Raw genomic sequence first — 56599 nt, 5'->3', positions numbered from 1 at the left:
TCAATCATGGATCGGCAAATTCTTACTTTGCTGGTTGGCCCTATCCAGCAAGCACTAGGCGTCAACGACGCATGGATGGGCATGTTGCATGGATTCACTTTTGCTGCCTTTTACTCCTTGGTGGGGTTACCGATTGCGCGTTTGATTGACCGCGGAAATCGCCGTCTGATTATGGCGATAGGTATTGGGCTCTGGTGCATGGCCACTGCAGCGGGCGGGTTGGCAACAGACTTTTGGCACCTGATGGTGTCACGAATCGGCGTTGCAGCTGGAGAGGCTGTGCTACTACCTGGAGCAGTGTCTCTGATCAGTGACCTATTCGCCCCTAGTAAGCGCGACCGGGCCCTAGGGGTGTTTGGCGCCGGTGGGCCTGTCGGTGCTGGCATTGGTTTATTTGCCACGGGTTTGGTGTTGGGCTTTTTTACCGCACACCCCCTGACTCTACCTTATTTGGGAACTTTGGCACCCTGGCAAGCGACTCTGATGTCGATAGGACTGCCCGGGCTGTTACTTCTCTTGCTGATGATGGGTGTACCTGAGCCGCGAGAGCGCCGCAAAAAAGTGTCTGCTCCGTTTCAGAATTCCGGCAAGGGGGTGCCGCTGACAGAGGTTGCGGCTTACTTAAAGTTGAATCGGCGCACAATAGGCTCTGTTGTGCTTGCTAGCGGCTGTTACTACGCCGCTGTGTATGGCAGTAGTGCGTGGGTACCTAGCTATTTGGTTCGTCAGTTTGGCTGGACCTATGCCGAAGCTGGGACGGTAATGGGGCTGATGATGTGCATTTGTGCGCCCCTGGGGGTGTTGGGGGCTAGCTGGTACGGTGGGTTCTTGCGTCAACGCGGTAAGCCAGATGGCAATCTGCGCGTAGCCTTCATAGCCAGCCTGGCGTTGCCGCTACTTGCCTCCTTTGTCTTACTTGCGCCATCGTCCACTGCCGCGCTGCCCTTTTTAGCGCTAACCGCCGGTATCTGGACGTGTCTGTTCGGTGTCGGCCCAGCGATGATGGTGGAAATCACTCCTGCCCCAATGCGTGGCCAAGCAATTGCTTTGTTCACTGGGGTGCTAAACCTTCTCGGCGCTGGGATCGGCCCAGTGATGGTCGGGGTCATTACGGACTATTTGTTTGGCGACCCGCTGGCTATCCGCTACTCCATACTGATCGTGACCTTGGGCGCCTGCTCTTTGGCTGCCCTGTTATACCGCAGCGGCTTTAGCGGTTATCAGCGCACCGTTCAGCAGGCAAATACCTGGTCGCCCATTTCAGCTCACAACACCCGCGCTACTCTCGCTGCCGACTGAGGAGTTTATGACGAGCACCAAAGGAAGTTGCCTCTGCGGCGCTATTACTTACGCAAGCGAAAGCACATCAATGAGCACCGCCATTTGTCATTGCCGAGATTGCCAGAGGCAGTCTGGCGGTGCCTTCTCGGTGAATGTGCTGGTGCCCTCGGAGGGCTTTGCTGTGGCGGGAAAGGGGCTGAGCCACTATTCCAAAACTGGCAGCAGCGGCCTGCCAGCAAAACGCCATTTTTGTTCTAACTGTGGCTCCGCACTGTATTCAGAGATTGCTTTCATGCCGGGTGTAGTACTGCTCAAAGCTGGAAGCTTAATGGACACCTGCTCCGTCCAGCCGTCCATGCATCTTTGGTGCGGTTCAGCCATGACATGGGTTGAAATTGATCGGAGTTTGCCCTGTTTTGAATTTGAGGCCTGCGACTGAACGCATGACGTTGCGTCCCCAATGGTGCCTCTACCGAGACTGGTTTGGATATGGCTAATATGAACAAAAGCGGGGGCTGTCTACCCGATACTACGATACGTGAGCGGTTGCTTGTACGTATCACTCAGATAATGCCTGGGCTGATGATCAGCGTTGCCATTGCTATGGCGTCAGCGTTTATTGCTGACCACTACGGCGGCCCCACTCTATTGTATGCACTGCTATTCGGGATGACTTTTCACTTTCTTTTAGATGATGGCCGCTGCCTACCAGGTATCGAGTTTGCGTCTCGCACGCTTCTGCGTATAGGCGTGGCCTTGCTCGGCGTGCGGATCACTGTAGAGCAGATCGGCTCTTTAGGGCTGCAAACAGTGCTTGCGGCGGTCGTCGCGGTCACGGCGACTATTTGTGTTGGATGGTGTTGCGCGAAGCTGCTTGGGCAGCGCTCGGACCTTGGGGTTTTGACGGGGGGCGCGGTTGCTATTTGCGGAGCATCGGCAGCACTTGCAATCTCTGCGGTGCTCCCTAAACACGAACATAGTGAGCGCGATACGCTATTAACCGTTGTTGGCGTTACGAGCTTGTCGACCGTTGCGATGATCAGCTATCCCATTTTGTGCAAGCTGCTTGGATTTGACCCAGAGCAAACGGGTGTATTTTTAGGTGGAACTATCCACGATGTGGCGCAAGTAGTTGGTGCGGGGTATATGATTTCGCCTGCTTCCGGTGATATCGCGACGGTGGTGAAGTTGCTGCGCGTAGCGTTGCTGGTGCCGGCTGTTATCGTTATCGCGTGGCTGTTTCGACGCCATCATTTGGTCGGCGAGTTCGATAACAAGCAGCGTCGTATGCCCTTGTTACCAGGGTTTCTTGTGGTTTTTTTGCTTCTGGTTGCGGCCAACAGCACTGGAGTGTTGCCTGAGCTGTTAACCGGTACCTTGGGGGACTTATCACGTAGTTTCCTGGTAGTGGCCATAGCTGCGTTGGGCGTGAAGACCTCGCTGAAAACTCTTTCTATGGTTGGTTGGCGCCCAGTTCTCATGCTTGCTATCGAAACCATTTTTCTTGCGCTGCTCGTACTTGGACTCATGAGCCTTGCTTAATAAACGCTGATCGGGGCTCTTTGTTCTCTCGTCCGCGATGAGATTGTTTTTTTGTACAAAGCTATTGCGTACCTTGTATGTGGTGACTGCATCGTAAGCGTACGGGGAATACACCTTGCGTCGATCAGCTCGGAATCCACTGATGGGGCAGCAGTTGCTCGGTAATCCCCCCATTTTTAGTGCTCACCAGAAGTAGAGGTCAGGCCACGAGAGCCAACTTCTGTTTGGGGGTGATGCCACCCAGGGCCATGTTTGGCCGTTCGTGATTGTATATCCATACCCAGCGCGTTGCATGCTCCTGCACCTCGGCGATGGACTCGAACAAGTAATGCCCCAGCCAGTCATAACGCACCGTGCGGTTGTAGCGCTCGACGTAGGCGTTCTGCTGTGGATTACCGGGCTGGATACGCTCCAGTCGAATGCCGTGCTTTTCCGCCCATAGCACGAGCTTGCTGCTGATGTATTCCGGGCCATTGTCGCTGCGGATAACTTGCGGCTTGCCACACCACTCGATCACTTGATCCAGTGCGCGCACCACCCGCTCTGCCGGCAATGACAGGTCGATATTCATGGTCAGGGCCTCGCGGTTGAAGTCGTCGATCAGGTTGAACAGGCGGAAGCTGCGACCGTCGGCCAACTGATCGTGCATGAAGTCCATCGACCAGCAGTGATTGATTGCCTCCGGCACAGGCAGTGGCTCGGGCTTCTCTCGCACGATGCGCTTGCGCGGCTTGATCCGCAGGTTCAACTCAAGCTCCCGATATATCCGATACACCCGTTTGTGATTCCAGCGATAACCTTTCACGTTACGCAGATACAGGAAGCACAGGCCGAAACCCCAGTTGCGTTGGTTATGTGTGAGTCGGATTAGGTGATCGGCGATCTCGGCATTTTCTTCCGACAACCGTGGCTGGTAGCGATAGCAGGTCGTGCTGATGCCAAACGACACACACGCCAGTTTGATGCTGACCTTGCCTGAGGCAGCCGCGTGTTGCGCCATCTCTCGTCGCCGAGATGGCTTCACCACTTTTTTGCCATCGCCTCCTGGATGATCTCGGCCTTCAGGCGCTCCTCGGCATACATCTTCTTCAGACGACGATTCTCCTCCTCCAGCTCGCGCAGTCGAGCCATTAACGAGACGTCCATGCCACCGAACTTGGCGCGCCATTTGTAGAAGGTCGCCGAACTGATGCCATGCTCGCGGCACAGTTCAGGCACGGGGCTGCCGACTTCAGCCTGCTTGAGGATGGCGATGATTTGACTGTCCGAAAAACGCGATGTCTTCACGCAAAATTTCCTTGATCCGATTAGGAGAAAATTCTACTTCTGACGAGGGCTGATTTCAGGTTCTTCACGGATTACCGGGAAAGTTATTCTTGATCTTCATGAAAAAGAATTCGCTGTCCCGGTAGCCGTAAGCCATCCGCTTGATCACCTTGATCCGGTTGTTGATACCTTCCAGCTGACCCGTGTGCATCGGCCAGCGCACCCTACTCAGGATGCCGCGCCAGTATCCTTTCAGGCGTTTAGCGAACTGCTTCAGCGCCGGTATAGCACTTTCATCAGCTAGGCGTAGCCACTGCTTCCATGCTGATCGCCAGCCCCAGGCGGTGGCGGGCGACCACAGTGCTTTGAGCTCTGCCTTCATCAGATAAACCGTCATCAGCGATTGGTTCGCCGCCAGCAGATCCTGCAGATGTACCCGCTGATCTTCTCGCTTGAGATTTTCTGGATTACGCAGCAGCAGCCACCGTGCTTGTTTGATCACCCTGCGTGCGGGTTTGTCATGGCGCAGGCGATTGGCCTCATCAACCCGTACCCGATCAATAACCTCTCGCCCATACTTTGCGATCACATGAAACAGATCATAAACAACGCGTGCTTGAGGGCAGTGTTGGCGTACCTCCAGGTCAAATGCGGTGTTCATGTCCATTGCCACTGCTTCGATCTGTGCGCAACCCTCCGCCCCCAGCGCTTCAAAAAAGGGTCTGACAGCAGCTCGGCTACGCCCTTCGCCAATCCACAGCACCCGGCGGGTATCGGCATCCAGCACCACGCTGGCGTAGCGATGCCCTTTGAACAGAGCGAACTCATCCATCACCAAGCGTCTGGGCTGCGCCTTCGGTAGCTTCTCCAGTGCGTCTTGTAGCGCCCGTCGCTCCAGCAAGCGCACACTGTCCCAATGCAAACCAAACAGCTCGGCGACGTGCAGAGTGGGCAGTCTTTGACAGGCCTGGATCACAGCATCGGCCAAGCGCCTGGTCATTCGCGAATAGCGGTCAAGCCAGCTGACTGACTCCATTCTCTTGCCGCATGTGCTGCACCCGACGCGCCGCAGCTCCACATTCAACCGCACTGAGCGGCCAAGGATGGGCAGGTCACGGATTGAGCGCTGGCAGTATTCGTGGATGGTGGTGCTGGGCTGATGGCAGCCGCTGCAGATGGGCAATCGGGTGGACTGCGGAATCAGATCGATCAGCAGGTCATCGCCGTCAGGCCGGATCGCAGTGACAGAAAAGCCCTCCCAAAAGGGCAGAAACGTATTAATATCGTGCACAAGAACGCCGGTTTGTGGATGTGTTTGTTCGCACTAACATCATCCCTCAAACCGGCGTTCTTGTTTCTGTCTTTCCCGGGATTCCGTGAAGAACCTGATTTCAGGGGGGATTACCCCGCGATCGAGCATGAATGCGCCGCCGTGAAAGCGCGGTGTCCACGGTGATCCCCAGAATTTTACCCCGTCGATTTCTATCCCTCTGTCCTGAAGGTAGTAGGTGCTTGGGAGCAGCTTTGGGATCAGGTCAGGGTACTTTTCGATCGCGTCGTCGTGATTGCCAGCAACCAAGATCTTGTGGCGATGGGGTTGTGCTTCAAACCATTCAGCAAAGGCTTCAAGGGATTTCACGCTGCCGGAGCCGAGGCAGTCGCCGGCGTGAATAAGAACATCACCGTCTGGCAGTGGCGGAAGAGACTGATGGAGCCCGTGCGTGTCTGAGATACACACGCAGGCGAGGGCGCATTGTCCTGATGTACTTGTCATCGCGCCAAGCTCCCCCGCAAAGGTTAGGCATCAACGTAGATTGATGGTGGTCCGATGCGCGTTGCTCAATCGAGCCTTCGTGCTGCTTTGGTGCGCAACGGCCTACTGCTCAAGGGCTGCCAGCTCTGCTTCGAAGCGGCTGACAAAGTCCAGCAGGCTGATGTTCAGTACGTCGCAAATATCCCTCAGTTGGATCAGGTCAAGTCGGCGCGAGCCACGCTCCATATCGCTCACGAAGGATTGTGGGCGGTTTAGAGCCCTAGCGAATTCACCCTGAGTCATTCCTGACTCCGTCCGGTATTGCCTGAGCAGGCGCAGCAGTACCAGATTTTCGTTCCTGTAAATCGAGCTACCCATGAGTTGCACCTGGATCCTTGACAGGCGGTCACTCTATATCTATCTTTCAGTTTTATGAATAACTGGTATTCAGATATTCAGATTAAAATATAACGAATAGGAGGCGTCAATGCCTGAGCATGAAGAGGTGGGTTTCAGAGAGCTGGTTGAAGAGATCGTCGAGTGGCAGGTGAGGCTTATTCAGCCGGAACGCAGTGCCAGGGAGGCGTGCGCGATATCGGTAATCGCCGAGGTATTCGAGCTGAACCCTATTGATCCCCGTGACAAGACTGTGAAGCGACTGTACTCGGCGAGTGAGTTGTTGGACCAAGTGACGGATGTGCTTGAAGACCCGGATTTGGACGAGGCGCTGTATCTGAACCATTTGCTCAGCGCGTTGAAAGATCACCGTGAACGCTGCACAGATCCGGGATACGAGGGATTTGGAGCCTGGTGTGACAGGCTTGTTGCCGAGGCTGATTTGCCACATCGGGAGCTGGGAAGCGATGGCGTTTTGGAGATGAAGCGTCTGCTGCGTAGCGAACTGCGAAGAAGAAAAAGCCCAGTCATAAAAATAAGCCCAGTCGTGAAGTAGTGCTGACAGCTCTTGAGTCGGCTGGGCTCAGAGTAAGCGGTGCTGGCTTGCCTTCTTTCTAGGTTCGTCAGCGCTGTGCACAATGAGTTTGATGTGGAGATGCTGCTATGGATCTAACAAAAGCAATCGAGACACTGTTACACGGCCCAGGTGAGCCTATGGCTGGGAGCATGATGACAAACGATGAGGCGCTGGAATATAGCCGTGCGACCTTCAACGGTGCTCCCTTCTGTCTGGTTCGTAATTGGATTTGGGTGGAGCTGGAGGTGTCGGAAGGGCGGCGAGATGATCTGGCGGCTATGCAGCTACATCCGGTTGTTCTGTATGCCCACTCGATTGTGTATGACTCCTCGCGTCGCTGGGATGTAGGTGACTTTGTACGGACCACGCTGCTGCATGAGTTCACGGATGGCTTCGTTTTTCGTACGAAGAATACCCACTACGTGTTGCTGGGAGATGGATTGTGTAAGCAGGCACATCCCAAAACACTTGCTCTGAATCACTGAATCAAGGCCAGCCATGTCGCTCAGCAGAAAGCAGGGCTTAGCTGGTGGAACGGTGGTTAGACCTGCGCAGCGCGGTGCTTGAGGGTGGTCTTTTGAAAATATCCAGCTACTCCCGAAAGCGGCTCTATCAGGCAACAGGGCTTTGGTTTGGGCGCCCGGTTACAGGCTACCTTCTTGGGGCCCGTATCGCTGCTCGATCTGCTTTTGGAAGGGTGTTCGCTCATGAAAAAGCAGACAGGTTCGGGCGTTTTGCCAATGGGCACCGAATCATAACCTCAGACATCTTGAGAGCGGAGAAGCTAAATGATTTCTGGGTGCTTCGAACCAAGAGCGGCAGCCTTTACGTCGTGGTGACGTTTGACGCGGCTGGTGGCAGGCGCTCTCTCGATGCGTTCTTTTCTCTTGACCCAGCGGTGCTGCAGTTCACGCCTGCTCGGTTGCATTAGCATCCGGACCTTGTGCCGGGATCCGTTGTGAGGTTTAGGCATGCTGCTGTTTCTGGATTTTGACGGTGTTCTGCACCCTGACGCGGTGTATCTGCGCCGAGGACGAGCTGAGCTGCGTGCAGAGGGGCAGCTGTTTATGTGGGCTCATTACCTGCAGGCGGTCGTCGAGGAGGCTGATGTACAGATCGTACTGTCCACCAGTTGGGCCAGACACTTGGGATACCAGCGTGCTCGTAAGGCGTTACCTGAACCCGTGTCGCGGTTGGTTGTGGGGGCTACTTGGCATTCGGCAATGAGGAAGGCGGGCTCTGACCACCGTACCCTCTGGGATCTGCAAACACGGTATGAGCAGATTCAAAGTTATCTCGGCAGGTTGAGAGGGCCGGTCGAGTGGCTGGCGGTCGATGACGATGACGTTGGGTGGCCTGAGGAGAAACGAAGCCGCCTGATTCATACCGACTCCAACTTGGGGCTGTCCTGTGCTGATGCAAGAGAGCAGCTCCGCGAGCGCTTGAACCTGAGGTATTGAGTCCCGCTGGCTCTGCGCCTGGACGGTGGCGTTTCCGGGTTGATTGGATCTAGCAAGTTGAGACAGGAGCGTTCAGTCATGCGAGTTATAGACATTCAACAGGTGATGGCTGAGCTACCGCAGTTGATTGCGCAGGCGGCTGAAGGCAAGTCGTTTGTGATCGCGGTCGAAGGCACGCCAAAGGTCAAAGTAGTGCCGCTAGGTCCGGAAAATGGGAGCGGCTCCAAACGTATTGGGTTCTTGCGCGGTCAGATTGAGGTTCCGGACGATTTTGATTCGATGGGGATGTGAATGGTCGTTAGGCAAGAGAATCCGCTGCAGGTCCTACCGCGGCGTATGCCGTATTCGGGGTCGCGCGTGCCGCATCGTGCAACACACTAAAGTCTCGTGCGCTGGATAAGCGGAGTTGCACACGTCTCAAGTGGGAGGGGGCAATGAGGGGCACAGCTATGGAGCAGGATGAATCAGCTAATGACGTTCTGTGCGACGTCTGCGGCGATAGCACGCGAGTTGAAGGGTATGGATTACAGTTCGGCACCCTTTGCGCCAGTTGGGGTTACGGTTCGACCCATGATGGTGAATTTCATGTTCAGCGATGCGGATCAAGACCTGAGTGGTTTTGGACGCGTTGCTCGGGATGATTTTTTCAACGATAGGGCATAGGAGGAAGTCTATGGTGGAGCCGTTTCCTCTGGGAGCTTGAGCACAGCGAGGCGAGAAGGTGGAGCATCTCCGTGGCTACTTGCTGGGCGAGAGTCTTGTCTTTCGGATATTTTGGCTGTTTTGATTATGCCCTTTGCAGTGAGGCTTTCATGATCACACTCTCCCGCGTCCACTCCTTTCCGACGACCGAAGAAGTTGCCATCGCACGTGAGAGCAGCCGGATGCTGTCCGCCTTTTTGCAGACACGCTCGGAAAGTCAGCGGATTGATATCTTTGATGATAACGGTGCCTCCCATCCGGTTCTTGTCCCGGTCTCGGCGCTGCGGTTGCTCATCAATATCCTGTCCGAAACCGGCAAGGGCTGTGCGGTCTGTGTCACCCCAATCCATGCAGATCTGACGACTCAGGAGGCAGCTGGCTTGCTCAGCATCTCGCGACCGTTCCTAGCGCAGTTGCTGGAGCGCGGTGATATCCCGTTCCACACGGCCGGCACGCACCGTCGCGTCCGGTACAAGGACGTGATTGCCTATAAGGAGCGCCGTGACGCGGAGGGGCGCGAGGCGCTCGATGCGCTGGCCGAGCAGGCCCAGGCGCTTAAGATCGGGTATGAATAAATTCGCCGCTACGCGTGTTTCTTCAGGTTGCTGGCGGGTAGCGGTATCTATTTCAAAATTTGGTTCGAGGTCGTATGCCCCTGACAGTGATCAACTGTCAAGGGCATACCGTATCAGCACAAACCATGAACTCCGGCTTCGCCTCAGCTTATGTTTTCAGCAGAGCTTGGCGTTGAACGGCTCGGAAGGTGAAGTGATGGTAAACAAGGTTTCCGCAAGCAAGTTTCTCAGCCTACTGCTCCGTCACAAACCGGAGGAGGTCGGCCTCGTGCTAGATCCAGACGGCTGGGCGGAGATTGATCAAATAGTCGAGCGCACCTCGTCAGGCAAAATTCCGCTCACCCGGTCACTTATCGAAGAACTCACTCGCACCAGCGAGAAGCAACGATTCAAGATCAGTGAAGATGGCACAAAAATCAGAGCCAATCAGGGGCATTCGGTCAAAGTAGAGCTAGGTCTGGTCGCCGCCGTGCCGCCGGAGGTTTTGTATCACGGCACGGCCACCCGCTTTCTGGAATCAATACTGGCTGAGGGGCTGAAGTCAGGAAACAGAAACCATGTCCACTTATCGCGAGATTCCGAAACCGCCGTAAGAGTGGGCCAACGTCACGGAAAACCTGTGGTCTTAGAGGTACTGTCCGGAAGAATGCACAGGGAGGGAGCGAGCTTCTTTCTGTCTGATAATGGTGTTTGGCTCACAGAGTCTGTGCAGGCAAAGTTCCTTGCTCTGCTCGTTCAGAGCTAATCAAACCGGGCAAGAAATTGCATCGCCGTCCAACTGGGGCGTAGGACCTCGCGCGATATCTGAATCGCCGTTGGTTTTGTAGACACCAGATGACCGCTTATGGCCGGTAGGCGCCTGTCGCAACTGGCAGGATCCGGCCAAAAGCGGTCATCTTGCGCCTTCAAAAATCCCTAGCGATCCAATGAATGTTGGCTGCTTACACAAGAGCCAGTTATCAAGTAGATATTCGGCTCCACCCGTGTGTGGCGTAATCAAGGGTCACAATGGCTGCAGCCTCGGACGCTACCCTGTGGAAGGTATTGTCCTTAGTCGTGTCTCCGTAATCGCTGATTCCTCGGACGACCAAGACGGGCACGTTCTGCTTTTCGCATGCATCGAATACTCCATAGGCCTCCATCTCAGCTACCAGTGCTTTTTCATGAATACTTTGGAAGCTTTCGAAAACTTCTGGATCACGAATGAGCAATTCGCCTGAGGCGACTGTTGCCGGCGACACCATGAGCTTCGCTGCAACTTCCCCAGCCTGGGACTCTACCGGGATCGCGAAGCCCAGCTTCTCGGCGCGCTCTTGCAGGCGGTCAGGTAACGATGCGGTTGCAAAATAAGCATTGAGATCTTGCTGGGTGGAAAGTCTTGGACGTTGCATCTCTGGCCGAAGCGCAATCTGGCCCCCGGCGTGTGCTGCCCCACCTTCGTAGTACACGACGCGTTCGGACAGAATGACTTCGCCGAGGCTGAGCTTTTTACGACGTCCGCCCGCGATCCCCATCATCAGCACCTTCTGGGGGTTCAGCTCTGACAACAGAAGGGTAGTGACGGTGCTTGCGTTGACGTTGCCAGCGTTGCCAAGAGAGGCAACGACACATGATAGAGGGCCGTCCGCTCGCTGGATGGTTACGGGCCAGAAATGAATGCCATTCTTGGAGTAGCGTGCAGGTACATCCTCGCCAATACCGAATACTTTCTTCGCGGCGGCGAGCTCAATGGGGATAGCCGTGATGACTAGGAGATCTGGAGAGCGTGCCTGCTCCTTGGCCTCGATTTCTGCCTGGAAAAGTCCAACTGAAAGGTCTGCCAGCTTGTCTGGGCTGTACAGAGGCTCCTGTAGGGACATGCTGTCCAGGCGTCCCTTAACCTGCTCGCCGGTGAAGAAGAACATCGCGGAAGGATCCTTGAAGAAATTGGCGCGAAGGCCTAGCGCCCCCTCGCCATCTTCGCTGAAGCCCCCAAGCTGCAGGTCAAACGGCAGAACCGGAAGCTGACGCTTGCGAAGTTTGCGAGCTCGGTCGGATACGCCCTTGCCACCGCCTAGGGCAATCATTGCCGTGGCCACCTCAACTTGCTCATCACCAATGTTCCCGCCAGTGACCAGGTCGTCTTCGATGTAGACGATTTGTGCATAGTTCTCGGCGGCAAGACGGCGGATCAATGTCCGTTGTTCAAGGGTCATTTTTTCCCGCATGGCCAGCTGCGAGGTGACGATCTTTAACTGATGAGCTGGGGCGTACTCAGCCAACAGCTTCTCAGCCTCGTAGGCCACCGTCCAGTCGAAGGTCAATGCATCGCCGCTTTCATTGACTGGCTGACCTGCTAGGTAGACAACGAGTCCGCCCTGAGCCGCCAAGACGCTCTTGGTTAACGCACGAGTGAAGTCGTGCGCGAGATCGATCGAGGCCTTCTCTGTCTTCTTGGAGATGCTGCCCGCAATCAGAATGAATTCATTTTCAAGCTTTGCCATCGTGACAATTCCGGTAGCTGAGGTGTTGAGTATTGGCTGATTTCTCTAGGGGTTAATACTGGAACAGCGCCTTGATCTCATTCTTGTTCTTGAGTGCGAGCTGGATGACTTCGGGCCTCTGGTCAGCCTGATCGTCATTCAGGTTGAGCTGGAACAGGAGATACACGAGGAGGGCTTGCCGGCATTTGACGTGCATCTCACCGTTCTCCATCAGAAAGTCGGCCTCGATCAAATTGCGCTGGGAGGGTGTGAGGCCCGGATGAGGAATGAGAACAACGTCCACAATCGTGTGCCAGGCGTAGTCCTCATCAGCTCGGTCGCGATCTTGACCACCATATTTGCAGTGCTTGATACGGGTTAGAGAAAAGTCCCGGAAGTCCTTACGTTTGTGGCAGTAGGCCCGGACGTGCCAGCGGTTCCCGTCATGCACCAACGCGTGGGGAGACAGCCGCCGCTCCCCACCTTCAGGGTCGTTCATGGATTGGTAGAAGACCTCGACATATTCCTTCTCGCGAATCGCGCGGAGGATTTCCCCAACGATGTCCGCGTTCAGGCGACGGCCCAGCTTGGGTACAGCAGCGACAGGGGATTGCCAGTTCAGGAAACTGCCATAAGGAACCTCTGACTGCACGGCGACGCGAAGCAGATCTTCTAGGTACCGCTCAACTGCGCTAGAGGGGAAGACAGCCTTAAACGAATCGGTCGCTCGGTAGACCCTGGCCCGGGTGTCGTATTCAAGGTTGCTTTCGGCGAGTTTTGTGTACTCGGTGATATCCAATGACGCCTGGGGTACAGAGATTCCGAAGAATTCAGTGAGGCTGCTTCGGTTGATCTGACCATCCCACCGCAGTCGATAGTCGATGAATTCCAACCGACGTTCCTGGCCCCAACGCGCACCTTGCCGTCCCTTGCTGGTGGGTTGGTCGTCTGTGGGTTTGGACTCGTTTGTCATGATCGAACCTCGATAGCGTATAAAAACTAGACTGCATCTAAAAAATATGCGTATAGTAATGATACGCTAGCAAACAGCCGATCGCAATTTCCCGGACGGATTCTTTAGATGGTTCGGAGAGGGTTGAAGTGCAGCGAAACGTAAAGGTGATTCGGGCCTAGTGATCGAGCCGCCGCGCCATCTCATCGCTCGGCATGTGATGTAGCTGCTGGTAGGGATGCTTTGCTACTAACACAATATTTTTAGGAGGGGATGGCCAATGCCACTCACCAACACTCAGATCAAGTATTACGACAGTAATGTGCTGCGCCTTCCGAAGGACAAACGGGAGACCTACAACGCCCAAGTCGACCGGCTGATTGCAGCGCTGAAGGACAGCCTGAAGAAGCAGGACAAAATCACCATCAAGAAGGTGGTAAAGGCCGGCTCTTTTGCCAAGCACACCATCCTGCGCCCCAACGCTCAAAACCCTGCTGACATAGACGTGGTTTTCTACATCAGCGGCCAGAAGGTGGATGAAGAGACCTTTGCGACCCTTAGCCAGAAAATCTACGACGCGCTGGTCAAGCTGTACCCGAACAAGTCTGTCGAAGACTTCGAAATCCAGCGCAAGGCAGCTAAGGTCACCTTCGTAGGTACCGGGCTGGAGGTCGACATTGTTCCGGTCATCGAGAACCCGAACAAGGAAGGCTACGGCTGGCAGTTTGACCGTATTGATGGCTCGAAGACTGAAACCTGCGCTCCGTGCCAAGTGAAGTTCATGAAGGATCGCAAAGATGAAGATCCGGACTTCCGTACCTTGGTGCGGATGGCCAAGCGGTGGCGTACCTGGAAAGAGGTACCTCTCAAGTCCTTCCACATCGAACTCATCATGGCTCATGTGCTTGAAGTGAACGGAAAGGAAGGATCGCTAGAGAAGCGTTTCCGTGACTTCCTCCTCTACATCGCTGAGTCGGGGCTCAAGGAAGTCATCAAGTTCCCAGAGAACGGCAATGTGCCCGAATTCTCCGATACGGTCGTGATCATTGATCCGGTCTGTGACACCAACAACGTCGCCAGTCGCATCACCGCGGACGAGTGCAAAGAGATCGTCCAGCTCGCAGAAGAGTCCTGGGAAACCGCTCATTTCGCATCGGTGGAAGATGACTTCAATCTCTGGAAAGAACTGTTCGGCAAGGGCTTCAAAGTCGAGGATGCAGCATGACCTACAGCGCTACGCAAACGACAACGTACACCACCACTGACATTGAGTCAGTCGTTCGCCGGATTACTGCCGACCTCTTGATGATCGCCTCTAGTAGCGAAGCAGTGACTGAAGCCAAGGCCAAGGAATGGGCCTACGACATCGAGCTGCTGGCCAAAAACGGGTATCTGAAGTTCGCAGATCTTACCCTGCTGAGCAATGGGGTCGAACAGAAGGCGACACGGTACTACGTGAACGAGTCCGGCGCCCTGGCCAACCAGCGTCCTGGTGATGCTCGCTGGCCCAAAGTGTCGAACCCGCACCTGCGGATCGTTCTGTCCTACAACGACAGCTATACCCAGCAAGCTCGGGACAAAATGGCTGGCAAGTTGAAAATCAACTGGACGACCTCTTACGACGACATCAGCCACTCCCAGCTCACTCAGAGAGGTGGTCGCGAATACTCCAGCAACGGCTATGGCATGGAACGAAAGGACTACACCCGATGAGCAACAACAGCGTATTTGACTCTGCAATTGAATTGCCGGAAGCCCAGCTGACTGAGCGCGAGAAGGTGTTGCTTGGCTTCAGCGGCCGCTACGAGCGCGTGAAAAACCAGCTTCAGTTGCTGCTGAACCAGGGCCAGTTGTCCGAGTGGAGCAAGGTGCACCATAGAAGCGTGCTACCGATCTGCAATCTAGTTGCCGACCAGTATCCTCTTGTGATTTTCCACGGGGACGTCGGCACCGGAAAAACTGCGACAGCGGAGTGCATCGCTAACCGCATCGTACGTGATTCTCGCGCTGAAGATTCGGTGTTGTTCAAGCTGAGTAACCGAGTTCGCGGCTCCGGCAAGGTCGGCGAAATGGGCACGCTTTTGACCCAGGCATTTGCGGAGGTTGCCGAAGCTGCCGGCAAAAAGCGCCGGGCGATTCTCATCATCGACGAGGGTGACTCTATCGCAGCCTCCCGTTCGCAGAGCCAGAGCCACCACGAGGATAAAGTGGCTGTGAACACGCTGATCCAAGGCGTGGATGAGTTGCGCAAATATGGCGGACGGATCGTTGTGATCTTATGCACCAACCGTCTTTCCGTACTTGACGCAGCTCTGCGCCGTCGTGCTGCCATCGTTGAAGAGTTCACCCGTCCAGATGCTGCTGAGCGCAAAGAGCTGTTCAGCATGGATCTGGCAGGTATGGAGCTCACGGAGAAGCAACTAACTGACTTGGCAACCGTCACTGGTGAGAGTAATGGGCAGCCAGCATGGACTTACTCCGATATTCGGACTCGCCTGTACCCAACGGCGATGGCCAAAGCCTTTCCGAATCGTCCGCTGAGCTTCAAAGATCTGACCGATTCAATACTGGAGATGAAGCCATCACCGGTTATGGAAGATAAGTAAATATTCTGGTCGTGTGGTTGGGCTTTCTGGCGACGCCTCGAGTTGACCTGCAGTCCTCTTTACCTAGTACATGATGATCTTTCCCGCTGTTGTGGTGACTGGTTCTGAAGACTGCTGTTGCCATGCGGAAATCAGCTAAAACGGAGTATTTATGAAAGCCGACAAAGAAATTTTCGTATCAGTCGACATCGAGGCATCTGGCCCGATCCCAGGCAAGTACAGCATGCTTTCTATCGGCGCGTGTATGGCGTCGAACCCAGCTGAGCAGTTCTCCTGCTTTCTGAAGCCTATATCTCAGGAGTTTGTGCCGGCTGCCCTTGAGGTCACAGGGTTGTCACTTCAGAGACTTCGCGAAGAGGGTTTGGAACCTGGTGAGGCTATGGCGCAATTCAGGTCCTGGGTAGAGTCACTAGCTGATGCCGATCAAAGGGTAGTGTTCGTAGGGTTTAACGCTTCGTTCGACTGGAGCTTCGTGAACTATTACTTCCATCTGTTCTTGGGTGAAAACCCCTTCGGAATCGCAGCGCTCGACATTAAGTCGATGTACTTCGGTGCCTCCGAATGCACTTGGACATCGACCCGCTCAAGCGAAATTGAGAAGGTAGTGAATCCTGAAAGCTCGGGCAACCATGATGCCCTAGATGACGCCGTTTACCAGGCGGAGTTGTTCAACTTGATTCGTGAAAAACTGGTGTTTGGTAGGCCCTGATGGATCCTTTGGCGAGGAGCACGTGGGGCTAGAAAAGCCGAGGGGCGTCATTGCATGGTGAACCGCCCCGAAGCAGTGATCGCCCAGCCGGCCGGCCTCTCTAAGAGCGCATTAAGCCGCTGCGATAGCGTTCAAAAGCAGATTTCACGTCGCCGGCTTGGCGAGAGTTCGTCTGCCGCCCAAATTTCAGTGTCCGCAATTGGCCGACAGCGGTCAAGAGAAGGTTCTTTTTGAGGGGCGAAGGCTCTGCGGCTTCGCGGGTCTCAGGTGTAGACCTTGGAGTTCAGGACGGATATGATGGCCGGGTAGGCGCTTGGGCACATATTTTCGGCAGGTTAAAAAGCACCACCGCGAATCCAAGGGCAATGAAGTAGTTCTAAAAGGCTGTCTCGAAAGGGGCGGCCTTTTTTATTTTTACCGGCCTGTGCGTCGCTTTGCGCTGCTTTTTTCCGCTTTTTGGAGCCTGTATGCGAGGCATGTGGCACGTTGCTTGAGTGCTTAACGTGCGCTGGCGCCGAGTCCCTGGCGCCGTGCAGATTGTTGTTAAACAGTGCGACGCTTAGTCTGTCAGTGCGTTTTTTTGGGGCTTGCGCCCTTAGCCGCAGGTTCTGCCGAATACCACGCTGGTTTACTTTTCCTGCTGACTCTAACTTTCGAAAGGTCTGCATTGGGTGCTGCCTCCGGTAAGGAGAAGCTGCGCTTGGTAGCGGTGCGCCTGTCTCCATATCGCTCAATCGACCGCGTAGATTGATGGCCCATGATGTACGCCATGAGCTTGGGGGAGATGCCAGAGGCTTTGAGGTTTGAGCCCATCTGGTGGCGCAGGCTTTTCAGCGTGGGCTGGACTTTGCGCCTGGGCCATAGCTGCCTGCATTGCTCTCGCAGGGTTTCTCTGATGGCTGCAAGGCTGCGATGCGATTTCTGATATAGGTCTACCGCGGCAGCTGCAACCTCAAAGTCCGTTTGGTTTGGGAACTTTATGACTCGGTCGGCGCCCCTGATGCCTCGGTCGTCCTTTTTTGCGCCGGTAATATGGAACTCTTTGCCCACTACCCGAATTGAGTGCATCTCGCTGGGCCGGACGCCGAGTAGCCAAGCTAGAGTGACGGCAGCAAAAACGTCGTAGTGCCGCGTGTTTTCGAGGTGACGCAGAAGTGCGATAACATCATCCTCACTAACAGCTTTGACTGCGTGGCGCTTCGCTTTTGGGGGGATGGTGCTGTCGGCTATGGTGGTTGGATTGGCTGTTAGTAGGATTCGCTTGGCTGCTTTTGGGTAGCCACGTTCACGAACGTCGAACGCCAGTGCATTTTTCAATACTCGGAAGTAGTCGGGTCTGTAGTCTGCTGCACACGCAGTCAGTGCTTTGCATATCGCGCTTGTTGAGAGTGGTGTGTCTGGCAGTCTCGTTTTGTAGAAGTGTCTTGCAAGCTTTCGGTAGCGCTCTTCAGTGCTTTTCAGCATGTTGGCATCCTTATAGTTATTGTTGTTGTTTTTGATGTCAAAAGCAGCCGCTTCGCGAAGGGGCGCTTGTTTTTTCACTCCTGGTCGGAGCGAAAAACCATGTCGGCATGGTGTTGGCTGGGCCTCACCTCACCGTTGTTCGTGATGCCCTCGCCAATCCCATGCCGCCACTGCGCCCCCATACCCGAAGCGCGGGTATGGTGTGTGCGCACGTACCCATGCGCATGAGCACGTCCCGCGGGTACGTGCTCCGGCAGCGAGCTGCCCGATTGGTTTGACATCAAAATCGATAGCCGTCCTGCGGACGAAGTAGAGCGAGATGTGGTGAGCATGTCAGGTCGCCTTTGGACGTCGCCCGCGCGGGCGTCGCCCTTTCTGGGCTTGCATGAGCAGCTTGTAGTTTTCCCATTTCACATGTGACAGCTGGGCGCCATATTTGAGACCTTGCTCGATGGCCTCCTGCAACACCTGGCTGTAGGGCTTGTCGAGGTAGTGTTTCTGTGTAACCTCGCAGGTGTTGCGTCGATGCCCCAGCAAATGCGCGATGGTGCTCTCGGAGACGCCTGAGGCTTGGAGTCGCTGTGCAAAGCTCCGGCGACAGCTTTTAAAATTGAGTGCACCGTCGCTGGCGCGTGCACAGCGAGAGCCGATGTAGCCTTTTCCTGTTGCGTGGCCGCAGAAGAAGCGACTTGCCATTCTGGAATACAGGTGTTCTCTGGTGAACGTTAACTCCGCAAATAGCTGAGCATCGTTGCCTGACGCAGCTCTGCGTTCCTCAACAAACGCCATAAACCCCATATCGACAAGTGCTGAGCAGATAGGAATCTCCCGGCGAGACTGTTCATTCTTCAGGCTCTTGTTGTACCCGTTGTCATTCACGCTCATGACGTTGATGCCATGTCCATCGCGCCGAATGTCATGAACCCGAAGTTGGCACAGTTCGTTCAGGCGGGCGCCGGTAAACAGGCCAAGTGGCAGTAGCCAGAATCGATAGGCATGGGCGTCTCGGACGAGTTTGCGCGCCTGCTCCTCGTCGTTAAGTGAATAAGGCCAGCCTTGGAGTAGAGAGCTGATCTCATCGGTGCTGAATGGCCTGGTGTTGTCAGCCTTTTTGGTCGCTGGATTGCTCAGCTTTAGCGGTGTGCTGATGAAGCTGTCATTCAGAGCTTCGACCATGACGCGGTTAAACAGCTGGTAGTAGGTCTGGATGTTTTCACCCTGACTTTTTGAACGCTTCTGCCGCGCCAGTGCTTTCGGAAGCTCACGCTTAATCCGCGGAATGTCATGTGGGGACAAGTCAGCCATAACACGCTTTGGATTGCTGTCGCTGACGACATTCTTCAGCTTGGCCATGCGCGAGGTCAGCATATTTCGGCCTTTTACTGAATAGCCGTTGGCGTCGATGAAGCGTTGGCATACCTCGTCGAAGTAGTCGTGAATACTTGGCGAGTTATCCAGCTGCAGGAGCAACTCCGTGATTGGTAAAAGTTGCTTCAGCAAGATCGGGCGAAATTTCTCGTACTTGCTGTCGTACTGAAGGTGAAATCCCTCAAGAATCGGAATCAGTTTTATTGTCGGAGTTAGTGCTGTCATCTGCGTCCTTATGTGTTTTGTATGCGCAAATGTTAGCAATATTGTTTTATAAGTAAATAGAAAAAATTAATTGATATCTTGTCAAGATTCAATTTTTCGCATATTTACTTTCCTCGGCTGTGTGTTCTTGACGCCTTGTCAATTCTTTATTTGGTCGCTTTTTATTAATGTTTGCGAGGGTTTTTGTCTTTGCGGTGGAGGATTTTTGTTCTTGTTATTTCTGCTTTATTGTTTTGTTGTGTAAATAAATTTCTGCGGAGAAAATTTTGCATTTGCACCCTGCCCAGATGCCGATTTTGGGTGGGCAGGGTGCTGTTCTGGGGTTACTTGGCTGGTCTGCCGATTTGTCGTCCGGCTTGCTTGGCTCGCAGTGATTGGTAGCGAGCATGAGAGATGTGATCGAGGTTGAGCTCAAAGTCGAGCCGATCGATCTCTTCCTTCAGTACGCGCAGAGGATGGATGTCGCCGTAACCGCCGGTGGTGCTGGTGTCGACATGGCCTACCAGCGCCTTGGCGATCAGAATGTCTAATCGCTGCATGCGGAACTGCTGGATGAAGGTGTGTCGGAGGCCGTGAAAGGTGGCTTTCTCTTGGGTGAGGTCGCATTGCTTGACATAGGATCTGAACCATTTGCTGGCGACATGGCTTACCGGTACTTGGGTGTACTGCCGGTGTGAGCTGAAGAGCGGTGCGTCAGGGCGGGTGTTGCCGTGTTTCTGGTCGTCAATGAAGTCCAGAAATCCCAATTTGATGAGCTGGTGGTGCAGTGGAACCTGACGTATCGATTGGGTGTTCTTGATTTGCTTGCCGTTGCTGTTGTCGATATTGATAAGCCAGATGCCGTTGCTACACCGCACATCGCTCAGCTGCAGTTGGCAAAGCTCTCCCAGGCGTGCTCCGGTGTAGAGACCGAGCAGCGGTAGCCAGAACTTGTATTCATCCATTCGCCAAGAGGTCTGGCGTGTCGCTGTATACACCGGCCCGTTGATCAGTTTGAGAAGCATCTCGTGACTGTAGGTGCGCCTCGCTGGTGGGGCTGCATTGCGCGTTTTGAAGGTGAGGTTGGCGGTGATGTCATGTTCAATCCACTCCTGATCTTGCGCGTAGCGGATGAGTGATTTGGCGAGCTCAAAGTACACTTTGGCTGTTCGTGGGTGGATGGCTGGCGCTGTCTTTTCAGTAACGAGTTGCCTGACTGATATTCGGTGCCGGGCGACAAGCTGATGAGCGTTGACAGGCAGAAAACGCAGTTGATCGCGCAGTGTCAGAAAGTCTGCGCGGCGCAGTGTTCTCAGGCGTCTGTGCGCACCAATGAGCTCGGTGACCACCTTTAGGCGGGCCTTTCGCTGAGGTGTTGTTTTTAGGTGTGTCCAGCTCCCTTCGTCCACTTGCGCCTGCTGGTAACGCTCTGCCAGTTCACCGAAGGTGATGCCGTCGAGTTGCTCTGCGTTGCTGTCGATAGCAGTGCCTTGAGTGTTGCTGACCAATGCTTCGAGCTGGCCGCGCTTTTCTTCTGGAAGTAGTGCTGCGAGTGCGGTTGCGAGTGCTTGCTTCGCTGGATCCACAGGTGCGGACTCGGTGTTGGTGAGAGGTCGAGCACTGGGTAAGCTGGGTAACGAGGATTGCTCAAGCATGCTGCCCATGAAGCCACGGGTCAGGGCTTCAATTTCCAGCCTTGCTTGCTCTAGTGCAGCCTCCGTTGATGTGCGGCGAAGGTGAGCTTGAAGTGTGCTTTCGACGGCAGAGGTCAGGCGCTCTTTCAGCAGGGTGGCCATGATCGCAGAGGTGGTCGGCAGGGTCAGCGAAAAACCTCTGCTAGCCAAGATCGGGTGTTTGTCCTTCAGGGTGCATGACGCAAGCTCAAGGGTGTAGAGCCCGGATGCAAGCTGTTGGGTGGTAAATGCTGAATATCGGGGCTTGGGCCAGCTAAGTGAAGTGAGTGTGCTGTGGAGGCGATACGCGGCGAGCGAGCCGGGTAGGTCGGGCGGGATGTCGGCAAGGTGGGCGCCACAGTCAGGTCGGGCGTGGCAAAGGTACTCATGCAGTGCGAGTGCATTGAAGGTGGCGGGGTGTCGTAGCGTTTTGTCTGGAATGTGCTGCTCAAGCTGGGTGATGGCGGCGAATGCATAGATGGCGGCGTCTTGGGCTTTGTCGTGTTCTGATGTGCCCAGAGGCCAGTCGAGGCGTTGGAAGCGCAGATCCAGTGCGGACTGAAGAGCGTCGCTGGGTGCTATCGACAGAATCAGTTCGTCGCCCGGCATGGTGCTGTAGAGGGTAGTGTATTTTGCGCTTTCTTCGGTCAGTCGCTGTTTGGCGGCAGATAAGTCCTGCTTGCCGAGCTCAGCCGGACTAGGTAGAGCGCCCCAAGGATTGGCGGCGTTATCGAGGGTGCGCTTGAGCCAGGCTTTGGCTTGCTTGAGTCGCTCGCTTACCAGTTCGGGTGTCACCAGTGTGGCACCGGGTTTGATGACGAGCGAGAGTTCGGCGTCTAGCAGCTGTGCGAGGGTGCGGGCGACGGATGCGTCGCGACCGAGAGACCAGCGAACCTGAGCGGGCAAGCGAGGGTCGCTGCTCAGGTGTGCCGGTAGAGTGAGGTAGTACTGAAACACCCCGTTAGAAGAGGTGATAAGGTGTTGCTGCTTGCTTGAGTTGGACATGGTGGAGCGCCTTTTTTAAGTCCTAGATGGACTTTGTGCGATCTACCAAACCCTTCCTTCGCTGAAACCCGCGTTCTAGACGGGTTCCTTTTCAAATTGGTGGAGCCGGGGGGATTTGAACCCCCGTCCGCCAGTCCTCCGCTATCGGTTCTACATGCTTAGCCATCTCTACTTAGTTAACTCCGCGCCGCCCGAGTGGCAGGGTGCTTGGAGCGAGCTGTATAAGTTTTAGCCGTTACGTCTACAGCAAACTTGGCGGCGATCCTGTTCTATCTGTCGGTCAACTTCGGGTTTACAGGCATCCCCTAGTGACCGCTAGCCGGCTTAAGCGGCTAGTGCGTAGTTGTCGTCGTTGGCAACTATAAATGTGCAGCAGCGAATTTACGAGATCTGCTACCAACTCGGCATGCCCCTCAAGTTTTGTAACCGTCGTCGAATCCAAATCGGCCCCAAATCTTGCTGGTGTGTTACTGAGACGGGATTGTACGCTAAAGGTTCCGTGCGGAACAGGGCGGGGTGCAGACAAAAAAATACCCTGACGGATCAGGGCATAGGGCGTTACATGCTTTAAACCATAGACAGGTCGGTGGAGCGACCGGCCTGTCATAAGCTGTGACTGGCTGGTGTGGGCTTGGTTCCGCCGCTGCGCAAAAAAATCAGCGATTATTTTCGCGCACGACCCGTTGCTTCTCGCGATCCCAGTCGCGCTCTTTCAGGCTTTGACGTTTGTCGAAGTCTTTCTTGCCGCGTACCAGGGCGATTTCGCATTTGACCAGATGGCCTTTCCAGTACAGCGCCAGGGGCACGCAGGCGAAGCCTTTGGCCTGGACGCCGGCGATCAGCTTGTCGAGCTCGCGGGCGTGCAGCAGCAGCTTGCGGGTGCGAGTCGGGTCGGCAATCACGTGGGTGCTGGCGGTTTTCAGCGGGGTGATGTGGGCACCGAGCAGAAAGGCTTCGTTGTTCTTGAGCATGATGTAGCTGTCGACCAGTTGCACCTTGCCCTCGCGCAGGCTTTTGACTTCCCAGCCTGTCAGGGCGATGCCGGCTTCAAAGCGCTGTTCGATGAAATAGTCATGTTTGGCCTTTTTGTTCAGGGCAATGGTGCCGCTGTTGGCCGCAGGTTTCTTTGGTTTGCTCATGGGCGGCGATTATACCTGTATTTGTGGCGGTATAGCGTGGAGTTTTCGTGGTACTGGCCTACCCTTGCCTTTCGTCGAGGATGTCGACTGGCTCTTGTAGGGGTTGATCAAAATCTGGACAATGCGTTCCTTTTTTTCAGGGCAAACCGGGAACGGTCATGAGCAAAGACGCTGTCTCTATTCACGGGATCTGGGCGAGTCGCTGGGTCTTTATTCTTGCGGCTACCGGCTCTGCCGTAGGCCTCGGCAATATCTGGAAGTTCCCGTACATGACCGGCATGTATGGCGGCGGCGCCTTTGTGCTGGTCTATCTGGTGTGTATTGCGCTGATCGGTTTGCCGGTGATGCTGGCTGAAACGTTGTTGGGCCGCCGCGGTCGGCAGAGCCCGGTCAATACGCTCAGTACGCTGGCGCGTTGCTCGGGTGCTTCCGAGCGCTGGTCGTGGGCGGCGGTTATGGGGATGGTTGGCGCGTTGCTGATTCTGTCCTTCTACAGTGTGGTGGCCGGCTGGGCGCTCGATTACATCGTCGGCATGGTGCGCGGCGAGTTCAGTGGCATTGATGGCGCCGGGGCCGGGCAGCGCTTTGACGGGCTGACCGGCGACCCGGTGCGCCTGACCATCTGGCATTCGCTGTTTATGTTGCTGACGGCCTGGGTGATTGCCCGTGGGGTGGTGGCGGGGCTGGAGCGCACGCTGCGCATTCTGATGCCTTTGCTGTTTGTGCTGCTGCTGGCGCTGCTGGGCTACAGCATGACCACCGGGCACTTTATGGAAGGTGTGCGCTTCCTCTTTGATTTTGATCTGGCCAAAGTACCGGACGGCATTCTTGCTGCCATGGGACACGCCTTCTTTACCCTGAGCGTGGGTGTCGGCTCGATCATGGTGTTTGGTGCCTACATGCCGCGCAAGGCGTCTATTGGCTCGACGGTGCTGACGGTCGGCCTGCTGGATACCGTGGTGGCGTTGACCGCGGGTATGGCGCTGTTTCCAGTGGTGTTTGCGGCCGGCCTGCAGCCCAATGAGGGGCCGGGGTTGATGTTTGTCACCCTGCCTATCGCTTTTGGCAATATTGCCGGTGGCAATATCTTCGGCGTGGTGTTCTTCCTGCTGGTCACCGTGGCGGCCTGGAGTTCGGCAATCTCGATGCTGGAGCCGGCGGTAGCCTTCTTCGTCGAGCGCACTGGTCGCAGCCGCGGCCAGGTGACGTCGATTATCGCGCTGCTGTGCTGGGTGGTTGGCCTGGGCACGGTGCTGTCGTTCAACCTGCTGGCCGATGCGCGCTTCTTTGTGACCGATGCCGAGGGTTGGCACCTGTTCCGCTGGACCAGCGAGGGCGGGATGACCTTCTTTGAGTCCATCGACTATCTAACCAGTCGTCTTATGCTGCCGCTGGGCGGTCTGCTGTTTGTGCTCTTTGCCGGCTGGGTACTGGACCGTGATGTGTTTCGTGATGAGCTGGCACTGCGGCATCAGCGCCTGTTCTCGGTGGTCTATTCGCTGTTACGCTATGTTGCCCCTGCGGGCATTCTGATCATTCTCGTAACTGAACTGACCAAGTGATAACGGCATGACGCATATTCAGCGCTCGGCTTTGCTGCCTTACCCGGCGAGCCATCTGTACGAGCTGGTAAACCGGGTTGAGCATTACCCGGAATTTCTGCCCTGGTGTTCCGGGGCGAGCATTCTCAGTGAAACCGAGCATGAAATGTGCGCGCGGCTGGAGATTGCCAAGGCGGGCGTCAGTCAGTCCTTCACCACGCGCAATGCGCTGGTCCCAGGCGAGCGTATCGCGCTGCAGCTGGTCGATGGGCCGTTCAGTGATTTTCGTGGTGTCTGGGAGTTTAAGGCGCTGAGTGATTCGGCCTGCAAGATTACCCTGGACCTGCACTTTGAATACGCCGGTGCGCTGGTCAAGGCGACCCTGGGGCCCCTGTTCAATCAGGCAGCCAATGCGATGGTGGATGCTTTTTGTCAGCGTGCCAAGGAGACCTGGCGTGGCTGACAAGAGCATTGTGGTGGAGGTGGCCTACGCGCTGCCGTACAAGCAGAAGATCCTGTCGCTGACGGTACCGCAGGGGACCAGCATGCGAGCGGCGGTGCGGCTGTCCGGTATTGAACAGCACTTCCCCGAAGTGGATCCGGAAAGCTGCCCGCTGGGAGTTTTCGGCAAGGCGGTACCGAAGCCGGACGAGCGGGTGCTGGAGGCTGGTGAGCGGGTGGAGATTTATCGTCCGCTGATTGCAGATCCGAAAGAAGTGCGCAAGCAGCGTGCTGCCAAGGCCAAGGCTGCCAAGGCGGAAGAGTAGCGGGGAGGTGCTGGCGCCGTGCAGTGCAGGGCGCCGGAAGGTAGAAAGGCGAGGTTACTCGCCAGTGCCGAGCGGGGCGCCCAGATCTACCGGATAGGTCTCGACGTCGCTGCCGCTCATGATCTCTTCGTCTGCGCTCTTGCCCGGCATGAAGTCGCCGGCCAGGCCAACCAGGCGGTTATCTTCAAAGGTCAGGCTGATGCGCTCTTGTACCCGATCATTGTGACCGGATTCCATGCTGTACAGGTAATCCCAGCGGTTGGGATGGAAGGTGTCCTGAATCAGCGGCGTGCCCATGATGAAGCGAACCTGGCGGGTGGTCATCCCCGGCCGCAGTTGATCAACCATCTCTTGGGTGACGACGTTGCCCTGCTGAATGTCGATTTTGTAAATGCCCGGTATAATGCCGCAACCGGAAAGCAGGGTGATAGATGCACTGCATAGCAGTATGCAAAGGTTTCGATTAAAGCTTTTTCGCGTCACGTGCTAACATCCGCTATCGTGGAATGGCTGAAAAGGCCGATCATACCCGACTCATCCCGCCCTGCGAAGCGCTGAACGAGAATACTAGCCATGCTTGAAAATCAAGAACTCCGCAAAGCCGGCCTCAAGGTCACCCTGCCCCGGGTCAAGATCCTGCAGATGCTGGACGGCTCGACTGAGCGCCACATGAGCGCAGAGGACGTATACAAGGCACTGATGGAGGCAGGCGAAGATGTTGGCCTGGCCACTGTTTACCGTGTGCTCACCCAATTCGAAGCCGCCGGCCTGGTGGTGCGTCATAACTTTGATGGCGGCCATGCCGTATTCGAGCTGGCAGACGGCGAGCACCATGACCACATGGTGTGTGTCGACTCGGGCGAGGTCGTTGAGTTCTTTGATGCAGAGATTGAGCGCCGCCAGCGCGAGATCGTCAAGGAGCACGGCTTTGAGCTGGTAGATCATAATCTGGTGCTGTACGTGCGCAAGCCGCAAAAATAAGTGCAATCACCGCACAAAAAACCGGGCCTGGCGCCCGGTTTTTTGTGTCTGCACCAAGGTCAGTCTGCGGTAGTGCTCAGCAGCTTGCGGGCGTGGGCCAGCGATTCGTCGGTGAGGTCAATGCCGCCCAGCATGCGGGCGACTTCCTGAATGCGGGCCTCGGTGTCCAGCTGGTCGATGCAGGTGCGAGTGCTGTTGCGGGTCTGCTGTTTGCGTACAAACAGGTGTTGATGCCCCTGTGCTGCAACCTGCGGCAGGTGGGTCACTGTCAGTACCTGCCCTCGGGCGCCGAGCTGGCGCAGCAGTTGGCCGACAATTTCCGCCGTCGGCCCGCCGATACCCACATCGACCTCATCAAATACCAACGTCGGTACGCGTGAGGTTTGCGCGGTAATCACCTGAATGCCGAGACTGATGCGTGACAGTTCGCCGCCGGACGCGACCTTGGCCAGCGGCTTGGCGGGTTGGCCGGGATTGGCGCTGACCAGAAATTCGACATTTTCCAGACCGGTGACCGGGTAGCTGTCTGCATCCAGCGGTGTCAGCTGCAGCTCGATGCGACCGCCCGGCATGCCAAGGCGCTGAATTTCCTGGGTAACTGCCTTGGCCAGCTTGCTGGCACCTTTGCTGCGCTGAGCTGATAACTTCTCGCTGAGTTGACGATAGTGCGCCTGATAGGCGGTCAGTTCCTCCTGCAGTCGCTCGGCGTCGGCGGCTTGCTGCTGCTGGCCTTCGAGTTCATCAATCAGCTGCTGCTGCAAAACCGGTAGCTCGGCCGGCTGGATGCGATGCTTACGGGCCAGCTCGAAGATGGCGCTCAGGCGCTCTTCAACATATTGCTGGCGCTCCGGGTCGGCCTCAAAGTGATCCAGGTAGCGGGTCAGCTCGCCCACGGCTTCTTCAATCTGAATCTGGGCGCTGGCAATCAGGTCGCTGGCTTCGCCCAGTTGGCTGCTGTGATTCTTGAAACCGTCAAGACGCTGCAGGCTGGCGGTCAGGGCTTGGAGCACGCTGCCGGCATCGTTCTCGCTGCAGATGTTGATGACCTGTTGGCAGGAGTGCAGGATCTGGTCGGCGCTGGCCAGTTGGCGCTGTTCGTTTTCCAGTGCTTCCAGTTCGCCATCCTGCAGGCTGAGGTTGTCCAGTTCGTCCAGCTGATAGGTCAGCAGCTGCTGACGTGCGCTCTGCTCTTCGCTCTGGCGGCTGGCTTGCAGCAGAGCCTTCTCGGTCTGGCGGCAGCGCTGTGCGGCGAGCTGTACCTGGCGAGCCAGCTCGCCGGCGCCGGCGTATTCGTCCAGCAGGCGGCGGTGGGTGTCGGTTTTCAGCAGCGACTGGTGTTCGTGCTGACTGTGAATGTCGATCAGCATTTCACCGAGGGCGCGCAGGTCTTGCTGGGGGCAGGGGGAGCCGTTGATGTAACCGCGTGAGCGACCTTCTGCGGTGATGACGCGGCGCAGGATGACCTGCTCGTCGTCTTGCGTCAGATCACGCTCGTCCAGCCACTGGCGTGCCTCCGGGATGTCGCTGATATCGAAGGTGGCGAGGATGTCGGCTTTGTCGCTGCCGGGGCGCACGGCCCCGCTGTCTGCGCGGTCGCCGAGGGTCAGCGCCAGTGCGTCGAGCATGATCGACTTGCCGGCGCCGGTTTCCCCGGTGATCACACTCATGCCGCCGCCCAGATCTAGCTCCAGGTTGTCGACGATGGCGTAGTTGTTGACCGCGAGATGGACCAGCATGGCGCGTGCTCCTGTTTGGTTTTCTGGTTATTTATACAGTAGTTTTCCCGGCGCCTACAAGCCCCCTCAATCTGTCTTTTGATCTCCCCTTGAAGGTTGTGGGAATGGCCCCATATAGGTTGCCAGGCAATGCCAGCGACGCTGGCGGATCATCATTGACAGGCTGTGAGCCCAGCGCCGCAGCGCCATAACCCTATGACAGGAGAAAGACATGGCAGAGGAACAGAGACCGGATCTGCAGGATCAGGACGCGGCTACCGAGGCAGCCGTTGAAACGCCTGAGGGCGATCTTGCGGCGCGCGTGGCAAGTCTGGAAGAACAGCTTGCTGCCGCTCAGGATCAGGCTCTGCGGGCCGTCGCCGATGTGCAAAACGCCCGCCGTCGTGCCGAGCAGGATGTAGAAAAGGCGCACAAGTTTGCGCTCGAGCGCTTTGCCAATGACCTGCTGCCGATCGTCGACAGTCTGGAGCGTGGCCTGGAGCTGTCCAATGCCGACGATGAAGCCATCAAGCCGATGCGCGAAGGGATTGAGCTGACCCTGAAGATGTTCGCCGACACTCTGGCCCGTTTCCAGGTGGTGCCGGTTGTACCCGAGGGTGAGCCCTTCAATCCGGAGCTGCATCAGGCGATGGCGATGGAAGAGAGCGCTGCCGTTGAAGCCAATACCGTGCTCAAGGTGTTCCAGAAGGGTTATACCCTGAGCGGTCGCCTGCTGCGCCCGGCAATGGTTGTGGTGAGCAAGGCTCCGGCCGCCGGCACTCAGTCGATTGACGAGCAGGCTTGAAATTGATTTTGCAGACCCCATCAAGGGTTCATGCACAGATAAACAGCGCCGCTGACTGAACGCGGTAGCCAGATTCGGAGAGAAGCATATGGGCAAGATTATCGGTATCGACCTGGGGACCACCAACTCCTGTGTCGCCATTTTGGAAAACGGTTCCGCCAAGGTGATCGAGAACGCCGAGGGTGCGCGCACCACGCCGTCCATCGTCGCCTACACCAACGACGGCGAAACCCTGGTTGGTCAGTCTGCCAAGCGTCAGGCGGTCACCAACCCGCAGAACACGCTGTACGCGGTCAAGCGTTTGATCGGTCGTCGTTTTGAAGAAGACGTCGTACAGAAAGACATCAAGCTGGTGCCTTACAAGATCGTCAAAGCCGACAACGGCGACGCCTGGGTTCAGGTCAATGACGAGAAGATGGCGCCGCCGCAGGTGTCGGCCGAAGTGCTGAAGAAGATGAAGAAGACCGCCGAAGACTACCTCGGCGAGCCGGTTACTGAAGCGGTTATCACCGTACCGGCCTATTTCAACGACAGCCAGCGTCAGGCCACCAAGGACGCCGGTCGCATCGCCGGTCTGGAAGTCAAGCGCATTATCAACGAGCCGACCGCCGCTGCTCTGGCCTACGGTATGGACAAGGCGCGTGGCGACTCCACCGTTGTCGTATACGACCTGGGTGGCGGTACCTTCGACGTGTCCGTGATCGAGATTGCCGAAGTAGATGGCGAGCACCAGTTTGAAGTGCTGGCCACCAATGGCGACACCTTCCTGGGTGGTGAAGATTTCGACATGCGTCTGATCGACTACCTGGCAGACGAGTTCAAGAAAGAGAACGGCGTTGATCTGCACAACGATCCGCTGGCTCTGCAGCGTCTGAAAGAAGCTGCTGAAAAGGCCAAGATCGAGCTGTCTTCCAGCCAGCAAACTGACGTTAACCTGCCGTATATCACGGCAGATGCGTCCGGTCCGAAGCACCTGAACGTCAAGGTGACTCGCGCCAAGCTGGAGTCGCTGGTTGAGGATCTGATCAAACGCAGCATCGAGCCCTGCCGCATCGCTATGCAGGATGCTGGCCTGGACGTGTCCGAGATCAACGAAGTGATTCTGGTGGGTGGTCAGACCCGCATGCCGCTGGTACAGAAGACGGTTGCCGAGTTCTTCAACAAAGAACCGCGCAAGGACGTTAACCCGGATGAGGCGGTTGCCATTGGTGCCTCCATCCAGGGTGCGGTTCTGGCGGGTGACGTGAAAGACGTGCTGCTGCTGGACGTGACCCCGCTGTCGCTGGGTATCGAAACCATGGGTGGCGTGATGACTGCGCTGATCGAGAAAAACACCACCATCCCGACCAAAAAGTCGCAGGTGTTCTCGACTGCTGACGACAACCAGACTGCCGTGACCATTCACGTGCTGCAGGGTGAGCGCAAGCAGGCGTCGCAGAATAAGTCGCTGGGCCGCTTTGACCTGGCCGACATTCCGCCGGCGCAGCGTGGCGTGCCGCAGATCGAAGTCAGCTTCGACATCGATGCCAACGGTATTCTGAACGTGTCCGCCAAGGACAAAGCGACTGGCAAAGAGCAGTCCATCGTGATCAAGGCGTCCTCCGGTCTGTCGGATGACGAAATCGACAAGATGGTGCGTGACGCCGAGGCTAACGCCGAAGAGGATCGCAAGTTCGAAGAGCTGGTGACCGTGCGTAACCAGGCCGATCAGCTGGTCCATGCGACTCGCAAGACGCTGACCGAGGCAGGCGACAAGGCGACCGACGAAGAGAAGGCGGCCATTGAAACTGCGCTGAGCGATCTGGAAGCGGCGATCAAGACCGGTGACAAGGAAGAGATCGAAGCCAAGATCAACGCCCTGTCCGAAGCCTCTGGTCCGCTGGTTCAGAAGATGTACGCCGAGCAGGCTCAGGCCGGTCAGGCTGATGGCGCAGCGGCAGGTGCGGAGTCTGGCAACGATGCAGACGACGTGGTTGATGCCGAGTTCGAAGAGGTCAAGGACAACAAGTAAGTCCTTGATGAACCGGGCCGGGCGGTGCGTTGAACGTGCCGCCTGACCACTCTGCCTGGCAACGCGGGAGCTTCTCCCGCGTTGCCGTTTGTGCCGAGTGACTCTCTGAGGGAAATCGAACACATGTCCAAGCGTGATTATTATGAAGTGCTGGGGGTCGAGAAGGGCGCCAGCGAGGCCGACCTGAAAAAGGCCTATCGCCGTTTGGCGATGAAGTTTCACCCTGACCGCAACCCGGATGACGAAAAGGCCGAAGAGAAGTTCAAGGAGGCCACCGAGGCCTACGAAGTGCTGACCGATGCCAACAAGCGTGCGGCCTACGATCAGTACGGTCATGCCGGTGTCGATCCGAACATGGGCGCCGGCGGTGGCGGCTTTGGCGGCGGTAACTTCTCCGACATCTTTGGTGATGTCTTTGGTGACATCTTTGGTGGCGGCGGACGCGGCGGTCGGTCCAGTGTGCAGCGCGGCAGTGACCTGCGTTACACCCTGGAGCTGGATCTTGAGGAGGCGGTACGTGGCACCTCGGTGACCATTCGCGTGCCAACGCTGGTTGCCTGTGAAACCTGTGATGGCAGCGGCGCCAAGAAGGGCACTACGCCGGTTACCTGTACCACCTGTGGTGGGCATGGCCAGGTGCGTATGCAGCAAGGTTTTTTCTCTGTGCAGCAGACCTGTCCGCGCTGCCACGGCACCGGCAAGATGATTACCGACCCGTGCAACGACTGTCATGGTGAAGGCCGCGTAGAGAAGCAGAAAAACCTCTCGGTCAAGGTGCCTGCCGGTGTCGATACCGGTGACCGCATTCGCCTGGCTGGTGAGGGTGAGGCGGGCGTCAACGGTGGTCCGGCGGGCGATCTGTACGTCGTGGTCTCGGTGCGCGAGCACAAGATTTTCCAGCGCGATGGCAAAAACCTTTACTGCGAAGTGCCGATCAGCTTTGTCGATGCTGCCCTGGGTGGCGAGTTGGAGGTGCCGACGCTGGATGGCCGCGTCAAGCTTAAGATTCCGGAAGGGGCGCAGACTGGCAAGCTGTTCCGCCTGCGTGGCAAGGGCGTGACGCCCGTGCGTGGTGGTTCGCCTGGCGATCTGCTGTGCCGCGTTGTGGTCGAGACGCCGGTCAATCTGACCAAGCGTCAGCGCGAGTTGCTGGAAGAGTTGCGCCAGACCCTTGAGGCAGAAGGCTCCAGTCAGTCGCCGCGCGCCAAGAGCTGGTTTGATGGCGTGAAAAACTTCTTCGAAGACATGAAATTCTGAGTCAGGAGCGCAGCATGAGACGTATTGCGGTAATAGGCGCAGCCGGGCGCATGGGCAAGATCCTGATCGAGGCGATTGGCCAGGTTGAAGGTGCTGCGCTGACCGCAGCGATTGAGCGCCCCGATAGCTCCCTTGTGGGTGCTGATGCGGGTGAACTGGCCGGCGTCGGGCGCCTGGGGGTTGCGATCAGTGGCGACCTGAAGCAGGTGGTTGACGACTTTGATGTGCTGATCGATTTCACTCATCCGACCACGACGCTGGTCAACCTGCAAGTCTGCCGCGCGGCGGGCAAGTCGATGGTGATTGGCACGACAGGTTTCTCTGAGCAGGAGAAGGCGCTGCTTGCTGAGGCGGCCAAGGATGTGTCTATCGTCTTTGCGCCCAACTTCAGTGTTGGCGTGAATCTCTGTCTCAAGCTGCTGGATATGGCAGCCCGGGTGATGGGGGATGACGCTGATATCGAGGTGATTGAAGCGCACCATCGTCACAAGGTCGATGCGCCCTCTGGCACCGCTTTGCGTATGGGGGAGGTCGTGGCTGATGCGCTGGGTCGTGACTTGGCAAAAGTGGCTGTGTACGGCCGTGAAGGGCAAACCGGTGCGCGCGACCCGCAGACCATCGGCTTTGCTACCGTGCGTGCTGGCGATGTAGTGGGCGACCATACGGTGCTCTTTGCGACTGAGGGCGAGCGTGTGGAGATTACCCACAAGGCCTCCAGTCGCATGACCTTTGCCAAGGGCGCGGTGCGGTCTGCCATGTGGCTGGCTGGTCGTGACCGGGGGCTGTTTGATATGCAGGATGTGCTGGGCTTGAAGGACTGAGATCGTCCATCCAGTGCAGAAAAAAGGCACCGCGAGCGCAAGCTGCGGTGCCTTTTTTGTTGCCCCTGGCGTTACGGAGTGCCGGCGTTGGCCTCGGCGAGGTTGGCCTTCTCGCGGGACAGCTCGTCTAGGGTTTGGGTGTTTTTGCTCAGATAGAACGCGGCAATGGTGGGTACCCAGTCGGCGTGATGGTTGATCAGTCGCGGCTGGATGAAGCTGTATTGCTTGTCGAGCTGCTCGAAGGTCGCCTCGTGCTCTGGCAGTAGTCGCTTCAGTTCGCCGGATCCAGCATGGATACGTGCGTCCAGCTCATCAAAGATGCCTTCCTTGCTTGGCAGGAAGTAGACGCCGACCGAGCTGAACATGTTGTTCTGGTACAGCAGCAGAATGCGGTGGGTTTCGATGCTCTGGCGGTGCAGGGCGAGCAGATCTTCCGGCGCGTCGGCGGCCTCGGTGTTGTAGAGCTCGGCGGCGGCGTTTTCCAGCTTGCCATGGGCCATCATGATCCGGTTGACGGTGGCAAGGCTGTAATGGGCCTGGTCTTCAGGCATGTTTTCGAGTTCGCGGATCAGGGCTACGAGGTCGTTGTACAGGGGGCGCAGGTCGCCAGGATTGTTCATCTGGCGCAGCAGAGCGTCCATACGGCGCAGGGAGGTGTTGTAGATTTCCCGGTTGCCTGGTTCGCGTACGCGCTCGTACAGGTTGTTGTCGATCAGCAGGTAAGTGCCCGCTTCGAAGCCTTCGCTGCGGAATTCATGCAGGGCCTGCAGGCGGAGCGGGTCGGCATGGGCCAGCGCGGCGATGAGTAGCAACGGCAGCACAAGGATGCGTTTCAAGTGCATTTGCATGTTAGGTGTCCCCGAGTCCTGTGTTGTTCTTGTTGTGTTGTCCAGGCGCTCAAGGGCGCTCTGGTGACGGTCTTTGCCGTCTGTTCTGGGCTCCTGCCCGGCGGTTAGCAAGTCGTGTTGTAACACAGACGAGTCGGATAATGAAGATGTGCGACTGACGCGCCGCCGGGTGGCGGGAAGGGCCACGGCAGTGGATATTTCACCCTTGAGTCGTTAAACTATTGCGCTAATCTGTCTATTCAGCGCGTATCTGACAATGCCTTTGCGAGCGGGATGTTGTGTTCACCACTTCATTCCCGCTTTTGTGCAGCCCGCGTTTAGTGAAATGTGTCAGTTCTTTCGGAGGTTTTCTTGTCCAAGCCAGCCATTCTCGCACTCGCCGACGGCAGCATTTTTCGCGGTGAGTCCATCGGCGCCGACGGTTCCAGTGTTGGCGAGGTCGTGTTCAACACGGCCATGACCGGTTACCAGGAGATCCTCACCGATCCCTCCTATGCGCGTCAAATCGTGACGTTGACTTATCCCCACATCGGTAACACCGGTGTCACTCCCGAAGATATCGAATCCGACGCGGTTCAGGCTGCCGGTCTGGTTATTCGTGATCTGCCGTTGCTCGCCAGCAACTGGCGCTGCAAGCAGACCCTGGATGACTACCTGCGTGAGAACGGCATTGTCGCCATTGCTGGTATCGACACCCGCCGTCTGACGCGCATTCTGCGTGAAAAGGGTTCTCAGAACGGCTGTCTGCTGGCCGGTGATGATATCTCTGAAGAGAAAGCGCTGGAGCTGGCGCGCGGCTTCCCGGGCCTGAAAGGCATGGACCTGGCGAAGGAAGTCTCGGTCAAGGAGAGCTATGAGTGGCGCTCCAGTGTCTGGAACCTGGAAACTGACAGCCACCCCGAGCTGAGCGATGCTGAGCTGCCGCACCACGTTGTCGCCTTCGACTACGGTGTGAAGTACAACATTCTGCGCATGCTGGTGGCGCGCGGCTGCCGCCTGACGGTGGTGCCGGCGCAAACACCTGCCTCCGAGGTGCTGGCCCTGAAGCCGGATGGCGTGTTCCTGTCCAACGGCCCGGGCGACCCGGAGCCCTGCGACTATGCCATTGCGGCGATCAAGGAGATTCTGGAAACCGACATCCCGGTGTTCGGTATCTGCCTGGGTCACCAGTTGCTGGCGCTGGCCTCCGGTGCCAAGACCGTCAAGATGGGGCATGGCCATCACGGCGCCAACCACCCGGTTCAGGATCTGGACACTGGTGTGGTGATGATCACCAGTCAGAACCATGGCTTTGCGGTCGATGAAACCAGCCTGCCGGCCAATCTGCGCCCGACCCACAAGTCGCTGTTCGATGGCACCCTGCAAGGTATCGAGCGTACCGACAAGGCTGCCTTCAGCTTCCAGGGGCACCCTGAGGCGAGCCCGGGCCCGCACGACGTGGCACCGCTGTTCGACCGTTTCATCGACGCTATGAAAAAACGCGCCTGAACCCCGGTACACCCTAGGATTTGTAAACGACTATGCCAAAACGTACAGACATCAAAAGCATTCTGATCCTCGGCGCCGGTCCTATCGTGATCGGTCAGGCCTGTGAGTTTGACTACTCCGGTGCCCAGGCCTGCAAGGCCCTGAAGGAAGAAGGCTTCCGCGTCATTCTGGTCAACTCCAACCCGGCGACCATCATGACCGACCCGGCCATGGCTGACGCGACCTACATCGAGCCGATCAAGTGGCAGACCGTGGCCAAGATCATCGAGAAGGAGCGTCCGGACGCGCTGCTGCCGACCATGGGTGGCCAGACGGCGCTGAACTGCGCGCTGGACCTGGAAAAGCACGGCGTGCTGGAGCAGTTCGGCGTCGAGATGGTGGGCGCCAATGCCGACACTATCGACAAGGCGGAAGACCGCTCGCGCTTTGACAAGGCCATGAAGTCCATCGGCCTGGAGTGCCCGCGTTCGGGTATCGCACACAGTATGGCTGAAGCCTATGGCGTGCTCGAGCAGGTTGGCTTCCCGTGCATTATCCGCCCGTCCTTTACCATGGGCGGCACCGGTGGCGGTATTGCCTACAATCGCGAAGAGTTCGAAGAAATCTGCAACCGGGGTCTGGACCTGTCGCCGACCAACGAGCTGCTGATTGACGAGTCGCTGATTGGCTGGAAAGAGTACGAGATGGAGGTTGTCCGCGATAAGAAGGACAACTGCATCATCGTCTGCTCGATCGAAAACTTCGACCCGATGGGTGTGCACACCGGTGATTCCATCACCGTCGCGCCGGCGCAGACGCTGACCGACAAGGAATACCAGATCATGCGTAACGCCTCGCTGGCGGTACTGCGTGAAATTGGCGTTGAAACCGGTGGCTCCAACGTGCAGTTCGGTATCTGCCCGGATACCGGCCGTATGGTCGTCATCGAGATGAACCCGCGCGTCTCCCGTTCGTCGGCGCTGGCCTCCAAGGCGACCGGCTTTCCGATCGCCAAGATCGCCGCCAAGCTGGCTGTCGGTTATACGCTGGATGAGTTGCAGAACGACATTACCGGTGGTCGTACGCCGGCGTCCTTCGAGCCGTCCATCGATTACGTGGTGACCAAAATCCCGCGTTTCGCCTTTGAAAAATTCCCCAACGCCGATGCGCGCCTGACCACTCAGATGAAGTCGGTGGGTGAGGTGATGGCAATCGGTCGTACCTTCCAGGAGTCCATGCAGAAAGCGCTGCGTGGTCTTGAGGTGGGGGTCTGCGGCTTTGATCCCAAAGTCGACCCGGCTGCTGGTGACGTCATGACCGAGCTGACCCGGGAGCTGACTGTTCCGGGTGCGGACCGCATCTGGTATGTGGCTGACGCATTCCGCGCCGGTATGACCCTGCAGCAAGTGTTTGATCTGACCAAGATCGATACCTGGTTCCTGGTGCAGATCGAGGATCTGATCAAGGAAGAAGAGAAGGTCAAAACCCTGGGGCTGGCGGATATCGATTACAGCCTGATGTTCCGCCTCAAGCGCAAGGGCTTCTCCGATCAGCGCCTGGCCCAGTTGCTGGCGGTGAGCGAGAAAAACCTGCGCCGTCACCGTCACAAGCTGAACGTGCTGCCGGTGTACAAGCGCGTGGATACCTGTGCGGCCGAGTTTGCCACCGATACGGCCTACATGTACTCGACCTACGAGGAAGAGTGCGAAGCCAATCCGTCCGGCCGCGACAAGATCATGGTGCTGGGTGGCGGTCCGAACCGCATTGGTCAAGGCATCGAGTTTGACTACTGCTGCGTACACGCCGCGCTGGCGATGCGTGAAGATGGTTACGAAACCATCATGGTCAACTGCAACCCGGAAACCGTCTCTACCGACTACGACACCTCTGATCGTCTGTACTTCGAGCCGGTCACCCTGGAAGACGTGCTGGAAATCGTGCGCGTCGAGCAGCCCAAGGGTGTCATCGTTCAGTACGGTGGTCAGACCCCGCTGAAGCTGGCGCGCGCGCTGGAAGAGGCCGGCGTGCCGATTATCGGTACCAGCCCGGAAGCCATTGACCGCGCTGAAGACCGTGAGCGCTTCCAGCAGATGGTCGAGCGCCTGAACCTGCGTCAGCCGCCGAACGCGACGGCGCGCAGCGAAGACGAAGCACTGGCCCTGTCCAAGCGCATCGGTTACCCGCTGGTGGTGCGTCCGTCCTACGTGCTGGGCGGTCGTGCGATGGAAATCGTCTACCAGGAAGAAGAGCTCAAGCGTTACATGCGTGAAGCGGTCAAGGTCTCCAACGACAGCCCGGTACTGCTGGACCACTTCCTCAATTGCGCCATCGAAGTTGACATTGATGCGGTATCCGACGGCAAAGACGTGGTGATCGGTGCAATCATGCAGCACATCGAACAGGCCGGCGTACACTCCGGCGACTCAGCGTGCTCGTTGCCGCCGTACTCGCTGCCGGCCAACATTCAGGACGACATCCGCGAGCAAGTGCGCAAGATGGCGCTGGAGCTGGGCGTTGTCGGCCTGATGAACGTACAGATGGCGGTGCAGGGTGAGACCATCTACGTGATTGAGGTCAACCCGCGAGCCTCCCGGACCGTGCCCTTTGTGTCCAAGTGCATTGGTCAGTCGCTGGCCAAGATCGCCGCCCGCGTGATGGCCGGCAAGTCGCTGCAGGAACTGGGGTTCACCGAAGAGGTGGTGCCGCCGTACTATAGCGTCAAGGAAGCGGTCTTCCCGTTCGCCAAGTTCCCGGGTGTTGACCCGATCCTCGGCCCGGAAATGAAGTCCACCGGTGAAGTCATGGGTGTGGGTGACAGCTTTGGTGAGGCGTTTGCCAAGTCTCAGCTGGGATCCGGCGAAGTACTGCCGACCAGCGGTACCGCGTTTATCAGCGTGCGCGAAGATGACAAGCCGTTCGCGGTTGATGTTGTCCGCGACCTGATCGAGCTGGGCTTTGAGGTGGTCGCCACCGCCGGTACCGCCAAGGTGCTGGAGGCCGCAGGCCTGACCGTACGCCGCGTCAACAAGGTGACCGAAGGCCGCCCGCACATTGTGGATATGATCAAGAACGACGAGATCGATCTGGTGATCAACACCACTGAGGGGCGCCAGTCGATTGCTGACTCCTACTCCATCCGTCGCAACGCGTTGCAGCACAAGGTCTACTCCACCACCACGCTGGCCGGTGGCGAGGCTGTCTGCACTGCACTGAAATTTGGTCCGGAGCGCGCAGTACGCCGCCTCCAGGATCTGCACAAAGGTATCTGATTCATGAAGTACCCAATGACCAAGCAGGGCGCAGAAGCCCTCGAAGTCGAACTGAAACACCTGAAGACCGAACTGCGTCCGCAGATCACCCAGGCGATCGCCGAAGCGCGCGAGCTGGGGGATCTCAAGGAAAATGCCGAATACCACGCTGCCCGCGAGCAACAGGGGATGGTGGAGGCGCGCATCCGCGATATCGAAGGCCGCCTGTCCAATGCGCAGGTGATCGACGTGACCAGTATTGCCCATACCGGCAAGGTCATTTTTGGCACTACCGTGACCATCGCCAACGTCGATACTGACGAGGAAGTGGTGTATCAGATCGTCGGTGATGACGAGGCTGACATCAAGCAGCGCAAGCTGTCGGTCAACTCGCCCATCGCCCGCGCCTTGATTGGCAAGGAAGAAGGCGAAATCGTGGCGGTGAAAACGCCCGGCGGTGTCGTCGAGTACGAAATCGTCGAGGTCCAGCACCTGTGACGGAGCAGGCTGCCAGCACGGGTGGTCCGGCGCGGCAAAGCGCCGGACGCATTGCCTGGCAGCTGCTGCTGACGCTCTGGGTGGGTGCGGTGTGGAGTTTGCACTTCATTCTGCTGCCCGGCCTGCAGCATATGGGGCTGGCGCCCCTGCTGGTCGACGAGGCAGCGTCGGTGCTGCGCCCATCGGTCATGTTGATTGCGCTGGTTGCCGGTGCGCTGCAGTTGCTTCAGTTGGGGCTGCGACGTGCTGGCTGGCGCGATCTGCGGGTACAGATGCTGGTGCTGGTATTGCTGGCGGCAGGTGCGTTTTTTGGCTTTCGTCTGCAGCCGAACCCGTTGTACGGGATCTTCTGCTATCTGGTGGTTGCCTTCGCTGGCCTGGTGCTGGCGGTCCAGCCCCGCCCGGACGAGGTGCGGGGCTGATGCGCTGCCGGCTCAGAACCCCTGAAAACGCTTGAGGTTGGACAGGTTGGGGTTGGGCTTTTTGGCCCGGCGCAGCAAGATAGCCATCTTGCCGATGACCTGAACCAGCTCGGCGCCACTTTGCTGGCAAGCCTCGTTGATCAGGGCCTGCTTGGCGTCACGGTCACTGACGGTGACGCGAATCTTGATCAGTTCGTGATCGTTCAGCGCACGGTCCAGTTCGGCCAGTACGCCTTCGCTGATACCCTGTTCACTGATAATGACGATCGGCTTCAAATGATGGCCGATGCGCTTGAGATCTTTTTTCTGTGCGGAGCTGAGCGCCATAATGTTCCGTATGAAAATTCATTAAGTGTGTGATGCACTAGTTTAACCGGCGGCGTGGCCCGCTGCACGAGGTATTCCGTGGCACAGTCCAAGACAAGCAAGCGTTGGCTCAAGGAACATTTTGATGATCCCTTCGTAAAGCAGGCGCAGAAGGACGGTTACCGCTCGCGCGCCAGTTACAAGCTGCTGGAGATTCAGGAGCGTGATCGCATCCTCAAGCCGGGCATGACCGTGCTTGATCTGGGGGCTGCGCCCGGCGGCTGGTCCCAGGTCGCTGCGCGGCTGATTGGCGAGAAAGGACGCATCATTGCCTCGGATATTCTGGCTATGGACAGCATTCCCGATGTCACCTTCATCCAGGGCGACTTTACCGAGGACGCCGTCTTCGAGGCGATCCTTGCCGCCATCGGTGATACGCAGGTAGACCTTGTTATTTCCGATATGGCCCCCAATATGAGTGGAACCCCCGCGGTTGATCAGCCGCGGGCCATGTATCTGTGCGAGCTGGCGCTGGACATGGCGGCACGGGTGTTGCGCCCGGGTGGCGATTTTTTGATCAAAGTGTTCCACGGTGAAGGTTTTGATGAATATTTCCGCGAAATGCGCGGACAGTACGACAAGCTGGTAACTCGCAAGCCCGACGCCTCGCGCGGTCGCTCGCGTGAAACCTATCTGCTGGCCCGTGGCTTCAAGGGGGCGGGTCAGTAGTTTGGCTGCCGTGCCGGAACCATGGTGCCGCCGATGCAGTCTGTGATGTCTGGCGACACAGGGCGTTACACAGCGTCGACTGCCGAGTTGGCCTAAACTGGTGTAATGTGGGCAGCGTGGACAACAGACTCAGCAAGGCTCCCGCAATGGTGCTGGGGGCAAGAGGGTAGTGAATTGAACGATATGGCGAAGAACCTCATCCTGTGGCTGATCATTGCCGCCGTACTGGTCACGGTGATGAACAACTTCAGTAGTACCAAGGAACCGGATACGCTGAATTACTCCCAGTTCCTTGATCTGGTAGAGAACCGCCAGGTCGAGCGGGTGACGGTGGATGGCTATATCATCACCGGGCGCGAGCGCAGTGGCGAGTCTTTCAAGACCGTACGTCCGGCGATCCAGGATAACGGCCTGATTGGCGATCTGCTCGACAACGACGTCATCATCGAAGGCAAGCAGCCCGAGCAGCAGAGCATTTGGACCCAGTTGCTGATTGCCAGCTTCCCGATCCTGATCATTATCGCGATCTTCATGTTCTTCATGCGGCAAATGCAGGGCGGCGGCGGTGGCCGTGGTGGCCCGATGAGCTTCGGTAAGAGCAAGGCGCGCATGCTGACTGAGGACCAGGTCAAGACCACCTTTGCTGACGTTGCCGGCTGTGACGAGGCGAAGGAAGACGTGCAGGAGCTGGTCGAGTTCCTGCGTGACCCGGGCAAATTCCAGCGCCTGGGTGGTCATATTCCCCGTGGTGTACTGATGGTCGGTCAGCCGGGTACCGGTAAGACCCTGCTGGCCAAGGCGGTTGCCGGCGAAGCCAAGGTGCCGTTCTTTACCATCTCCGGTTCCGACTTTGTTGAAATGTTTGTGGGTGTCGGTGCATCCCGTGTGCGCGACATGTTCGAGCAGGCCAAGAAGCACGCGCCGTGCATCATCTTTATCGACGAGATCGATGCGGTCGGCCGCCATCGCGGCTCGGGAATGGGTGGTGGTCACGATGAGCGTGAGCAGACCCTGAACCAGTTGCTGGTTGAGATGGACGGCTTTGAGCCGAACGACGGCATCATCGTGATAGCGGCTACCAACCGTCCAGACGTGCTGGATCCGGCTCTGCTGCGTCCCGGTCGCTTCGATCGTCAGGTGGTCGTTGGGCTGCCGGATATTCGTGGTCGTGAGCAGATCCTCAAGGTACATATGCGCAAGGTGCCGCTGGGTGATGACGTCAAGCCGTCGCTGATCGCCCGTGGTACGCCTGGCTTCTCCGGTGCCGATCTGGCCAACCTGGTGAACGAGGCTTCTCTGTTTGCCGCGCGTGCTAACAAGCGTTTGGTGGAGATGGGTGAGTTCGAGATGGCCAAGGACAAGATCATGATGGGCGCCGAGCGCAAGTCCATGGTCATGTCCGAGAAGGAAAAGCTCAACACCGCTTACCATGAATCCGGTCACGCGATTGTTGGTCGCCTCGTGCCCGAGCATGACCCGGTCTACAAGGTCACCATTATTCCGCGCGGTCGTGCGCTGGGCGTGACTATGTTCCTGCCGGAAGAGGATCGCTACAGCCTGTCCAAGCGTGCGCTGACCAGTCAGATCTGTTCGCTGTTCGGTGGTCGTATCGCCGAGGAGATGACGCTGGGCTTTGATGGTGTGACTACCGGTGCGTCGAACGACATTATGCGGGCTACCCAGCTGGCCAAAAATATGGTGACCAAGTGGGGGCTGTCCGAGAAGCTCGGTCCGCTGCAATACGCCGAAGAGGAAGATTCGGGGTACCTGGGGCGCCCCGGTGGCAGCGGATTGTCTGGTGTGTCCGGAGAGACCGCCAAGCAGATTGACGAAGAGGTGCGTCGCATCATCGATGAGTGCTACGGCACGGCGCGCCGTCTGCTGGACGAGAACCGTGACAAGCTCGACATGATGGCCGAGGCGCTGATGAAGTACGAGACTATCGACACTCAGCAGATCGACGACATCATGGCCGGTCGCGTGCCGCGTGAACCGAAGGACTGGCAGGACGGCGGTAAGTCGGGCCCTGGCGCCATTGTCACCAGTGACGAGGGTGACGATAGCAAGTCGGATGAGTCGGCCAAGGGCGCCGGTCCGATTGGTGGTCCGGCCGGGGAGCATTGATTCGGCAATGAGCTCAAGCTCCAACTGCTCCCGGTTGCTATGCGGCAACCGGGAGCTTGACCTTTCTCGCGCCCAGATCATGGGTATTCTCAATGTAACCCCTGACTCCTTCTCTGATGGCGGGCGCTTCAATCAGCGCGACGCTGCGCTGCGGCACGTCGAGCAAATGGTCGCCGATGGCGCTGCCCTGATTGATGTCGGTGGTGAGTCCACCCGTCCGGGTGCGGTACCCGTACCAGTGGGGCGGGAGCTTGAGCGAGTCGTGCCAATGGTTGAGGCCATTGCATCACGGTTTGACGTGATTATTTCGGTGGATACCAGCTCTCCTGAGGTCATGAGTGACTCGGCCGCCGCCGGCGCCGGGCTAATCAATGATGTGCGCTCGCTTGAGCGCGATGGTGCGCTGGAAGCAGCGCGGGCTACCGGGTTACCGGTCTGTCTGATGCATCGTCAGGGTGAGCCGGACTCCATGCAGCTTGCGCCGCGTTATGCCAGTGTGCTGGATGAGGTAAATGCCTATCTGCAGGCGCGGGTAGAGGTCTGCGAGGGTGCCGGTATTGCCCGTGAGCGGTTGGTTCTGGACCCCGGGTTTGGCTTTGGCAAGTCGCTGGAGCACAACCTGCAGTTGTTTGCGCGCCTGGCTGACTTGCGCCCGCAGGGGTTGCCGGTGCTGGTCGGGGTATCGCGCAAGAGTATGATTGGTCAGGTACTGGATCGCCCTGTCGATCAGCGCCTGTACGGCAGCCTTGCTCTGGCTGCTCTGGCCGTCGACGCGGGCGCGGGTATTATTCGGGTGCACGACGTTGCCGCCACTCGGGATGTGGTGCGCATGGCTGAGGCGGTGCGAGTGGCGCGTCAGGCACAATATTCATAACGCGAGTTAATTCATGGAAAAACGTTATTTTGGGACCGATGGCATTCGTGGCCGTGTCGGTAGTGCTCCGATTACGCCGGAGTTCATGCTCAAGCTGGGCTGGGCTGTCGGGACTGCTTTTCGGCATCACGGTGCCTGCCGAGTCATTATTGGTAAGGATACGCGGATTTCCGGCTACATGTTCGAGTCGGCGCTGGAGGCGGGTTTGTCGGCTGCCGGCGCGCAGGTTCAACTGCTTGGCCCCATGCCCACGCCGGCGATTGCCTATCTGACGCGTACCTTTATGGCTGATGTGGGTATCGTCATCAGCGCTTCGCATAACCCCTTTTACGACAACGGCATCAAGTTTTTCTCGGGCGCCGGCAGCAAGCTGCCTGACAGTCTCGAGTTGGAAATCGAGCGGCTGGTTGATAGTCCAATGAGTGTGGTCGACTCGGCTGCCCTGGGTAAGGTCACTCGGGTGGAGGATGCTGCTGGACGGTATATCGAGTTTTGTAAAAGCAGTGTGCCTACCAGTACCAGCTTTAAGGGTATGAAGCTGGTGCTCGACTGCGCGCACGGCGCGACCTATAAAGTGGCGCCAAGTGTCTTTCGGGAGTTGGGGGCGGAGGTCGTGGTGATAGGTGCCAGTCCCGATGGGCTGAATATCAACGCGGGTCACGGCTCTACTGATATGGCGGCGCTGAGAGCGGCTGTCTTGCGCGAAGGTGCTGATCTGGGTATTGCCTTCGATGGCGACGGCGATCGCGTATTGATGGTGGACCATGCTGGCGAAGAGGTGGATGGTGACGAGTTGCTGTGCATCATTGCCCTCGATCTGCAGCGACGCGGCCTGCTCAATGGCGGCGTGGCGGGTACGTTGATGAGTAATCTTGGTTTGGAGTTGGCGCTCAAGCAGCAGGGCGTGCCCTTCGTGCGCGCCAAGGTGGGCGATCGCTACGTGATGGCCGAGCTGCGTGAGCGCGGCTGGCTGGTGGGAGGTGAGTCGTCGGGGCACATAGTGTGCCTGCACCACACTTCGACAGGAGACGGTATTATCGCTGCGCTGCAGGTGCTCAAGGCGTTGCAACGCAGTGAGCTGAGTCTCGCGCAGGCGCGCAGCTGTATGCAGAAGTGCCCCCAGAAATTGATCAATGTGCGTTATGCGCCTGGGCAGGCATCGCCTGCGCAGAACCCGGTCGTAAAGCAGGCGGTTGCTGAGGCGGAGTCCCGGCTGGCGGGTTCGGGGCGCGTGCTGTTGCGCCTGTCCGGCACCGAGCCGCTGGTGCGGGTCATGGTCGAGGGGCAGGATGCTGCCAAGGTTGAGCAGGAAGCGACCGCGTTGGCAGCTGTTGTAACCCAGGTGTGTGGCGGGTAAAAAAGTCGGTTGTGTCGCTGATGCAACTTGGTTAAGATTGGCGCCCGCTTGGGCAGAGAGGTATGGCATGCGACGTCCACTAGTCGCCGGTAACTGGAAAATGCACGGTTCACGGCAGTCTGTAGACGCCCTGCTGCAAGGTCTTGCTGCGCAAGAATGGCCTGAGGGAGTGGAGCTGATGGTTGCTCCTCCGGCGCTGTATGTTGATCGTTGTTGCGAGCAGCTGCAGGGCACGCCAATTCAGGTTGGTGGTCAGGTGTGTGCTGCTCAGGCTGAGCCGGGTGCCTTGACGGGTGAGATCTCGCCCGCCCAGCTGCGCGACGCAGGTTGCGCTTACGTTCTGGTTGGGCACTCCGAGCGTCGTTCGCTGTTTGGCGAGACTGATGGTGTTGTCTGCCGCAAGTTTGCTGCTGCGTTGGCCAGCGGGTTGCGCCCGGTGCTCTGTGTCGGTGAGACGCAAGCTGAGCGCGATGCTGGGCAGACAGCTGAAGTGGTAGGTCGGCAGTTGCAGGCGGTGCTGGATGTGTTTGGCGTGGGTGGTTTGGCTGAAGGTGTGGTGGCGTATGAGCCTGTTTGGGCGATTGGCACCGGCTTGACGGCAACCCCTGAGCAGGCCCAGGATGTGCACGCCATGATTCGCGCACGGCTCGCCATGCTTGATGATGAGCAGGCGCGCAAGGTGCAGATAGTTTACGGTGGCAGCGTAAAGGGTGAGAACGCCGAAGCGTTGTTTGCCATGCCGGATATCGATGGGGGGCTGATTGGTGGAGCCTCTCTCAATGCAGAAGAGTTCGGTGCGATCGCTCGCGCCGCTGGACGAGTGTAATGATTGAGACCGTGATTGTAGTACTGCACCTGCTGGTGGCTATTGCCCTGGTTGGTCTGGTTCTGATGCAGCAGGGCAAGGGTGCCGAAGCCGGTGCGTCCTTTGGTGCTGGTGCGTCCGGGACTGTGTTCGGCAGTCAGGGGTCTGGCAATTTTCTTAGTCGTGTTACAGCGATCCTGGCGACTGTGTTTTTCCTGACCTCCCTGGGTCTGGCTTATTATGCCAGCCACAAGGCGGATGCAGCGGTTGAGGCGGGTCTGCCGTCACCTGCGCTGCAGATCGAGCAGGCTGAGCCTGCCCCCATGTTGGATGAAGACGTTCCGGTGCTGGAGCAGGATGTGGTGCCGAGTGACGTGCCTGAGACGCTGGGTGAGGAAGTGCCGCCGGCAGCCGAGTAAAAATAGGCTGCGATGGTAAAAAGTTTTTGCGGAAGTGGTGGAATTGGTAGACACGCTATCTTGAGGGGGTAGTGCCTTAGGGTGTATGGGTTCGAGTCCCATCTTCCGCACCAATCAAAATAAGGGCCTGGTTTGACAGGCCCTGTTCTTTTCAGGGGTGGTTTACGCCGGTTGTCTTGCGAGGCTTCTGCGCGTATAATTCACGCCCTAGATTCGACGCGGGGTGGAGCAGTCTGGTAGCTCGTCGGGCTCATAACCCGAAGGTCGTAGGTTCAAATCCTGCCCCCGCAACCAGTCTCAAAAGGCCCCTTTTCAGGGGCTTTTTGTTAGCTATATGCCGGTTCGGCATTGGTCTCTGGGCTTCGCCTGTGCGAAGTGGCCAGACTCAACGATGGGCTTTAGGCCCATTTTTTATTCATGCAACAAACAGGCGGTGAATGTGTCCGGCAAAGTGACTGAGTTGGAGGCCCTGCTGGTCCCGGTGGTCGAGGCCTTGGGCTACAGCTGCTGGGGGATCGAATACCTGTCCCAGGGTAAGCACACCCTGTTGCGCGTCTATATAGATCACCCGGAAGGGGTGAGCGTTGAGGCTTGTGCCGCTGTCAGCCGACAGGCCAGTGCGGTACTGGATGTGGAAGACCCGATTTCAGGTGACTACACCCTGGAAGTCTCGTCTCCTGGTATGGATCGGCCGCTGTTTCGTCTGGAGCAGTACGCAGCCTATGTAGGAGAGCAGGCCAAGATCAGACTGCGCTCGCCCTATGAGGGGCGGCGCAATTTTCAGGGTGTAATTCGCGGCGTGGAAGGTGATGAAGTCGTTTTGCAGGTAGATGATCACGAGTACCTGCTGCCCGTCGACTGGATCGACAAGGGCAATATCATTCCGCGTTTTTGAGCAAATTTCGGGCTGCACGGCCCAATGGATGGCGTTAGGCGAGGCATACGATGAGCAAAGAAGTGTTGCTGGTTGTGGAATCCGTTTCCAACGAGAAGGGTGTTCCACCCGGAGTTATCTTCGAAGCGCTGGAGCTGGCGTTGGCGACGGCGACCAAAAAGCGTTACGAAGACGAAGTAGACGTGCGTGTGTCGATCAACCGCCACACCGGCGACTACGATACCTTCCGCCGATGGACCGTTGTGGCTGATGAAGACTTTGATGATCCGGACATTCAGTTGACACTGGATCAGGCACAGGAGCGCGATGCCGCCCTGACCATTGGTGACGTCACCGAAGAAAAGATCGAATCGGTCGAGTTTGGCCGTATTGCCGCCCAGATCGCCAAGCAGGTGATCGTGCAAAAGGTACGTGAAGCCGAGCGTGCGCAGGTGGTCGATGCCTACCGCGATCGTTTGGGCGACATTATCAGCGGTACGGTCAAGAAGGTTACCCGCGACAGCGTGATCGTCGATCTGGGTAATAACGCCGAAGCGGTTCTGCCTCGTGAAGAAATGATTCCGCGTGAAACCTTCCGCTCCGGCACCCGTATTCGCGCCCTGCTGAAGGATATCCGCACCGAGAACCGTGGCCCGCAGCTGGTGCTGTCGCGTGCCTGTCCGGAAATGATCATCGAGCTGTTCCGCATCGAAGTGCCGGAAATTGCTGAAGAGCTGATCGAAGTCATGGGCGCTGCCCGTGATCCGGGCTCGCGCGCCAAGATCGCCGTTCGCTCCAAGGACAAGCGCATCGATCCGCAAGGTGCCTGTATCGGCATGCGCGGTTCTCGTGTGCAGGCGGTCTCCGGTGAGCTGTGTGGCGAGCGCGTAGACATCGTGCTCTGGGACGACAACCTGGCGCAATTTGTGATCAACGCCATGGCGCCGGCGGAAATCGCCTCCATCATTCTGGATGAAGACACCCAGACCATTGATCTGGCGGTGGCTGAAGACAATCTGGCTCAGGCCATCGGCCGCAGCGGCCAGAACGTCCGTCTGGCCAGTCAGCTGACCGGCTGGACGCTGAATGTGATGACCGAGGATGATATCCGAGCCAAGCAGGAAGCCGAGACCGGTGACATCCTGCGCAACTTTGTCGACGAGCTGGATGTGGACGAAGAAGTCGCACAGATGCTGGTTGAAGAAGGTTTCACCACCTTGGAAGAGGTGGCCTATGTACCGATGGAAGAGCTGCTGGAGATCGATGGTTTTGACGAGGATATCGTCAATGAGCTGCGTGCTCGTGCCAAGGATCGCCTGCTGACCAAAGCCATCGCCAACGAGGAAAAACTGGAAGATGCTCAGCCGGCTGACGACCTGCTGAACATGGATGGTATGGACCGTGCGCTGGCGTTTCAGCTCGCTGCCAACGGCATCCTGACAATGGAAGATCTGGCCGAGCAGTCTGTTGATGACCTGCTCGACATCGACGGTATCGATGAAGAGCGTGCTGCGGCTCTGATCATGGCAGCCCGCGCCCCCTGGTTTGAATAACCGGTCGGACTCGACGAGATTCCCCCTGCGGTGACGCACGGACCCGACTGAGGAGAGAAGTGAATGGCGGAAGTGACGGTCAAACAATTGGCTGATGAAGTAGGTACTCCGGTAGAGCGCCTGCTGCAACAGATGCAGGAAGCGGGTCTGTCGCAGACTGGCCCTGCGCAGGCAGTCAGTGATGATGAAAAGCAGGCGCTGCTGGCGTATCTGAAAAACGCCCATGGTGATTCCGGCTCAGAGCCGCGCAAGATTACCCTCAAGCGCAAAACAGTCAGCACCTTGAAAGTCGCTGGCAGCAAGACGGTAAACGTGGAAGTGCGCAAGAAGCGCACCTACGTCAAGCGTGAGCCGGCCGATTTGGAAGCCGAGCGTCAGCGCGAGCTCGAGCAGCTGCGCGCAGCAGAAGAAGCTCGCCAGCAAGCAGCTGAAGCAGAAGCCAAGCGCAAGGCTGAGGAAGCGGCGCAACGCGAGGCGGATGCCGCCAATGCTGAAGCCAAGCGTCAGGCTGATGCTGCCGCCGTCGCGGCGGCCAAAGAGGCAGAAGCGGCTGTCGCTGAGGCTGCTGCCCCGGCGTCGGCCCCGGTTCCGCCTGCTGAGCCGACTCCGGCTGAGCATCACAAAAAGAAAGAAGAAGCCCGTCGCAAGTCTCGCGACGAGGAAGAGCAGCGCAGCCGCAAGCGCGCTGGCGGCCATGGTGGCAAAGACAAGGCCCGGAACGCTCCGCGTCTTTCGGTCGATGACGATGGCGACAGCCGTCGCCGCGGCGGTGGTGGCAAGCTGAAAGCCAAAAAGCGCAATCAGCATGGCTTCGAGAAGCCCTCCGGCCCGGTGGTTCGTGAAGTGGTGATCGGTGAAACCATCACCGTTGCCGAGCTGGCGCAGAAGATGTCAGTCAAGGCCGCCGAGGTCATCAAGTACATGTTCAAGAACGGCACCATGGTGACGATCAACCAGGTACTGGATCAGGACACGGCAGCCATCGTTGCCGAAGACATGGGCCACAAGGTCAAGCAGGTTCGCGAGAGCGATCTGGAAGACAAGCTGGTTGAGTCCATGCACCATGAAGGTGAAGAGCTGAGCCGTGCGCCGGTGGTGACTGTCATGGGCCACGTTGACCACGGTAAGACCTCTTTGCTCGACTACATTCGTCGTGCCAAAGTGGCCTCCGGTGAGGCGGGTGGTATTACCCAGCACATCGGTGCCTACCACGTGGAAACCGATCGCGGCATGGTGACCTTCCTGGATACCCCCGGTCACGCGGCCTTTACCGCCATGCGTGCCCGCGGTGCCAAGGCAACCGATATCGTGATTCTGGTGGTTGCCGCCGATGACGGTGTGATGCCGCAGACCGAAGAGGCGATTCAACACGCCAAGGCGGCCGGTGTACCTATCGTTGTCGCGATCAACAAGATCGACAAGGAAGACGCCGATCCGGATCGCATCAAGAACGATCTGGCAGCCCGTGATGTGATTCCGGAAGAGTGGGGTGGCGACACCATGTTCGTACCCGTCTCGGCCAAGGCCGGGACGGGTATCGAAGAGCTGCTCGAAGCGGTCCTGCTGCAGGCTGAAGTTCTGGAGCTGAAAGCTCAGCCCTCTGCGCCTGGTCGTGGTGTAGTCGTTGAATCCCGTCTCGACAAGGGTCGTGGCCCGGTGGCGACCGTGCTGGTGCAGAACGGTACCCTGCGTCAGGGCGACGTGGTGCTGGCTGGTGTCAACTACGGCCGTGTTCGTGCCATGCTTGACGAGAACGGCCAGCCGATCAAGGAAGCCGGCCCCTCCATTCCGGTCGAGATCCTGGGTCTGGATGGCACGCCGGATGCCGGTGACGAGCTGAACGTCGTGACCGACGAGAAGAAGGCCCGTGAAGTGGCGCTGTTCCGCCAAGGCAAGTTCCGCGAGATCAAGCTGGCGCGTCAGCAGTCTGCCAAGCTGGAAAACATGTTCGAGAACATGGGCCAGGACGAGAAGAAGACCCTCAATATCGTTATCAAGGCCGACGTGCGTGGCTCCCTGGAAGCACTGCAGGGCTCGCTGTCCGAGCTGGGCAACGACGAAGTACAGGTCAAGATCGTCTCCGGCGGCGTGGGCGGTATCACCGAGACCGACGCCAACCTGGCACTGGCTTCCAACGCGGTAGTCTTCGGCTTCAACGTCCGTGCGGACGCAGCGGCGCGCAAGATCATCGAGACTGAAGGTCTGGATCTGCGTTACTACAGTGTCATCTACGAGATCATTGATGACGTGAAGAAGGCTCTGTCCGGTATGCTCGGCAGCGATGTTCGCGAGCAGATTCTGGGTGTCGCCGAAGTGCGTGATGTGTTCCGTTCGCCGAAGTTTGGTGCGGTGGCTGGCTGTATGGTCATCGAGGGCACCGTGCATCGTAACCGTCCGATCCGTGTACTGCGCGAAGACGTGGTTATCTACGAAGGCGAGCTGGAATCCCTGCGTCGCTTCAAGGATGACGTCGGCGAAGTGCGCAACGGTATGGAGTGTGGTATCGGCGTCAAGAACTACAACGACGTGCGTACCGGCGACCGTATCGAGGTGTTCGAGCGTGTTCAGGTACAGCGCAGTCTGTAATTCGATAGCGGTGGCCCTGCCGGGCGCCGCCTGATATTCGCGACAAACTCCGGGCTGCCTGGCAGCCCGGAGTTTGTCGCTTGAGATGGTTACTATGGCAAAAGAATACAGTCGTACCCAGCGGGTAGCTGATCAGATGCAGCGCGAACTGGCGCAGCTGATTCAGCGTGAGGTCCGCGATCCGCGCTTGGGTATGGTCACCGTGACGGCCGTTGAGGTCAGTCGCGACATGTCCCACGCGAAGGTGTTTATCACTCTGATGAACCGGGACAGTGCCGAAGATATCGCGCTCAACCTTGATATCTTGAAAGACGCTTCCGGTTATCTGCGCATGCTGCTGGGCCGTACCATGAAGTTGCGGACGATTCCGAGCCTGCATTTCCAGTACGACGAGAGCATCCGTCGCGGTGTGCACCTGTCGTCACTGATTGAGCGTGCGGTAGCGGAAGATCGCCAGCATGGCGACGGCGACAAGGAGTAGCGGGTGGCCGGAGCGAAGAGCAAGCGCCGTGCGATTGACGGCATCCTGATTTTCGACAAGCCCCTGGGCATGAGCTCCAACGCGGCCCTGCAAAAGGTCCGCTGGCTGTTCAATGCTGCCAAAGGCGGGCACACCGGTAGTCTTGATCCCTTGGCGACCGGCGTGCTGCCGCTGTGTCTGGGCGAGGCGACCAAGTTTTCGCAGTACCTGCTCGATGCCGACAAGGCGTATGTCACCGAAGCGCGGCTAGGCATGACCACCGCCACCGGTGATGCTGAGGGTGATGTGCTAGAGATGAAGCCGGTCGACGTTGCGCTTGCGGACGTTGAGGCGCTGTTGCCGCGCTTCCGCGGCGAGATTGACCAGGTGCCCCCGATGTATTCGGCGCTCAAGCACGAAGGTCAGCCACTCTACAAGCTGGCACGCGCCGGCGAAACCATTGAGCGCAAGGCGCGCACGGTGACCATCAGTGAGCTCAACATTCTGGGCCTTGAAGGCGACCGTCTGCAGTTGGAAGTACATTGCAGCAAGGGTACCTATATACGCAGTCTGGTTGAGGATATCGGCGCGGCGCTTGGCTGTGGTGCGCATGTGGCTGCGTTGCGCCGCATCAAGGCAGGCCCCTTCGATCTGAGTCAGTCAGTTACGCTGGAAGCGCTCGAGGCGTTGCACGCCGAGGGCGGTGCCGAAGCATTGGATCACCTGCTGCTGCCGATGGACAGCGGTCTGGAAGACTGGCCGGTACTGGATTTGACCGAGCAGACTGCCTACTACCTGAATCACGGCCAGGCCGTGCGGGTGCCGGGTAGCCCGGCCTTTGGCAAGGTGCGTTTGCGCGATGCCAGCGGCCGTTTTCTCGGCATCGGCGAGATGACCGACGACGCGCGCGTTGCGCCCAAGCGGCTGCTGCGCTTCGATCCCTGATGGTTCGTCGCCTGCGGCGCGGGCGGCAATGCAGAATTGGGCTGAATCCTCGACCATTCGGGAGTATGATTCGGCGTTGGAGTTGACCCGATAGCGGGTCACCACGAGGGTGGCTGTCAACAGGCATGGTCATACCTCGATTTAAAACACGGGAGAACTGCTCCCGGCCTGTTACCTCAGAGGAAATACGAGATGTCACTGAGTGTTGAAGAAAAAGCTGCAATCGTTGCCGAGTACAAGCGCGGCGAAGGTGATACCGGTTCTCCGGAAGTCCAGGTAGCTCTGTTGACTGCAAACATCAACAAGCTGCAAGGCCACTTCAAGGACAACAAGAAGGATCACCACTCCCGCCGTGGTCTGATTCGCATGGTTAACCAGCGCCGCAAGCTGCTGGACTACCTGAAATCGAAAGACCTGTCTCGTTACAGCGCTTTGATCAGCAGTCTGGGTCTGCGTCGCTAAGACCAGCCCCGTTTGGACATGGCCGGGTCCGATTCCCGGCCATGCCCAGAGTTTCCCCCAAAGGCAAAGAAGAGAGAGAAGACACCGTGAAACCGGTAATCAAGCAATTCAAGTTAGGCAACAGCACCGTCACCATGGAAACAGGCCGCATTGCTCGCCAGGCTTCCGGTGCCGTTCTGGTCAGTATCGATAACGCTGTCAGCGTCCTGGTCACCGTGGTGGCCGCCAAGCAGCCCGAAGCTGGCCGCGATTTCTTCCCTCTGTCCGTGCACTACATCGAGAAGACCTACGCCGCTGGCCGTATCCCCGGTGGTTTCTTCAAGCGTGAAGGCCGTCCCTCCGAGAAAGAAACCCTGACCTCCCGCCTGATCGATCGTCCGATCCGCCCGCTGTTCGCCGAAGGCTTCATGAACGAAGTGCAGGTTGTCTGCACCGTAGTGTCTACCGACAAGACAACTGACCCTGATATCGCTGCGCTGATCGGTACCTCCGCCGCGCTGGCGATCTCCGGCGTGCCGTTCGGCGGCCCGATCGGCGCTGCCCGCGTTGCGTTTGACGATCAGCGCGGCTACGTGCTGAATCCGAACTACGAAGAGCTGGCAACCTCGCGTCTGGACATGGTTGTTGCCGGTACCGAAGAAGCGGTACTGATGGTTGAGTCCGAAGCGCAAGAGCTGACAGAAGACCAGATGCTGGGCGCAGTCCTGTTTGCCCACATGGAATTCCAGGGCGCCATCGCCGCGATCAAGGAATTCGCCGCCGAAGCTGGCAAGCCGGCTTGGGACTGGCAGGCACCTGCTGAAAACACTGCGCTGATCAACGCCATCAAGGGCGAGTTTGGTGCCGGTATCGCCGACGCTTACACCATCGTCAACAAGCAGGAGCGCTACACCCGTCTGGGTGAGCTGCGTGATCAGGCTGTGGCAGCCTTGTCCGGTGAGGAAGAAGGCAAGTTCTCTGCCGGTGAAGTCAAAGACGTATTCGGCGAAATCGAATACCGCACCGTGCGCGAGAGCATCGTTAATGGCAATCCGCGTATCGACGGTCGTGACACCAAGACTGTCCGTCCGTTGAACATCGAAGTTGGCGTGCTGGACCGCACTCACGGCTCCGCGCTGTTCACCCGTGGCGAGACTCAGGCGCTGGTTGTGACCACTCTGGGTACTGCCCGTGACTCTCAGCTGCTGGACATGCTGGAAGGCGAGCGCAAAGAGCCCTTCATGTTCCACTACAACTTCCCTCCCTACTCGGTAGGTGAGTGCGGTCGTATGGGCGGTACTGGCCGTCGCGAGATCGGTCACGGGCGTCTGGCCCGCCGTGGTGTCCAGGCTGTCATGCCTGACATGGAGCAGTTCCCGTACTCCATCCGCGTGGTGTCCGAGATCACTGAATCCAACGGCTCCAGCTCGATGGCTTCGGTCTGTGGTGCCTCTCTGGCGCTGATGGACGCCGGTGTGCCGATGAAGGCGCCGGTTGCCGGTATCGCCATGGGTCTGGTGAAAGAGGGCGATAAATTCGCCGTTCTGACCGACATCCTGGGTGACGAAGATCACCTGGGCGACATGGACTTCAAGGTTGCCGGTACCGAGAAAGGTGTTACTGCGCTGCAGATGGACATCAAGATCAACGGTATCACCGAAGAGATCATGGAAATCGCGCTGGGCCAAGCGCACGAAGCGCGTCTGCACATCCTCAAGCAGATGAATGACGTGCTGCCCGAGTCGCGCAAGGAAATTTCTTCCAATGCGCCGACCATGCTGAGCATGAAGATCGATCCGGAGAAAATCCGCGATGTGATCGGCAAGGGCGGTGCGACCATCCGTGGCATCTGCGACGAGACTGGCGCCTCCATCGACATCACCGACGACGGCATGGTCAAGATCTTCGCTGCCAGCAAAGACGCCGCCAACGCCGCCAAGGCGCGTGTTGACGCCATCACTGCTGAAGCCGAGATCGGCAAGGTCTACACCGGTAAGGTCGAGCGCATTGTCGACTTCGGTGCCTTCGTCAACATTCTGCCGGGCAAGGACGGTCTGGTGCACATCTCGCAAATCGCCAATGAGCGTATCGAGAAGGTGACCGACGTGCTGCAGGAAGGTCAGGAAGTGAAGGTGCTGGTGCTGGACGTGGACAACCGCGGCCGTATCAAGCTGTCCATGAAGGATGTGGAAGCGGCCGAGACCAGCGGCGTCTGATCGCCCCTGATCGCTCGTTGCAGTAAAAAAACCCGGCGCACGCCGGGTTTTTTATGCTCGGTTTTCGTGAAAGGTAGCTCAGTCCGGAAATACCTGCTTCCAGTCCTGCTTCATGTTAACCACGGTCCAGCCATGCTCTGCCGCAGCGTCCAGCGCCTGGTCCAGGCGACCTATGCTGGAGTCCCGGTCATAAGCCCATTCGCGTTCGGCGTCGGTGTGGTGCACGATCAGGGCAAAGCGTGCGCCATCGCCGGCGGTCGTCCATTGCAGCATTTGCAGATCCCCGTCGGAGTTGCCGAACGCCGCGATCGGGCGCCGGCCGATATGTTGGCTGATACCGATGGGCTTGCCTTCCTTGTCGTCGTTGAACTCCATGGTGCCTTCGTGCACAACCCGCACAACACCGTCCTGCACGGCCAGCTGTTTGGCTGTGCGGCTGCCGACCACACGCTCTGGCGGAATGCCGTACACCGATTCGGTCCAGGGACGCATGAAGTCGACGCCGCCACCGGACACGATAAAGCTCTTGAAGTCGTTGTCCTGCAGGTAGTCGAGTAACTCCAGCATCGGCTGGTACACCATGCGGGTGAAGGGTTTGTCGGTGGTGGGGTGGCGAGCTGTCTGCATCCAGTCCCGCACGACTTGGTCGAAGGAGTCAGTATCCAGTCCTGCCTGGCTGGCACGGATCAGTTGTACCGGGGCGTCGTGGCTTGAGCTGAACGCGCCAGCCAGATCTCCCTTGAGTACCGAGGCAAAGGGCTCCTGGCTTTCCCAAGCAGGGTTCTCGCCAGCCTGGGCGCGTACCCGGTCACCGACAAACAGCAGTTGGGTGTAAATCGGTTGCTCTGCCCAGAGTGTGCCGTCGTTGTCGAAGACGGCGATGCGGTCGCTGGGGGCTACATGCTCTGGCGAGGCTGGATCAGTGACCCGTTGAACGAAGGAAATAATGGCTTGGCGGCTGGCGCCGTCCTGCCAGGAAGAGAGTGGCGTGCTGGTGTCAGCTTGGCAGGTCAGGCTGATCAGCAGTGTGAATAGCAGGGCAAGTCCTTTCACGCTCGGATACTCCTATGCACGTTGGGCGTGCCCGCTTGTGCGGGCGTGTCCTTAGGAGTGTAGACGCCGTTTTAAGCGGTGTCCGGTTGCCCCGGGCAGTCGAGGTCAGCTCTGCGGGTCGTCTTCACGCCGGCCGTCGGCGCGAGCCTGCGCTTCAATTAGCCCCTGAAGGTAGTCGCCGGTGCTTTGGCTGGTGGAGCGATCGCTGGTGCTCAGGCGATGGCGGTCGTCATCTGCCTGTACGGCGGGGCTGGAGGCGAGAAACGACGCAATGATCAGGGCTGAAAGATTTTTCATGGCTGTATCTCCTGGTGGTGGTCGGCCCGGCTTGCGGTTTATAGT

General features: G+C 57.9%; 53 protein-coding genes, 2 tRNA genes, 1 other RNA gene and 1 pseudogene (1 of these 57 only partly in view). 40 read left to right on the top strand and 17 right to left on the bottom strand.

Annotation, left to right across the window (positions count from 1 at the left end; genetic code table 11):
• The 3 genes from ASB58_RS16970 to ASB58_RS16960 form a co-directional block, all read left to right on the top strand.
• Nucleotides 1–1299: the 3' portion of an MFS transporter gene (locus ASB58_RS16970; RefSeq protein WP_088276337.1), read on the top strand. The gene continues 108 nt to the left of window position 1, outside the view; 1299 of the gene's 1407 nt are visible here — the last part of the coding sequence; its start codon lies off the left edge, out of view; it ends in the stop codon at nt 1297–1299.
• Nucleotides 1300–1306: 7 nt separating this feature from the next.
• Nucleotides 1307–1720 (top strand): GFA family protein, encoded by a 414-nt coding sequence (locus ASB58_RS16965; protein WP_088276338.1) that lies wholly within the window; start codon nt 1307–1309, stop codon nt 1718–1720.
• Between the two features lie 143 nt (nt 1721–1863).
• Nucleotides 1864–2823, top strand: a complete 960-nt coding sequence (locus ASB58_RS16960; RefSeq protein ID WP_235005785.1) for a YeiH family protein — start codon at nt 1864–1866, stop codon at nt 2821–2823.
• 199 nt (nt 2824–3022) lie between these two features.
• On the opposite strand, the gene ASB58_RS16955 is transcribed toward ASB58_RS16960, so the two are convergent.
• From ASB58_RS16955 to ASB58_RS16940, 4 genes are all read right to left on the bottom strand, one after another.
• A protein-coding gene (locus ASB58_RS16955) for an IS3 family transposase (RefSeq protein ID WP_088276339.1) occupies nt 3023–4110 on the bottom strand; the annotation gives its coding sequence in 2 pieces (ribosomal slippage) (nt 3023–3858 and nt 3858–4110; 1089 coding nt in all).
• Between the two features lie 64 nt (nt 4111–4174).
• On the bottom strand, nt 4175–5380 hold the full coding sequence (locus tag ASB58_RS16950; protein WP_118131721.1) for an ISL3 family transposase: 1206 nt from the start codon (nt 5378–5380) through the stop codon (nt 4175–4177).
• A 39-nt stretch (nt 5381–5419) separates the two neighbouring features.
• Nucleotides 5420–5863 carry a metallophosphoesterase gene (locus ASB58_RS16945; RefSeq protein WP_118131720.1) on the bottom strand — a complete coding sequence of 148 codons (444 nt, stop codon included), beginning with the start codon at nt 5861–5863 and terminating at the stop codon, nt 5420–5422.
• Between the two features lie 102 nt (nt 5864–5965).
• Nucleotides 5966–6220, bottom strand: a complete 255-nt coding sequence (locus tag ASB58_RS16940) for a helix-turn-helix domain-containing protein (protein ID WP_088276342.1) — start codon at nt 6218–6220, stop codon at nt 5966–5968.
• Between the two features lie 109 nt (nt 6221–6329).
• Between ASB58_RS16940 and ASB58_RS16935 the strand changes: the two genes are divergently transcribed.
• From ASB58_RS16935 to ASB58_RS16900, 6 genes are all read left to right on the top strand, one after another.
• Nucleotides 6330–6794: a hypothetical protein gene (locus ASB58_RS16935; protein WP_088276343.1), complete on the top strand. Its 465-nt coding sequence runs from the start codon at nt 6330–6332 to the stop codon at nt 6792–6794.
• A 107-nt stretch (nt 6795–6901) separates the two neighbouring features.
• Nucleotides 6902–7300, top strand: a complete 399-nt coding sequence (locus tag ASB58_RS16930; protein WP_235827325.1) for a DUF6957 family protein — start codon at nt 6902–6904, stop codon at nt 7298–7300.
• Nucleotides 7301–7786: 486 nt separating this feature from the next.
• A complete protein-coding gene (locus ASB58_RS16920) occupies nt 7787–8275 on the top strand; it encodes an HAD domain-containing protein (protein WP_088276345.1) in 489 nt (162 codons plus the stop codon).
• 78 nt (nt 8276–8353) lie between these two features.
• The gene (locus tag ASB58_RS16915; RefSeq protein WP_088276346.1) at nt 8354–8566 is read left to right on the top strand and encodes a type II toxin-antitoxin system Phd/YefM family antitoxin; all 213 of its coding nucleotides are present in this window, start codon (nt 8354–8356) and stop codon (nt 8564–8566) included.
• A 521-nt stretch (nt 8567–9087) separates the two neighbouring features.
• Entirely contained in the window at nt 9088–9552 is a 465-nt protein-coding gene (locus ASB58_RS16905) for an excisionase family DNA-binding protein (RefSeq protein WP_088276347.1), read from the top strand.
• On the top strand, nt 9545–10297 hold the full coding sequence (locus ASB58_RS16900; RefSeq protein ID WP_328587511.1) for an RNA 2'-phosphotransferase: 753 nt from the start codon (nt 9545–9547) through the stop codon (nt 10295–10297). Before ASB58_RS16905 ends, ASB58_RS16900 begins: the two co-directional genes overlap by 8 nt.
• 214 nt (nt 10298–10511) lie before the next feature.
• On the opposite strand, the gene ASB58_RS16895 is transcribed toward ASB58_RS16900, so the two are convergent.
• Together ASB58_RS16895 and ASB58_RS16890 are read right to left on the bottom strand one after the other, a co-directional pair.
• Nucleotides 10512–12035: a phosphorylase family protein gene (locus ASB58_RS16895; protein WP_088276350.1), complete on the bottom strand. Its 1524-nt coding sequence runs from the start codon at nt 12033–12035 to the stop codon at nt 10512–10514.
• A 52-nt stretch (nt 12036–12087) separates the two neighbouring features.
• Complete coding sequence (locus ASB58_RS16890; protein ID WP_200818462.1) at nt 12088–12906, bottom strand: WYL domain-containing protein; 819 nt, start codon at nt 12904–12906, stop codon at nt 12088–12090.
• Between the two features lie 340 nt (nt 12907–13246).
• On the opposite strand from ASB58_RS16890, the gene ASB58_RS16885 reads away from it, so the two are divergent.
• From ASB58_RS16885 to ASB58_RS16870, 4 genes are all read left to right on the top strand, one after another.
• Nucleotides 13247–14191 (top strand): CBASS oligonucleotide cyclase, encoded by a 945-nt coding sequence (locus ASB58_RS16885; protein WP_088276352.1) that lies wholly within the window; start codon nt 13247–13249, stop codon nt 14189–14191.
• Nucleotides 14188–14679: an HORMA-1 domain-containing protein gene (locus ASB58_RS16880; RefSeq protein ID WP_088276353.1), complete on the top strand. Its 492-nt coding sequence runs from the start codon at nt 14188–14190 to the stop codon at nt 14677–14679. Before ASB58_RS16885 ends, ASB58_RS16880 begins: the two co-directional genes overlap by 4 nt.
• The gene (locus tag ASB58_RS16875) at nt 14676–15572 is read left to right on the top strand and encodes an AAA family ATPase (RefSeq protein ID WP_088276354.1); all 897 of its coding nucleotides are present in this window, start codon (nt 14676–14678) and stop codon (nt 15570–15572) included. Before ASB58_RS16880 ends, ASB58_RS16875 begins: the two co-directional genes overlap by 4 nt.
• 151 nt (nt 15573–15723) lie before the next feature.
• Nucleotides 15724–16281: a 3'-5' exonuclease gene (locus tag ASB58_RS16870; RefSeq protein WP_088276355.1), complete on the top strand. Its 558-nt coding sequence runs from the start codon at nt 15724–15726 to the stop codon at nt 16279–16281.
• A 567-nt stretch (nt 16282–16848) separates the two neighbouring features.
• Here the strand turns inward: ASB58_RS16870 and ASB58_RS16865 are convergent.
• The 5 genes from ASB58_RS16865 to smpB form a co-directional block, all read right to left on the bottom strand.
• Nucleotides 16849–17823 carry a site-specific integrase gene (locus ASB58_RS16865; RefSeq protein WP_140418582.1) on the bottom strand — a complete coding sequence of 325 codons (975 nt, stop codon included), beginning with the start codon at nt 17821–17823 and terminating at the stop codon, nt 16849–16851.
• A gap of 255 nt (nt 17824–18078) precedes the next feature.
• Nucleotides 18079–19338 carry a tyrosine-type recombinase/integrase gene (locus ASB58_RS16860; RefSeq protein WP_235005787.1) on the bottom strand — a complete coding sequence of 420 codons (1260 nt, stop codon included), beginning with the start codon at nt 19336–19338 and terminating at the stop codon, nt 18079–18081.
• Between the two features lie 323 nt (nt 19339–19661).
• Nucleotides 19662–21995, bottom strand: coding sequence for a site-specific integrase (locus ASB58_RS16855; RefSeq protein ID WP_118131719.1), 2334 nt, complete (start codon nt 21993–21995; stop codon nt 19662–19664).
• Nucleotides 21996–22092: 97 nt separating this feature from the next.
• Nucleotides 22093–22446, bottom strand: a transfer-messenger RNA (tmRNA) gene (ssrA, locus tag ASB58_RS16850).
• A gap of 205 nt (nt 22447–22651) precedes the next feature.
• Nucleotides 22652–23134 carry an SsrA-binding protein SmpB gene (gene smpB, locus ASB58_RS16845; RefSeq protein ID WP_096006126.1) on the bottom strand — a complete coding sequence of 161 codons (483 nt, stop codon included), beginning with the start codon at nt 23132–23134 and terminating at the stop codon, nt 22652–22654.
• Nucleotides 23135–23292: 158 nt separating this feature from the next.
• Between smpB and ASB58_RS16840 the strand changes: the two genes are divergently transcribed.
• Genes ASB58_RS16840 through ASB58_RS16830 form a run of 3 tightly spaced genes read left to right on the top strand, consistent with a single transcriptional unit; the run spans nt 23293 to nt 25442 of the window.
• Nucleotides 23293–24696, top strand: coding sequence for a sodium-dependent transporter (locus tag ASB58_RS16840; RefSeq protein WP_096006125.1), 1404 nt, complete (start codon nt 23293–23295; stop codon nt 24694–24696).
• 7 nt (nt 24697–24703) lie between these two features.
• On the top strand, nt 24704–25138 hold the full coding sequence (locus ASB58_RS16835; protein ID WP_096006124.1) for a type II toxin-antitoxin system RatA family toxin: 435 nt from the start codon (nt 24704–24706) through the stop codon (nt 25136–25138).
• Complete coding sequence (locus ASB58_RS16830) at nt 25131–25442, top strand: RnfH family protein (RefSeq protein ID WP_096006123.1); 312 nt, start codon at nt 25131–25133, stop codon at nt 25440–25442. The genes ASB58_RS16835 and ASB58_RS16830 overlap by 8 nt, the downstream gene beginning before the upstream one ends.
• 96 nt (nt 25443–25538) lie before the next feature.
• Here ASB58_RS16830 and ASB58_RS16825 read toward each other — a convergent pair.
• Nucleotides 25539–25892, bottom strand: a pseudogene (locus tag ASB58_RS16825) (outer membrane protein assembly factor BamE); the annotation flags it as partial.
• 123 nt (nt 25893–26015) lie between these two features.
• On the opposite strand from ASB58_RS16825, the gene fur reads away from it, so the two are divergent.
• A complete protein-coding gene (gene fur, locus ASB58_RS16820; RefSeq protein ID WP_083726892.1) occupies nt 26016–26423 on the top strand; it encodes a ferric iron uptake transcriptional regulator in 408 nt (135 codons plus the stop codon).
• A 59-nt stretch (nt 26424–26482) separates the two neighbouring features.
• On the opposite strand, the gene recN is transcribed toward fur, so the two are convergent.
• A complete protein-coding gene (recN, locus tag ASB58_RS16815; protein WP_118131718.1) occupies nt 26483–28159 on the bottom strand; it encodes a DNA repair protein RecN in 1677 nt (558 codons plus the stop codon).
• 211 nt (nt 28160–28370) lie between these two features.
• Between recN and grpE the strand changes: the two genes are divergently transcribed.
• The 4 genes from grpE (at nt 28371) to dapB (ending at nt 33032) form a co-directional block, all read left to right on the top strand.
• Nucleotides 28371–28943, top strand: coding sequence for a nucleotide exchange factor GrpE (grpE, locus tag ASB58_RS16810; protein ID WP_083726888.1), 573 nt, complete (start codon nt 28371–28373; stop codon nt 28941–28943).
• 88 nt (nt 28944–29031) lie between these two features.
• Nucleotides 29032–30954, top strand: a complete 1923-nt coding sequence (gene dnaK / locus ASB58_RS16805) for a molecular chaperone DnaK (protein ID WP_118131717.1) — start codon at nt 29032–29034, stop codon at nt 30952–30954.
• A 123-nt stretch (nt 30955–31077) separates the two neighbouring features.
• Nucleotides 31078–32211 carry a molecular chaperone DnaJ gene (gene dnaJ, locus ASB58_RS16800; RefSeq protein WP_096006120.1) on the top strand — a complete coding sequence of 378 codons (1134 nt, stop codon included), beginning with the start codon at nt 31078–31080 and terminating at the stop codon, nt 32209–32211.
• A 14-nt stretch (nt 32212–32225) separates the two neighbouring features.
• Nucleotides 32226–33032, top strand: a complete 807-nt coding sequence (gene dapB, locus ASB58_RS16795; RefSeq protein WP_118131716.1) for a 4-hydroxy-tetrahydrodipicolinate reductase — start codon at nt 32226–32228, stop codon at nt 33030–33032.
• A 71-nt stretch (nt 33033–33103) separates the two neighbouring features.
• On the opposite strand, the gene ASB58_RS16790 is transcribed toward dapB, so the two are convergent.
• Nucleotides 33104–33880 carry a hypothetical protein gene (locus ASB58_RS16790; RefSeq protein WP_118131715.1) on the bottom strand — a complete coding sequence of 259 codons (777 nt, stop codon included), beginning with the start codon at nt 33878–33880 and terminating at the stop codon, nt 33104–33106.
• Between the two features lie 351 nt (nt 33881–34231).
• Here ASB58_RS16790 and carA point away from each other — a divergent pair, with 351 nt between their 5' ends.
• From carA to ASB58_RS16770, 4 genes are read left to right on the top strand one after another with little or no spacing between them, the layout of a single operon-like run.
• Nucleotides 34232–35368, top strand: coding sequence for a glutamine-hydrolyzing carbamoyl-phosphate synthase small subunit (gene carA, locus ASB58_RS16785; RefSeq protein ID WP_118131714.1), 1137 nt, complete (start codon nt 34232–34234; stop codon nt 35366–35368).
• Nucleotides 35369–35400: 32 nt separating this feature from the next.
• Nucleotides 35401–38616 carry a carbamoyl-phosphate synthase large subunit gene (carB, locus tag ASB58_RS16780; protein WP_118131713.1) on the top strand — a complete coding sequence of 1072 codons (3216 nt, stop codon included), beginning with the start codon at nt 35401–35403 and terminating at the stop codon, nt 38614–38616.
• 3 nt (nt 38617–38619) lie between these two features.
• Nucleotides 38620–39093, top strand: coding sequence for a transcription elongation factor GreA (gene greA / locus ASB58_RS16775; RefSeq protein WP_096006115.1), 474 nt, complete (start codon nt 38620–38622; stop codon nt 39091–39093).
• A complete protein-coding gene (locus tag ASB58_RS16770; protein WP_118131712.1) occupies nt 39090–39515 on the top strand; it encodes a DUF4149 domain-containing protein in 426 nt (141 codons plus the stop codon). The genes greA and ASB58_RS16770 overlap by 4 nt, the downstream gene beginning before the upstream one ends.
• A gap of 12 nt (nt 39516–39527) precedes the next feature.
• Here the strand turns inward: ASB58_RS16770 and yhbY are convergent, their stop codons facing one another.
• Nucleotides 39528–39842, bottom strand: coding sequence for a ribosome assembly RNA-binding protein YhbY (gene yhbY / locus ASB58_RS16765; RefSeq protein WP_096006113.1), 315 nt, complete (start codon nt 39840–39842; stop codon nt 39528–39530).
• Between the two features lie 78 nt (nt 39843–39920).
• Here yhbY and rlmE point away from each other — a divergent pair, with 78 nt between their 5' ends.
• From rlmE to pnp, 15 genes are all read left to right on the top strand, one after another.
• Complete coding sequence (gene rlmE, locus ASB58_RS16760) at nt 39921–40550, top strand: 23S rRNA (uridine(2552)-2'-O)-methyltransferase RlmE (RefSeq protein ID WP_118131711.1); 630 nt, start codon at nt 39921–39923, stop codon at nt 40548–40550.
• 183 nt (nt 40551–40733) lie between these two features.
• Entirely contained in the window at nt 40734–42674 is a 1941-nt protein-coding gene (gene ftsH, locus ASB58_RS16755) for an ATP-dependent zinc metalloprotease FtsH (protein WP_118131723.1), read from the top strand.
• A 7-nt stretch (nt 42675–42681) separates the two neighbouring features.
• A complete protein-coding gene (gene folP, locus ASB58_RS16750; protein WP_118131710.1) occupies nt 42682–43548 on the top strand; it encodes a dihydropteroate synthase in 867 nt (288 codons plus the stop codon).
• Between the two features lie 13 nt (nt 43549–43561).
• Complete coding sequence (glmM, locus tag ASB58_RS16745) at nt 43562–44905, top strand: phosphoglucosamine mutase (protein ID WP_118131709.1); 1344 nt, start codon at nt 43562–43564, stop codon at nt 44903–44905.
• 67 nt (nt 44906–44972) lie between these two features.
• Nucleotides 44973–45731 (top strand): triose-phosphate isomerase, encoded by a 759-nt coding sequence (tpiA, locus tag ASB58_RS16740; RefSeq protein ID WP_118131708.1) that lies wholly within the window; start codon nt 44973–44975, stop codon nt 45729–45731.
• Nucleotides 45731–46129 carry a preprotein translocase subunit SecG gene (gene secG, locus ASB58_RS16735; protein ID WP_118131707.1) on the top strand — a complete coding sequence of 133 codons (399 nt, stop codon included), beginning with the start codon at nt 45731–45733 and terminating at the stop codon, nt 46127–46129. The genes tpiA and secG overlap by 1 nt, the downstream gene beginning before the upstream one ends.
• 28 nt (nt 46130–46157) lie before the next feature.
• Nucleotides 46158–46242, top strand: a tRNA-Leu gene (locus tag ASB58_RS16730).
• A 104-nt stretch (nt 46243–46346) separates the two neighbouring features.
• A tRNA-Met gene (locus ASB58_RS16725) sits at nt 46347–46423 on the top strand.
• A gap of 145 nt (nt 46424–46568) precedes the next feature.
• Nucleotides 46569–47024, top strand: coding sequence for a ribosome maturation factor RimP (gene rimP, locus ASB58_RS16720; protein ID WP_083726858.1), 456 nt, complete (start codon nt 46569–46571; stop codon nt 47022–47024).
• A gap of 50 nt (nt 47025–47074) precedes the next feature.
• The gene (gene nusA / locus ASB58_RS16715) at nt 47075–48556 is read left to right on the top strand and encodes a transcription termination factor NusA (RefSeq protein ID WP_118131706.1); all 1482 of its coding nucleotides are present in this window, start codon (nt 47075–47077) and stop codon (nt 48554–48556) included.
• A 63-nt stretch (nt 48557–48619) separates the two neighbouring features.
• Complete coding sequence (gene infB / locus ASB58_RS16710; RefSeq protein ID WP_118131705.1) at nt 48620–51142, top strand: translation initiation factor IF-2; 2523 nt, start codon at nt 48620–48622, stop codon at nt 51140–51142.
• A gap of 94 nt (nt 51143–51236) precedes the next feature.
• Nucleotides 51237–51623, top strand: coding sequence for a 30S ribosome-binding factor RbfA (gene rbfA, locus ASB58_RS16705; protein WP_096006105.1), 387 nt, complete (start codon nt 51237–51239; stop codon nt 51621–51623).
• A 3-nt stretch (nt 51624–51626) separates the two neighbouring features.
• On the top strand, nt 51627–52547 hold the full coding sequence (gene truB, locus ASB58_RS16700; RefSeq protein ID WP_096006104.1) for a tRNA pseudouridine(55) synthase TruB: 921 nt from the start codon (nt 51627–51629) through the stop codon (nt 52545–52547).
• Nucleotides 52548–52739: 192 nt separating this feature from the next.
• Nucleotides 52740–53009, top strand: coding sequence for a 30S ribosomal protein S15 (rpsO, locus tag ASB58_RS16695; RefSeq protein ID WP_083726848.1), 270 nt, complete (start codon nt 52740–52742; stop codon nt 53007–53009).
• Nucleotides 53010–53095: 86 nt separating this feature from the next.
• Entirely contained in the window at nt 53096–55204 is a 2109-nt protein-coding gene (gene pnp / locus ASB58_RS16690; protein WP_096006103.1) for a polyribonucleotide nucleotidyltransferase, read from the top strand.
• 78 nt (nt 55205–55282) lie between these two features.
• Here the strand turns inward: pnp and ASB58_RS16685 are convergent, their stop codons facing one another.
• Both ASB58_RS16685 and ASB58_RS16680 read right to left on the bottom strand, forming a co-directional pair.
• Nucleotides 55283–56257: an HAD family hydrolase gene (locus ASB58_RS16685; protein WP_118131704.1), complete on the bottom strand. Its 975-nt coding sequence runs from the start codon at nt 56255–56257 to the stop codon at nt 55283–55285.
• Between the two features lie 105 nt (nt 56258–56362).
• On the bottom strand, nt 56363–56554 hold the full coding sequence (locus tag ASB58_RS16680) for a hypothetical protein (RefSeq protein ID WP_118131703.1): 192 nt from the start codon (nt 56552–56554) through the stop codon (nt 56363–56365).
• Nucleotides 56555–56599 lie beyond the last annotated feature (45 nt).

This window comes from Pseudomonas abyssi, from assembly GCF_003444685.1.
In the GTDB taxonomy this organism is placed as follows: domain Bacteria; phylum Pseudomonadota; class Gammaproteobacteria; order Pseudomonadales; family Pseudomonadaceae; genus Halopseudomonas; species Halopseudomonas abyssi.
The sequence above is the reverse complement of the archived record's forward strand: the minus strand, read 5'-3'. Positions and strand labels throughout refer to the sequence as shown.

Coding starts and splice junctions, on each gene's coding strand:
- ASB58_RS16900 (WP_328587511.1), top strand. CDS start 9,545: ATGAATAAATTCGCCGCTACGCGTGTTTCTTCAGGTTGCTGGCGGGTA.
- ASB58_RS16960 (WP_235005785.1), top strand. CDS start 1,864: ATGATCAGCGTTGCCATTGCTATGGCGTCAGCGTTTATTGCTGACCAC.
- dapB (WP_118131716.1), top strand. CDS start 32,226: ATGAGACGTATTGCGGTAATAGGCGCAGCCGGGCGCATGGGCAAGATC.
- ASB58_RS16940 (WP_088276342.1), bottom strand. CDS start 6,220: ATGGGTAGCTCGATTTACAGGAACGAAAATCTGGTACTGCTGCGCCTG.
- infB (WP_118131705.1), top strand. CDS start 48,620: ATGGCGGAAGTGACGGTCAAACAATTGGCTGATGAAGTAGGTACTCCG.
- ASB58_RS16840 (WP_096006125.1), top strand. CDS start 23,293: ATGAGCAAAGACGCTGTCTCTATTCACGGGATCTGGGCGAGTCGCTGG.
- rbfA (WP_096006105.1), top strand. CDS start 51,237: ATGGCAAAAGAATACAGTCGTACCCAGCGGGTAGCTGATCAGATGCAG.
- recN (WP_118131718.1), bottom strand. CDS start 28,159: ATGCTGGTCCATCTCGCGGTCAACAACTACGCCATCGTCGACAACCTG.
- ftsH (WP_118131723.1), top strand. CDS start 40,734: ATGGCGAAGAACCTCATCCTGTGGCTGATCATTGCCGCCGTACTGGTC.
- greA (WP_096006115.1), top strand. CDS start 38,620: ATGAAGTACCCAATGACCAAGCAGGGCGCAGAAGCCCTCGAAGTCGAA.
- ASB58_RS16680 (WP_118131703.1), bottom strand. CDS start 56,554: ATGAAAAATCTTTCAGCCCTGATCATTGCGTCGTTTCTCGCCTCCAGC.
- ASB58_RS16920 (WP_088276345.1), top strand. CDS start 7,787: ATGCTGCTGTTTCTGGATTTTGACGGTGTTCTGCACCCTGACGCGGTG.
- rpsO (WP_083726848.1), top strand. CDS start 52,740: ATGTCACTGAGTGTTGAAGAAAAAGCTGCAATCGTTGCCGAGTACAAG.
- ASB58_RS16895 (WP_088276350.1), bottom strand. CDS start 12,035: ATGGCAAAGCTTGAAAATGAATTCATTCTGATTGCGGGCAGCATCTCC.
- ASB58_RS16945 (WP_118131720.1), bottom strand. CDS start 5,863: ATGACAAGTACATCAGGACAATGCGCCCTCGCCTGCGTGTGTATCTCA.
- fur (WP_083726892.1), top strand. CDS start 26,016: ATGCTTGAAAATCAAGAACTCCGCAAAGCCGGCCTCAAGGTCACCCTG.
- ASB58_RS16835 (WP_096006124.1), top strand. CDS start 24,704: ATGACGCATATTCAGCGCTCGGCTTTGCTGCCTTACCCGGCGAGCCAT.
- ASB58_RS16860 (WP_235005787.1), bottom strand. CDS start 19,338: ATGACAGCACTAACTCCGACAATAAAACTGATTCCGATTCTTGAGGGA.
- ASB58_RS16965 (WP_088276338.1), top strand. CDS start 1,307: ATGACGAGCACCAAAGGAAGTTGCCTCTGCGGCGCTATTACTTACGCA.
- yhbY (WP_096006113.1), bottom strand. CDS start 39,842: ATGGCGCTCAGCTCCGCACAGAAAAAAGATCTCAAGCGCATCGGCCAT.
- carB (WP_118131713.1), top strand. CDS start 35,401: ATGCCAAAACGTACAGACATCAAAAGCATTCTGATCCTCGGCGCCGGT.
- ASB58_RS16855 (WP_118131719.1), bottom strand. CDS start 21,995: ATGTCCAACTCAAGCAAGCAGCAACACCTTATCACCTCTTCTAACGGG.
- ASB58_RS16935 (WP_088276343.1), top strand. CDS start 6,330: ATGCCTGAGCATGAAGAGGTGGGTTTCAGAGAGCTGGTTGAAGAGATC.
- folP (WP_118131710.1), top strand. CDS start 42,682: ATGAGCTCAAGCTCCAACTGCTCCCGGTTGCTATGCGGCAACCGGGAG.
- tpiA (WP_118131708.1), top strand. CDS start 44,973: ATGCGACGTCCACTAGTCGCCGGTAACTGGAAAATGCACGGTTCACGG.
- ASB58_RS16880 (WP_088276353.1), top strand. CDS start 14,188: ATGACCTACAGCGCTACGCAAACGACAACGTACACCACCACTGACATT.
- ASB58_RS16790 (WP_118131715.1), bottom strand. CDS start 33,880: ATGCAAATGCACTTGAAACGCATCCTTGTGCTGCCGTTGCTACTCATC.
- glmM (WP_118131709.1), top strand. CDS start 43,562: ATGGAAAAACGTTATTTTGGGACCGATGGCATTCGTGGCCGTGTCGGT.
- ASB58_RS16885 (WP_088276352.1), top strand. CDS start 13,247: ATGCCACTCACCAACACTCAGATCAAGTATTACGACAGTAATGTGCTG.
- dnaJ (WP_096006120.1), top strand. CDS start 31,078: ATGTCCAAGCGTGATTATTATGAAGTGCTGGGGGTCGAGAAGGGCGCC.
- ASB58_RS16905 (WP_088276347.1), top strand. CDS start 9,088: ATGATCACACTCTCCCGCGTCCACTCCTTTCCGACGACCGAAGAAGTT.
- ASB58_RS16915 (WP_088276346.1), top strand. CDS start 8,354: ATGCGAGTTATAGACATTCAACAGGTGATGGCTGAGCTACCGCAGTTG.
- dnaK (WP_118131717.1), top strand. CDS start 29,032: ATGGGCAAGATTATCGGTATCGACCTGGGGACCACCAACTCCTGTGTC.
- nusA (WP_118131706.1), top strand. CDS start 47,075: ATGAGCAAAGAAGTGTTGCTGGTTGTGGAATCCGTTTCCAACGAGAAG.
- ASB58_RS16875 (WP_088276354.1), top strand. CDS start 14,676: ATGAGCAACAACAGCGTATTTGACTCTGCAATTGAATTGCCGGAAGCC.
- secG (WP_118131707.1), top strand. CDS start 45,731: ATGATTGAGACCGTGATTGTAGTACTGCACCTGCTGGTGGCTATTGCC.
- grpE (WP_083726888.1), top strand. CDS start 28,371: ATGGCAGAGGAACAGAGACCGGATCTGCAGGATCAGGACGCGGCTACC.
- ASB58_RS16870 (WP_088276355.1), top strand. CDS start 15,724: ATGAAAGCCGACAAAGAAATTTTCGTATCAGTCGACATCGAGGCATCT.
- smpB (WP_096006126.1), bottom strand. CDS start 23,134: ATGAGCAAACCAAAGAAACCTGCGGCCAACAGCGGCACCATTGCCCTG.
- ASB58_RS16930 (WP_235827325.1), top strand. CDS start 6,902: ATGGATCTAACAAAAGCAATCGAGACACTGTTACACGGCCCAGGTGAG.